The following is a 57,671-nucleotide window of genomic DNA, read 5'->3' as shown; positions in this document are numbered from 1 at the left end:
ACGGTATGACAGCGGCACACAAGAGCTTGCCATTACCGACCTATGTAGAGGTGACAAATCTGGATAATGGCAAAAAAATAGTCGTCAAAGTGAATGATCGCGGTCCGTTTGTTGATGACCGCTTGATTGACCTTTCGTATGTAGCTGCAGCTAAGCTGGATATTGCGCATCGAGGTACAGGGCGAGTCAAAGTTCGTGCGATTGATGTAAAGCAAGGTGCCCGTGCTGTGGCAAAAGAAGAGGCCGTTGCATCTCGAATCTATTTGCAGGTGGGTGCGTTTAGCCAGCATAATAATGCCGAAAAATTAAAAAAATCACTGATCAATAAGCACTTTTCAAATGTGCATATCCATAAAAACAACTCTCTCTACAGGGTGCGTATTGGTCCCGTTGATAATGATGAAATATTACTGAAACTTGCGGCACGCATTCGACCTCATATTAATCAGCAACCCCATGTGATTGTTGATTAATTACAATTTAAATTTATAGGCTGAAAAGTAAAAAATGAAACAAAAAATATCAATTATTTACGGCTGTACCTTAGTCGTTTTGCTGAGTATCGTCTGTAATAGTGCCTTTGCAATCCCTAAAATTATTCCAAAGCCTCCCAGTGTTGCCGCGCGCGGCTATATTGTTCAAGATTTTAATAGCGGTTATGTGATTGCAGAAAAAAATGCAGATGCACGACTGGAACCTGCAAGTCTGACCAAACTAATGACGGCAATGGTTGTTTTTGAAAAGTTACGTGAAGGTGAAATCACTTTAGATGAGTCAGTGACGATCAGTGAGAAAGCATGGCGTATGGAAGGTTCAAGAATGTTTGTTGAAGTCAACAAACAAATCGCTGTTGAAAAACTGCTTAAAGGTTTAATTATCCAATCAGGTAATGATGCTAGTGTGGCTTTGGCTGAGCATGTCGCCGGTAGCGAAGAGGGGTTCGTTGCGATGATGAATGGTTATTCCAGTGAATTTGGCATGGAAAATACCAACTTTATGAACAGCACGGGTCTGCCCGATGACGATCATTATACAACGGCTCGGGATATGGCCAAATTGACACAGCAGATTATTGAACGTTTTCCTGAATACTATTCATGGTACTCCATCAAGGAGTATAGCTATAATGGAATCAAACAATTCAATCGTAACAAACTGTTATGGCGTGATAAATCGGTGGATGGCCTGAAAACCGGCCATACAAAATCAGCAGGTTACTGCTTGATTACTTCAGCAAAACGTAATGACATGCGTTTGATTTCTGTGGTGATTGGCGCAAACAGTGAAGAGGGGCGTGCTCAGGAGAGTCAGCGCTTGTTAAATTATAGTTTTCGTTTTTATGAAACCCGTAAGCTTTATTCAGCGAATGAGGGTTTGACTAAAACTAAAGTCTGGAAAGGTGAAGTTGAAGAGGTGTCGCTGGGTGTTGAGAATGATTTTTATCTGACATTTCCGCGAGGTCAGTATAAAAAACTTGATGCTTCAATGAGTGTTAATAATCTTATTTATGCCCCTGTAAAACACGGTCAAAAACTGGGTTCAGTGAATATTCAAATGAATGGCCAGGAGCTAGGTTCACAGCCATTAATCGCACTCAATGGCGTTGAAGAGGGTGGTTTTTTTCAACGTATGATTGATGAAGTTTATTTAATGTTTGAATAAGAGAGCTTTTTGATGAGTTCAGGAATTGTCTATTTGAATGGTGAATTTTTACCCGTAGAGAAAGCGTCTGTCTCGGTATTGGATCGCGGCTTTATCTTTGGTGATGGTGTTTATGAAGTTATTCCAGCGTATGGCGGTTGCTTGTTTCGCCTGGATGAACATTTGAAGCGTTTAGCCGATAGTTTGAGTTCCGTTAAAATCAATAATCCATTATCAATTTCGCAGTGGCGAAAGGTAATCACAGAGTTGATTGTAAAAAATGGGGGAGGAGACCAGTCAGTCTATCTTCAGGTGACACGCGGTGTGGCGGTGAGGGATCATGCTTTTCCTGTTGATGTGCCAGCCACGCTATTTTTGATGTCAAATCCATTGAAAGCTGTTTCTGATGAAGTTTATAAAAGTGGTATTGCGGCAGTGACTGAGGAGGACATTCGCTGGAAATACTGTCATATCAAAAGTATCTCTTTGCTGGGTCATGTTATGTTGCGTCAGCAAGCGCTGGATCAAGGCGCGTCAGAAGCTATTTTGATTCGTGATGGTAAAGTCACGGAAGGCGCTGCAAGTAATGTCTTTATCGTAAAGAGTGGAGAGCTGATTACGCCGCCTAAAAGTGACTATTTACTCCCAGGAATTACTCGTGACCTCGTGTTAACACTGGCAGCAAACCATGGCATCTCGTTTAAAGAAGCTGACTTTACAGCGCAAGCATTGAGCGATGCAGATGAGATCTGGCTGACCAGTTCAACTAAAGAGATTTTACCCGTGACTGAGCTGGATGGTTCACCCGTTGGCCGTGGAAGTCCAGGTGTTTTATGGCAACAAATGATCGCGTTGTATCAGGAATATAAACAAAATATTCGAGACAATGCACTGCTCTGATTTATGGTGAGTAGAAGGCGAGGCATTACAGGTGAGCCCGAATGGTACAAGGTAGGCTCTGAATTACGACATAAAACGCCAGATAAATTTTGGCAATGGCTGGTTGATACGGGTTCTTTGACGGAGCGCTTGAGAAGCGCAGCGCAAGGCGCGTTTCAGGTGCGTGTGGTGCGGCTGTGTCGTGAACGTCCGATGTGGAGTGAACGTCAGGTATTGCAGTTGCCCGACCGGCAGCAGGCTTTGGTGCGGCATGTGTTGTTGTTGGGTCAAGGGAAACCATGGGTTTTTGCGAGAACAGTGATTCCAGTGACATCTTTGAGTGGGGCTTTGCGGCACTTGACATACTTGGGGGATAAACCTCTGGGAGTGGTTTTGTTTTCAGATAAAAGCCTGTTTCGAAGTGAAATCGAGATCACTGCGTGTGACTCGGCTTCTGCTTTTTTTAATGATATGACTGCATGTCTGGAGTGCGCCCCTGAAACTATTTGGGGACGGCGCTCTGTGTTTAAACTAAAGGGGCAGCCTTTGTTGGTAAGTGAGTTTTTTTTACCTGGTATACCCCATACTTAGTAACGTACACGAAATAATTATCCAGGTTATTTCGTGGCCGTTCCTTAGGAGCAAGCATGAAAATAAGTTTACCTCCTCAATATAAACGATGGGCGTATTGGGAAAAGCGCCTTTATCTTTATGCACGTCTGATGCGCCTGGATCGTCCTGTCGGAATCTACCTGTTAATGTGGCCAACATTGGGTGCTTTATGGATTGCAGCCAGCGGCGTACCTGACCCATTAGTTTTTGTTGTATTTACTCTGGGTGTGGTTCTAATGCGCTCTGCGGGTTGCGTGATCAATGATTATGCAGACCGAAAAGTCGATGGAAAAGTTGAACGTACTCGTGGCCGGGTTTTGGTTGCGGGTTACTTGCCCGAGAAAGAAGCTCTGGTGCTTTTTGTAATATTGTGTGTTGTGGCATTTTTACTCGTACTGTTGCTGAATCGTTTAACGATTATGCTCTCTTTTGTAGGTGTATTGCTTGCGGCAATTTATCCCTTTATGAAGCGTTGGACATATTTACCACAAGTTGTGCTTGGTATGGCATTTGCGTGGGCGATTCCAATGGCATTTGCAGCGCAAACAGGTGAGATACCGCAGATCGCATGGTTACTTTTCATTGCGACAGTATTATGGACAACGGCTTACGACACAATGTACGCGATGGTTGATCGAAAAGATGATCTGTTGATTGGTGTCAAATCTACAGCAATTTTGTTCGGCAGAGCTGACCGGTTGATGATCGGATTTTTACAGGTATTGACTTTGATTGTAATGCTTATTGTGGGTTATCAACTGAAATTAGGCCCCTTTTATTTTATTGGTCTATCTATTGCTGCTGTACTTGCTGTTCACCAGCAAACGTTAATTTATAAGCGTCATCCACGAAACTGTTTTAAGGCATTTCTTAATAATAATTGGTTTGGCGCTGCTATCTTTGGCGGCATTTTGTTACATTACGCCGCATCAAGTTATTGTACGTAGGAAAATTAAATTTATGCTGGCTTCATACATTGCGATTTCATTAGGTTTGATTGTCATGATCTGGGGAGCAGATCGTTGTGTGACGGGTGCTTCTGCGCTTGCACGTAATTTGGGGGTTTCACCGCTGGTCATTGGTTTGACCATTGTTGGTTTTGGAACCTCGGCCCCTGAATTTCTGGTTTCAGGTCTGGCGAGCTGGGAGGGCAATCCAGGCTTGGCAGTGGGTAATGCCATTGGTTCTAATATCGCGAATATTGCATTAGTCGTCGGGGTGACAGCATTGGTTTCACCTTTGATAGTGAGCTCCAAAACAGTGCGACGTGAATTTCCTATTTTACTCGCTGTCGTTCTGTTGGCATTTATTTTAATGGTGGATGGCCAATTATCACAAATTGACGGAATGGTATTAGTCGCTGGATTGGTTGCCATGGTTGTCTGGGTTGTTCATTTGGGGCTTCAAGGTCAAAAGGCTGGAGACGATCCTGTTGAACAGGAATACGATGATGAAATCCCTAAAGACATGCCGATGTCAAAAGCATTACTGTGGCTCTTTGTTGGTTTGGTTTTATTGTTAACGAGTTCCAAAGCACTGGTCTGGGGCGCTGTAAATGTTGCCGAATCATTTGGTGTGAGTGATTTAGTGATCGGTTTGACGATCATTGCGATAGGAACCAGTTTGCCTGAGCTGACTGCTTCTGTGATGAGTGTGCTCAAAAAAGAGGATGATCTTGCAATAGGTAATATCATCGGCTCGAATATGATTAATATTCTGGGTGTATTAGCGTTGCCCGGTTTAATTGCGGCACCGGCAATACTGGACGGCGAAGTAATGAGTCGGGATTTTCCTTTTATGGCCATACTGACAGTTGTTTTGTTGGCCATGGCTTTTGGCCGAAAAGGTGCGGGTAAAATTACACGACTGGAAGGGGCAATGCTGCTATCTGCTTTTATTGCCTATATGGTCTATCTATATTTGACAGCTGTTTCTTGATGAAACCCTTGATGGATGAAAAAAAGCTTTGTGCCTTAGGCAAGGCCGTGATTGAAGTTGAAGCGGCGGCTGTGGCTGCATTGGTAGCTCGTGTTGACGAATACTTTGCAAAGGCATGTGGCCATATGTTGGTCTGTGAAGGTCGCATTGTTGTTATTGGTATGGGGAAGTCAGGCCATATTGGCGGTAAAATTGCCGCAACATTAGCCAGCACAGGAACCCCTGCATTTTTTGTTCATCCAGGTGAAGCCAGTCATGGTGATTTGGGAATGATCACGAACAAAGATGTCGTGCTAGCCCTTTCTAACTCTGGCGAAACGGACGAAATTCTTACCATTGTACCTCTGATCAAACGCTTGGGAATCCCGCTTATTTCAATGACCGGGAATCCGCAATCAGCACTGGCAAAATCATCGACGGTGCATATTGATGTCAGTGTTGAAAAAGAAGCATGCCCATTAGGTTTAGCACCCACATCCAGTACCACCGCTGTTTTAGTCATGGGGGATGCGCTGGCTGTTTCACTATTGGAAACTCGGGGTTTTACGGCAGAAGATTTTGCATTTTCTCATCCAGGCGGCCGTTTAGGGCGACGCTTACTGCTGCATATTCAGGATATTATGCATACAGGTGATAGAATTCCTGTCGTTACAGAAAAAGCCTTGCTGGGTGATGCTCTGGTGGAAATGACCAAGAAAAGTTTGGGTATGACGGTAATTGTAGATAACAAAGGTCGAGTCAGCGGTGTTTTTACCGATGGTGACTTGCGGCGTGTGATCGATCATAAACTGGACGTTCATAACACACCGATTACCGAAGTCATGACACGGCAATGTAAAACGGTGGGTGCCGACCTGTTGGCCGTAGAAGCACTACAGTTGATGGAACAATCTGCAATCAGTGCGCTCCCTGTGGTGGATCGTGAAGGCCGATTGATTGGCGCATTTAACATGCATGACCTTTTAAAAGCAGGAGTCGTTTGATGGATGATATTTATCAACGTGCGGCAAAGATTCGATTGGTCATTTTTGATGTTGACGGTGTCTTGACGGACGGTCGGCTCTACTTTGGTAACGAAGGCGATGAGTACAAAACGTTTCACGTACGCGATGGACTCGGCATGAATATGTTGCAGTCAAGCGGAGTGTCCATTGGAATCATTACTGCACGGCGTTCAAAAGCAGTGGCTCTGCGCATGGAGGCACTGGGTGTTGAATATGTCTACCAAGGGCAGCAGAACAAAGTTCCTGCATTTGAAAATTTATTGGAAAAAGCACAGCTAGAGCCTACGCAGGTGGCTTATGTCGGTGATGATATTATTGATCTAGCAATTATGCGGCGTGTGGGGTTAGCCATTGCCGTTGCTGATGCGGAGGAGCATGTAAAACAATACAGCCATTGGCAAACAGTCCGTAATGGCGGGTGTGGTGCAGCACGGGATGCGTGTGAATTAATTATGAAAGCACAGGGCACACTAGATGCTCAACTTCAAAAATATATTAACGTTTAAAAACGTTGCGCTAAGCCGATGGCTGCTTGTGGTAGGTTTGTTGATTGCAGTGGTTTGGGGGTGGAAAAGCTTACAGCCGACCGTCTTGGACACTACGCCAAAAACCAATGAAACGCCTGACTCTTTTTTTTCAAAATTTAAATCCACTAAAATGGATGAAACTGGCCAAATTCACTATGAACTATCGGCTGCGATGTTGTATCACTACTCAGATAGCAATAGATCAACATTGGAGTTTCCGGTGATCAACTTGTTTGAAAGTGGCGAACAGGTTTGGCGGGTTAGCGCGAATTCTGGAACAGTGATTAATGATGGTGATCAATTTGAGTTGCGCGGTGATGTGAACCTATTTCGCGAGACGGATGGATTTTCTTTAAAAACTGAAACACTGACTGTTTGGCCGAACCAATCAAAAGCTGAAACAGATCAACCCGTCACATTGACAAACGAATTGGGTGAGATCAAAGCTGTTGGTATGCAAGCTGATCTTTTGAATGAACGATTGACATTTTTATCACAAGTCAGAGGTCGTTATGAATCGTTACATTAAATTAATTTTTATCGGGTGGTTGCTTTTTCCTGTCATGGCATTGGCGTTAGAGAGTGATCAACAGCAGCCTATCTATATTGAAGCGGATGAATTTATTGCTGATGTGAAAAAAAACATCAGCACATATCGTGGCAATGTCTCTTTAAAGCAAGGAAGTATGGAGCTGTTTGCGGATAGCATTGTTGTTACTGGCGGTCAGGATCTGGAAAAAATTATCGCTAAAGGTCAGCCAATACGTTTCAGTCAAACATTGAAAAAAGCATCATCAGGGGTGATGCAAAAAATCCGTGGCGAGGCTCAGACGCTTGAATATCTTGTGGAGACAGAGCAACTGATTTTTGAAGGTAAAGCTCACTTATGGCGTGATTTTGATGAATTTATGGGTGATTATATTGAGTATGATATGCGCCATAACAGAGTGAATGCCAAGCGAGTGGAAGGAAGTCAGGAGCGAGTAAAAGTTATTATTCAGCCACGAAAAAAAGATGTCGAGTCTAAATAATGAGTAGGCTTGAGGCGCAGCAGCTTGCTAAACATTACCGCTCCAGGAAAGCTGTGAGTGATGTGTCAGTTCGAATTGATGGAGGTGAGGTCGTTGGCTTGTTAGGGCCTAATGGCGCAGGGAAAACAACCTGCTTTTACATGATTGTTGGATTAGTCCCCTGTGATAGTGGAAAAATCACTCTGGGGGATGATGATATTACAAACTTGCCCATGCATATGCGTGCACGTAAAGGGGTTGGGTATCTGCCTCAGGAGGCATCGGTTTTTAGAAAACTGACTGTGGCCGATAATATTATGGCTATTTTGCAAACAATCCCTGGGCTATCCTCCGTCGATCAGAAGGTGCAACAGGAAGAGTTGCTGGAAGAGCTGCATATTACGCATATACGCGACCAATTAGGTATGAGTTTGTCGGGTGGTGAGCGTCGGCGAGTAGAAATTGCTCGCGCATTGGCGACACGCCCAAAATTTATTTTGTTAGATGAACCTTTTGCGGGGGTTGATCCTATTTCAGTGCTGGATATTCAGCGCATTATTGGTCACTTGAGAGATAAAGGTATCGGGGTACTGATTACCGATCACAATGTTAGAGAGACACTGGGCATCTGTGGCCGTGCCTATATCATGAATGAAGGAAGAGTGATTGCACAAGGAACACCTGAAGCTATTTTGGATGATGAACAGGTGCGACGTGTTTATTTAGGGGATAGCTTTCATCTATGAGTAGGTTACAATGGAGTTAACATGGGTATGAATAATTCAGCGGGATGAATTTATAACATTCAATGAAACCATCACTTCAACTTCGAATCGGCCAGCAACTGTCGATGACACCTCAGTTGCAGCAGGCAATACGCTTGTTGCAGCTATCCTCGTTAGAGTTACAGACTGAAATTCAAGAAGCGTTGGAATCTAACCCTTTGCTCGAAATGGAAGAAGAGCATCAGGAAAACAGGCCAGCTTCGGAAATAGGCAGTAAAACAACGGAGGCTGTTCAAGAAACAGAGCCACTTCTAAGTGCTTCTCAAGATGCAACCGTTGACTTGGAAACATCAAATGAAATCCCGGAAGAGCTCCCGATGGATAGTCATTGGGAAGATACCTTTGATGTTGACCGGACTTTTTCAGGGAGTAGCGCTCATACAGATGACTACCCACAAGACCATCGCTCTACAGTGACAGGGCAGACGTTAGCTGATCATCTTTTATGGCATGTTCAACTCACACCGTTTAGCGAAATAGACCAGACGATTGCAATCGCCATTATTGACTCGATTGATGAAGGTGGCTATTTACACACACCGCTGGAAGAAATTCAGCAGGGGCACGACCTGCAAGAGTATGAGGTTGAGCTGGATGAAGTTGAAGCGGTGCTGCATGCGATACAAGGTTACGGCCCACCAGGTGTGGCGGCGCGTGATTTAAAAGAGTGTTTGCAGCTACAATTAAAATCACTGGATCCACAGTCTCCTGGCTTATCGCAGGCGCAGCTGCTGGTGGAAACGTACATGAAGTTGTTGGCAAATCGTGATTTTAAACAGCTTATGAGGCGTATGCGGTTAACTCAGCATGAGCTACAGGAAATTGTTGCTTTGATTCAGTCTTTAAACCCTCGTCCGGGTTATCAAATTGCACAAAGCCAACCCGAGTATGTTATTCCTGATGTTTTTGTCAGAAAGCACAAAGGTGTCTGGCGCGTTGATTTGAATCAGGAAGGTTTGCCACGTTTGCGTGTGAATGCTCAGTATGCAGGCTTGGTTCGACGTGCGGATAACAGTACCGATAATACATACCTTAAAAATAACTTGCAGGAAGCGCGCTGGTTTATTAAGAGTATACAGAGCCGTAATGAAACGTTGTTAAAAGTGGCGACGAGTATTGTCGAACGTCAGCAGGAGTTTTTTGAACGAGGTGAGGAGGGTATGGTACCTTTAGTTCTGCATGATGTAGCTGAAATGGTAGAGATGCACGAATCAACAATATCAAGAGTGACCACCCAAAAATTTATGCATACCCCTAGAGGGATTTTTGAACTAAAATACTTCTTCTCAAGCCATGTGAGTACAGCGAACGGTGGCGCATGCTCGTCTACGGCAATACGTGCTTTAATTAAAAAACTCATCGCGAATGAAAATGGAAATAAGCCTCTAAGTGACAGTAAAATTGCAGGTTTAATCGAAAAAGAAGGAATTAATGTGGCACGTAGAACGGTCGCAAAATATCGTGAAGCGATGGCGGTACCTTCATTTAGAGAGCGAAAACAGTTCATTTAGGAATGACTTTATATTACCAACAGGAGATATAACTTAATGCAAATTAATATTAGTGGACACCATGTTGAAATTACAGAAGCACTGCGCAACCATATAGAAGAAAAATTTAGTCGTTTGAGTCGCCATATGAGTCGTGCAGGCAATGCGAAAGTGATTCTCAGTGTAGAAAAATCAATTCAAAAAGCGGAAGCAACAATACAAGTTAATGGCGGGACTGTTTTTGCTGATGCGGCAGGAGAAAATATGTATGTTTCTATTGATGCCTTAACGGGAAAGCTGGATAGGCAACTCATTAAACATAAAGAAAAGCAGTCGAGTCATCGTGGGCCACAGCCAGAAATTGATGAATTAGAATGATACCGCTGTCCGATTTTATGTCTGCCGACAATGTGGCTTGTGGCATTCGTGCTGCAAGTCGTAAGCGGGCATTGGAAGTGCTCGGAGATGTATTGGTCGAAAATAGTGAAGAAATTTCTGCCCCGGAAGTATTTAGTAGCTTGCATTCACGGGAGCGCTTGGGAAGTACTGGAATTGGTTATGGAATCGCGATTCCTCATGGCCGAATAAATGGCTTGAAAACAGTATTAGGGGCATTTGTTCAGCTAGAGTCAGGTATTGATTTTGACTCCCCAGATGGAGAGGGTGTGGATCTTTTATTCGCACTTTTAGTTCCTGAGGATTCGACTGAAATCCATCTGAAATTGCTTGCTCAGTTGTCACTGATGTTCAAAGATAAAGCTTTGTGTGATCAGTTACGCCTTGCAAAATCACGACAATCTCTGCATGACCTGCTGACCCAATGGCAACCACTGACTCATGATACCCCCACCTCTCAATAGCGACACACTTTTTAAACTATTACAAGGCAAACTGGATTGGGTCTGGAACGCTGGGCACGAAGGTGGAGAGCGTTTGGTTTGTCTGGATGATAAACCGAGCTCCGTATTAGTGGGGCATTTGAATTTAATTCATCCAAGTCGAATTCAAGTGTTGGGTCATACCGAGTTGCTTTATTTGAAGCGCTTAAAGAAAAACTCCTATCACGATACATTAGCTGCACTATTTGCTGGCCAGCCTGCCATGGTAATTTTTGCTGACAATGAAATGGTGAGTGAAGACTTCATGGAGTATGCTTCAAGAGAAAAAATTCCATTAATTTCATCAAAGGTTTCCAGTCACGTATTAATTGAGCGTATTCGCTACTCTCTTTTTAACTGGTTTGCAGCTAAAACAACGTTGCATGGTGTTTTTATGGAAGTGATCGGTATTGGCGTATTGCTTACCGGGGATAGTGGCATTGGTAAAAGCGAAGTGGCATTCGAACTATTAAATCGTGGGCATCGTTTAATCGCAGACGATGCACCTGAATTTTCACGCATTGCTTTGGATACTTTGAGTGGCGCGTGTCCTCCCGTGCTACAAGATTTTTTGGAAGTGCGAGGTTTGGGCGTTATCAATGTTCGTGAAATGTTTGGTGACAGTGCAATTAAGCAGAGCAAATATTTACGTTTGGTGATTCACTTTAAACAGATGACGGATGAAGATTTAAACCAGATTGATCGATTACACGGCAGTGGTCAACAGAGCTCTATATTAGATGTTGATATCCCTCAAATTACTTTGCCTGTCGCCCCTGGTCGTAGTCTGGCTGTTTTGGTAGAGGGGGCTGTACGTAATCATATTTTATCGTATCGTGGTTATAATGCAGCCCAGCATTTTATGGAGCGACAACGTGCCTGTATCGCTGAGGGACAATAGATGAAATTGACGATTATAAGTGGCCTGTCAGGGTCGGGGAAAAGTATCGTACTGCAGGCCATGGAAGATTTTGGCTATTACTGTATTGATAACTTACCGCTTGGTCTGCTCTCTGAATTTGCAATGCAGGCACGCATTATATTGCGTCAAGGGGGGGCTTCCTCTGAAGAGGTGAATAAAGCATTGAGCCATGTGGCGGTAGGTATTGATGCGCGTAATATTGTGGGTGGATTGCAACACTTTCCAGCAATTATTGCTGACTTGAAATCTGAAGGGGTTACTTGTGAGGTTGTTTTTCTGGATGCGGATGATACTGAATTACTAAAACGATTTAGTGAAACACGCCGTAAACACCCATTAACACGCTCTGATGTCTCACTGGCAGAAGCGCTTAAGATTGAGCGAGAGCTGTTAAAAGTAATTTCTGAGGGTGCTGATCTACATATTGATACAACACACACGAATCTCCATGAGCTGCGCAGTGTTGTTCAAGAACGCATTGTTGGAAAGCCAGATGAATCGACCATGTCGCTGCTGTTTTTATCATTTGGTTTTAAAAATGGTATTCCCGTTGATACTGATTTTATTTTTGATGTTCGTTGTTTGCCTAATCCTCATTGGGAAACTGCCTTAAGACCCATGACTGGACTTGAACAACCTGTTATAAATTTTTTGAAAAAACAGAAGTTAGTGGAGCAGATGTTTGGCCAAGTAAAAAACTTTGTTGAATATTGGGCACCTCATTTTGAAGCAGAAAATCGTAGTTATTTGAATGTAGCAATTGGTTGCACGGGAGGTCGACACCGCTCTGTTTATCTTGCACAACGAATAACAGACTGTTTTCAGGCGCAAAGAGATAATGTGCTGGTTCGGCACAGGGATTTATCATGAGTGTGGGGTTGTTGGTTATTGCACATAATCAGGTGGGAGAAGCTCTGCTTGAAGCTGCTTCGGATATCTTTAAATCATCTCCGTTGTCGGTAAAAGTTTTATCTGTATATCCACGCAGTAATTTTGAGGGTTTGGTGAAAAAATCGAGCCAATACTTGCAAGCACTGGATACAGGTCATGGTGTATTGGTGTTAACGGATCTGTTCGGCTCTACGCCAAGTAATATTGCTAACAAGTTAGTGTCGGAAACAGTCAATTCAGCTGTTATTGCTGGGGTTAATTTACCCATGTTAATTCGTATCTTTAATTACTCCCAGCTTGAATTGAAAGAACTTGCGGTGGCGGCTTATCAAGGTGGCCGTAATGGTATCGTCTCTTTTGATTCCAATGGCGTGGATTAATGCAACGAAAAAAAATCATCATTGTCAATAAACTGGGTCTGCATGCACGGGCAGCGGCGTGTTTTGTGAAGCTGGCAGCAGAATATCAAAGCCAAGTGGTATTGGAGCGAGAGCATCAAAAAGTCAATGGTAAAAGTATTATGGGCGTAATGATGCTTGCGGCAAGCCAAGGCACTGAGTTACTTTTGGTGACAGAGGGAGAGGATGAGGATGCTGCCATTGAGGCGCTGATCTTGCTGGTCTCAAATCGCTTTGGTGAAGAGGTATAACCCTAAAACCCTGTAAGTGCTCGTTCCTTAAAGTTGACTCACACCAGGTTCCGTAATACGATAATTATTTTTGTGCTACCACGGAGTTTTCAGTATGCGGATTTTTATGATTGTTAGCTTATTTTTATTATCAGCGATGCTTTCTTCGATGGTATATGCACATAAAGTTAATATGTTTGTTTATCAAGAGGCGGGTCAGGTTTTTGTTGAAGGTTATTTTGCTGATGGTAGAAAATCACAAAAAAGTGAGGTTGTTGTTTATGATGAGCAAGATAAATTATTATTGAGTGGCCAAACAGATGATAAGGGAGTGTTTGCTTTTATACCGACTCATAAGGGCGCGTTACGTATCACACTTGATGCGGGTTTAGGGCATAAAACGGAGTATGAATTAAAGGCTGATGAGTGGGAAGAGGTGAATAATTCTGTTCCAGCTATTTCAACTTCAGCCGCAAGTGAGCTGGTGCAAACGCAAGCGGTTACTTCTGAAAAATCTGAAGTGGTCACTCATTCAGCCGCAGTAGGGTTCGATGAAAAAGCTTTGCAGATCATGATCAATAAAGCGGTTCATGAAGCTAATACGCCTTTAATAAGAAGTCTTGAAGACGCGCAGAAAAAAGCATCAATGAGTGACATTATTGGAGGGATCGGTTTTATTTTTGGTATTCTCGGTGTCATACTCTATTTTCAGGCGCGTAAACAATAAGGAACGCGCACGTTCCTAAAGCCAGCAGTGGGTGGCTTGCTATTTGGTGATAATCAAGATCAGATAGCTTAGACTGAAAAGTGTCATAATGGCGATTCCTGACTGGCTCCATAGTGTCATCAATTTATTGGGGCGATCTTCCTTTTTGATTGTATCACCATGCATCACTTTATAGTTGATGTAGGCGATAACGGGCGCTGAAATAAAGGAGACAACGGTTGCGACGGTGACAATCAAACCCATCGCGCCGGATATGTTTTTGATGACTAGAAATATGGTGATTGTGCCTATAACGGCAACAGCCAGCAAAGTGCGGTAAACAGTTTTGGTAGCGCCGTGACGCGACTCATATTCCCCCTGTCCTTTCCATATGAAATAGCTCTCTTCCAATGTTCTGGGGTAGGCATCCAGGCACGTTAATGTTGTGCTGAACATGGTCGCTAACGCAGCTATACCAATGAGCGGATAGGCCCAGCTTCCCAGTGAGCTTGTGTACATATCAATGAGTTGACCTGCAAATACAGCGCCACTTTGTGAAGGTGGCTCACCACTGCCAAACATCACCATTGCACCGAGCGATAAAAAGGCCATTGCCAGAAGAGCCGTACCAAAAAACCCAACTCTAAAATCCAGCATCGCTTGGCGCATGGGCAAGCGACTTCCATTTTTACGGTTGCTCTCCTCAGACCAAACAGAATGCCAAACACTGACATCCATCGGTGCGGGCATCCAGCCAATGAAAGCCGCTAAAAAGATAAGGTCGGCGTGTTCATAAAGTTTGAAAAGTGGTGTCGCGCTGGGGTCAGTATCGCCTTGTGTGCTTAAAAGAACCATGCTTAATGCTGTGACGGTGGTCAGAGTTAAAATAATGATGATAGCTTTCATCATCTTGTCCAGCAGGCTGTATTGCCCAACATATAAAATGATGGCAGCGGCAATGAGCACCATAATGGCTGGAATGTGGGGCATATATTCAGCAGGTAAATTCAGGCCAAAAAAGTGAATGGCTATCGAGCTGGTGACGATGGTGACAGCGGCTTGAATCAGGCACATGGATAAAATAGTCATAATGACATAAATCGCCAATGCCCATTTTCCCAATGCGTGATAGCCATGCAATATGTTGCGCCCTGTCAGCGCAGTGTATTGAGGGCCAAATTTATAAAATGGATACTTGATCAAATGAATCAAAGGAATTAATAGCAGGAACAAAAATTCATAGCTTGCTCCAGCTTTGGTCGACATGACCAAATGCGATACACCGACCGCTGCGCCCGCGTAAAGAAGCCCCGGCCCTAAGCAGGACATTGTTTTTGAGAGTTTAGTGAACATGTTGATTCTCAGTTGTTGAATGTAAATGTTGAATATATCTAATCAAAAGAAGCATATCATGTGCTATTGGGCTAAGAGGGTCTATGACGAGGTAAGTGGTAATAAATGGCTGGTCAAGGTTTTTCATATCAAGTAAATAGGGCGAAAATTTTTCATCATGTGTGCCCACAGCCGGACAGAGAATACCCGAAATATATCTTTGATATTGATGAGTTTGAGTGGGGTTTAGCACCCCAAATAGTCAAGATAATTAATTTATAGTGTTATGTGGCTTGTTCGGTGCGTGCCTTGGCTGACATAAGTACTTGACGCAGCTCACCTTCCATTGATTCCAACTCTATGCTGGCTTTGGCGCGTGCGGCCTTGCCTTCTTCGGCAATTTGCAAACTGTCGTTGATTGTTCCAATCAATGCTTGATTCGCTTTTTTCACAGATTCGATATCAAATATACCACGTTCCATTTGTTTGCGTACTTCAATATTGGCGGTACGCAAGTTGTTGGCATTACTTTCAAGCAGTTCATTGGTCAGGTCGGTGGCACTTTTTACTGTTTTTGCGGCATCGCTCATACGAAAAATAGTGACGGCTTGTGCTAACTGATTTTTCCAAAGTGGAACGGTATTGGTCAGAGTTGAATTTATTTTGTTGATCAGCATTTTGTCGTTTTCTTGAACCATACGGATGCTGGGCAGGCTTTGCATTGCAACTTGGCGAGTCAGGCGCAGGTCGTGAATGCGGCGTTCCAGATCATCTCGGGCGCTGTGCAGGTCTCGCAAACTTTGTGCAGCGAGCAGGTTATCTTGATTGGCCTCGGCTTTTTGGGTCAGAGCGGGCACTTCTTCATCATTAATCAGGCGCAGCTTTTCATCACCTGCAGCAATGTAGAGTTCCAGATTGTGAAAATAATCGAGGTTAGCATCGTAAAGTTTATCTAATGAAATAATATCGGTGAGAATTTGGGTTTTGTGTTCTTCCAGTTGATCACTGATGCGATTGATCTGTTTCCCCACATCTTCATATTGATTTAGAAATTTTACAATGGGTTTTGCTTTGCCAAACAGTTTGGCAAAAAAACCTAGCTTCTTGTTTGGGTTGAGGTGATCAATATCAAAGCCTTTAATCGCAGTAATCATGTTGTTTAATGAATCACCGGCTTTTCCTAAGTCTTTATTACGTACACCTTCAAGCATATTTTCTGAAATGGTGCTCATCTCTTCTTGAGCTTTGCTGCCAAAAAACATAATGGTGGAGCGGTCACTGGTGTCGATTTCAGTCACTAAGGTTTGAAGCTTGGGTTGGTCTTCGGGGGTGGCTTGCTGATAAGTTGCAATTTCTTTGGGTGGCACTTTTGAAAGAACAGTTTCAGTGCCGGGGATCAGAGCAGGTTCCGCTATAGTCGTATTATTTTTTTGCATCATTTTTTCCTTGAACTGACAGATTTCAGGGGCAACCTGAGCAGTTACATTTGTTTTAGTTGGGTTTTTAATACTTCAATTTTGACATCAAGGTCAAACTGATCATTTTTTAATAGCTTGTTGTGTTGCTCATCAAAGGTTTTTTCAATGGACTCGAGAACATTGAAAAAATTTGTATCTAAAGCTTCGGTGGTGGCCTCTTTTTTGTGCGTTTTGGCATAACTTTCTGTGACTCGTTGCGTGCCATCCAGGTATACTTTTAAAAACTTTCGGGAACGAGAGAGGTCACCGGGATCATCAGCGATGATGGTGAGCACATTGCGAGCTTTGTTGATAATACGGTTTAGGCGTTGGTCGAATTCGATGTTGCCAATGCTTTTTTGTGCGGCTTCAATCGCACTGATTTTTATCTCTGCGGCTTCCAGTGCTTCAAAAAGTTCTGTTTGACTGCTTTCAAACCAGCGCTCACCGATTTTATTTCTGCGTGGGTCAAGTCCGTAATAAAAATAAAAGCCTAATAGTGTGGTGGAGCCCATCAGTATGCTGCTTAGCAGGCCATAATCAGCGAGCAAAAAAGCAGTCGCACCCGTAGTGATGGAAAGCAGTGATGCAGCCACTGTTTTAAAAGGTAAGCGAGGTGCGCGGGCGAGATGTTTCTGCTTGTATTGGTTTTCTTGTTTGAAACCACGTCGGGCAATAATTGCTGACAGCATAAAACCGCTGAATGAAGCTGCGGCCAGCAGTGTATTTAGAAAGTCCCCTTTGACCAGTGCAATGATGGCGGCAATAAAAATAGGTGTTGGCATGAGGTATAACCAAAGCCCTTTAAGACCCGCAGTGACTTTATTGGGATTTAATGTGTTTAGAATAGGGCGCATGGCTTTAAATATAAAAAGGAACTTGAATAGCAATCAGCCCGACAGTGGCTGATAATAAAATAAAACCAATAATTTTTTTTAATATGGGTGGCATAATTCAGCTTATGTCCTCAAAAAGAACTTATTGATTTCATATACTATACTCAACAACGCCCCTGCTCAATCGCATTGTTGGATATAAACATGGCTGAACCCTTTAAAAACTCATTTAATACAAAAATTATCAAAGGGATGGCTGAGCATTTTTTAAGTGCCTGGCCTGAGTTTGATCGTGTCGGCTTTGTTGAGACGGCAACACATCACCTAGACGCGTTGGAGCTTAAAGAGCGTTCCAACCAAATTGCTGAAGCGATGGCTCAATATTTGCCCTGTAATTTTGAAAAGTCAGGTGAAATCATTTTAGCCAGTCTCACGCCAGATGATGATGGGGATATATCAGGCATTACTGTTACCAGTGATGGTATTGCCGGTTGGGCGATTATGCCGATGACACATTATGTGGGCCTGCATGGGGCTGATAATCTTGAGCTTGCGATGAATTTACTTAAAGAGCTGACCAAACGTTTTACCTCCGAGTTTGGCATTCGTTTTTTATTGCAGGAAAAACAAGATGAAACTTTGGAAATACTGAACCAGTGGACAAATGATAAAAGCCGACATGTACGTCGTTTGGTCTCAGAAGGTACACGGCCACGACTGCCGTGGGCGATGCAGTTATCCGCTTTTGTCAAAGACCCAACGCCGCTGTTGCCACTGCTCGAAGCACTTAAAGATGACTCTGAAGAATATGTGCGCCGCTCTGTTGCGAATAGTCTCAATGATATTGCAAAAGATCATCCAGATTTAGTGGCTGAAATTGCAGAGGGTTGGTTGCTTGATGCGAATAAAGCTCGTGAAAAGCTTGTACGTCACGCTTGCCGTACTCTGATAAAACAAGGGCATAAAAAAGCCTTGAAAGCATTAGGTTATGGTCAGCCAAACGTAAAACTGAATCACTTAGTTGTTCTGACACCCACAGTTGATTTTGGTCAGAAGTTGATCTTTGAGTTATCACTGACATCCATGAGTCAAAATGCACAGCCATTGATTATTGACTACATTATTCACCATAAAAAAGCCAACGGAGAGATGACACCGAAGGTTTTTAAATGGAAAAACATTACACTTCATCCAGAAAAAACTATCACGGTACAAAAAAAACATGCGATTAAAAAAGTTACAACCCGCGTTTATTACCCTGGCGAGCATCGAATTGAAATTATGGTGAATGGCGTGAGTCAAGCTATCACTGATTTTGAACTACGTATAAAGCAGGACAGTTAATGGATAAAGAGAAATTCAGCTTGAGTGGTAAGCCTTTTATCGAGCTTTATAAATTGCTCAAAGTTTTGGGGTGGTGTAACAGTGGGGGTGAGGCAAAAACCCTGATTGTTAATGGTCAGGTTAAGGTCAATGGCGAGGTTGAGCTGCGCAAGCGTTGTAAGATAAAGCAAGATCAGATAGTTGAATTTGAAGGGAGTTTAGTGGAGGTTATGGACTGATTATTTTGATGGAAAATAGAGCTGAATACCCATTTCAGCCTCTATTTTTTATTAACTTCAAGTGTTTTTTACCGGTTTGTAAATTAGAGGACAATATTTCGCTCCATCTCAGTTTGGGCTACTCTATTGATTTGTAATAAAGTAAAGCGCCGATTGGTTAATTCTACTTTAACTTGACCGGGCAGGGATGAAATAATTTCATCCCTGTTTCCGTTAGCAACGGCGACAAAATATACTGATTCAGCCCCATTTTTTATCAATAATTTTACTTCGTCTAACTCCATTGTTTTAACACGTCCACCGGAATAAAACCGAGCAGAGAAGGGTGCTTTTTCAATATAGATAAGCGGCTGGGTGTCGTTAATTTTGTGTTCATTGTAATACGCTATCAGTGTTTTTTCCGTTTTAAGTTTATCAGGATAAAAATGTGCGTAGAAACCAATAAACATGACCACGAATGGTACAAATGCGACGGCAGTTATAAGGCCAGATTTAGCTGGCATAGTTGTCGTGTTTGATTTTGCCAGCAGCATTGCGATCAATATGGCAAGCGGTGCCAGTGCGGGCAGCTGATAAGTCCACAAAATATTGCCTGAAAAGGTAAAAAACAGACTGGGAAATAGTGCAAAAAGCAGGAGCAGGCGCTGTTCATCGCTTAACTTTTGTTTAATAAGTGGATTGCATTTTCTTGTGGCGATGCAACGCCAAATAAGCAAAATAATAGCGATCGGCCCCCAGGGAAGAGAGGCCCATATCCAATAGAGCCAAATCGTTCCAAAAGGCTGATCATGAGCACTGCCATAAAGATCACCGCTCCAGCCTGAATCGACAAAACGCAAAAAATGTTCGCCAACAATAAAGTAGTTGATAAAACCTGGGCTTTTCAGCTCCGCAGCAATATACCAGGGAAGAGAGAGCAGGGCGGTGAGAAGTATTCCGCGCACCCAGGGGATTTTACGTAGATCATGCCATTGCCATATTGCCCATAAAAAAATTGGGCCGCCGACCAATACAAGTGCCAGTGGTCCTTTTGCTAATAGACCAATAGAGAGGCCGACAAAAAACCACCAGCACCAAAGTGATTTGGGCTTCCTTAATGCAAGAATGATACTGACAAGAGAAAGAGTTGTGCCCAGTGCCAAAAAGGGGTCTGTTAACACGGCACCAGACATGACAAAGCTGAGCGCCATGGTAGAAAAAATTAGCGTACTGATCAGTGCTTGGCGATGTCCGGCGATATTGTATGTCAAGGTGTAGATCAGCCCCAGCATACCCAGATTTGCCAGCCATGATGGCAGACGTGCAGCGAATTCTGTCACGCCAAAGAGTTTAAATGAAAGCGCTTCTGTCCAAAATGACAACGGAGGTTTCCCCCAAAATGGCACGCCATAGTCGAACCACGGCGTAATCCAGTCGCCCGTTTCTGCCATGATGCGGGCAATTTCACCATATCTTGCTTCGGTGGTATCAATCATCGGCACCAAGATCATTGAAAACAGTCGGCTTAGAACGATGATTGCTAATAACCAGAATAGAAAATCAAGACGCTTGAGCATGAATCTCTTCCTCAGTGTGCTTAGTTTGGCTGTCTAATTTTATATTTTTGACTTCAGGAATATGTTCGATATCGCGGATTAGGTAGTTGGGTCGTTGTTTGCTTTCGATATAGGTTTTGCCGACATACTCACCCACAATTCCCAAAGCGATTAGCTGAATACCTCCCAAAAAAGTGATGATTGAGATCAGTGAGGGATAACCATGAACCGGATCACCCAGAATAAATGCTTTAAAGGCGATCCATAAACCAAAAATACCACCAACCAAAGCAGCAAGTATGCCCACACTCATTGACCAACGAAGCGGGCTAATTGAAAATGAAGTGATACCTTCGAGAGCCAGCCGTAGCAAGCCGAGATAATCCCATTTGCTTGCTCCTGCTGCGCGTGGGTCACGGTCATACTTTAATATTACGGTTGGCATACCAACCCAGGCAAATAGCCCCTTCATAAAACGATTTCTTTCTGGAAGTTGTTTTAAAGCATCAACCGCGCGGCGGCTCATCAGGCGAAAATCACCGGTATCGGTCGGTATTTGACAGTGACTCATACGCTGCAAAAGACGATAAAATAGATGTGCTGTAGTGCGTTTAAAGCAACTTTCTCCTGCTCGTGAACGTCGCTGCATCAGTACCACGTCGGCCCCTTTTCGCCATTGCGCGACCATTTCTGGAATCAGCTCTGGAGGGTCTTGCAAGTCCGCATCCAGAAAAACAACCGCCTCACCACGAGCATAATCGAGCCCTGCGGTGAGCGCAGCCTCTTTGCCAAAATTACGACTGAGCATGATAACGCGAATGGATGACTCCATGGTGGCTTGCATCGCCAGATACTCAGCACTTCCGTCTTGGCTACCGTCGTCGATAAATAGCAGCTCAGTGGCGATACCGAGTTGCTTTGTCACGGTATTCAGCCGCTGCAAACACAGTGGCAAAACTTCACGTTCATTAAAAACGGGAATAATGATGCTGAGTGTGGGCTGATGACGACTGTTCTCATTAAATAGACTGTGACTGATGCTCATTGAAGACAATCCTCTTGTATAAAAAATAGCTCATGAGTGCGATTGCTAAGGTCGTTATGCCCTGAGCAACAATGAGGGAGAGCTGGAAAACTTGGTAGAAAATGAGAAAAAAGGCGAGATTTAAAAACCATGTCAGCGTACAGATAGCGACATAGCGTAGAAGTGCAGAGCGATGCGCGACATTAGATTGAAAGGTCACATTGCGTTGCAGTATGTAATTGACAATTGCACCGATGAATGCACCGACAGCGGTTGCTATAGCAGGCAGAGTGCCCGAATTGACCATGAGAGCCATGACTAACCAATGGGAAGCCGTAGCCAAGCTACCCGATAGGGCAAATCGTATGGGCTGAATCAGTGAATTCCCTTTGGAAGTGTTGATGATTTGTTTACCTGCATTTATCATTTTAGCAGTGTAAACTTTTACTGTGTTGGAACTCATTACCATATGGAGAGGTGAACTTTTTCGCTCGCGTTGTGCAGTTATAGCAAACTCCAATTAAATGGGTTTTATCTAGATGTCACGTTACGAGAAAGCGTGAAATTTCAGCTGAATCAATTGAAATTTGAAAAAATTGTTGAGGTTTTTATGTGACGGGTAACTTGATAGTAAAACGGCTGCCTTTTTTTAAGCGACTGCTCAGACTTATATCGCCGCTGTGGGAGCGTGCAACCGCTCTGGAAAAACTCAATCCCAGACCACACCCATCATGAGTGCGGCTCTGATCACAGCGGAAAAAACGATCGAATACCCGCTCTTGATCGTCCTTTGGAATACCCATGCCTGTGTCCATTACCATAATTTCGATATTCTTCTTGGTACAGGTTAAAACGACATCCACCCTGCCATTAGCTGAAGTATATTTTATAGCGTTGTCCAAAAGATTGGCGAGCATACGTTGCAGATTTTGAATGTTACCGTAAACGTAGCAACTATTATCCAGACGACAAGCCAGCTTGATGCCCTTTTTCTCGGCCATCGTTTCAAAGAGTTCACAGGCATCTTGAACCAGATGTGAGATGTTCACTTTTTGTTTCAGTAATTGAATTGTGTCAGCTTCAGCCTCTGCAACATCAAGCGCTGAATTGATCATTTGCAATAATCGGTCACACTCTTCTATGGTATCTGATGCAGCAGACTTGAACTCCTTAGGGGTGTTTTCGTTTGACAGTGTCGTTTCTGAAATCACTCTGATACGTGCCAACGGACTGCGCAAATCGTGCGCAATATTATCGGTCATTTCTGTCATCTCGAATATCAAGACCCTTATCCTGTCGAGCATGGCATTAAATGTATTAACCAGTTGTGTAATTTCATCTCCTTGTGCAGAGACAGAAACACGTCGATCTAATTTTCCTTTTTCTATTTCCGAAGCAATACGGCTGACTTCTTTAATATCTTTGACGGCATGCCCTGCCATTAACCAACCTATTCCAAATGCAATTGGAATGACAATTAAAAACATGCTGATGAAGACATTGGACAAAAATGTCATTATATCCTGTATATCTTCCGTTGATTCACCGGTATACAGCAGAATATCAGGCGCAATTAAATCGTGAATGGTTTTAGCTTTATATTCTGTTTCTTGAATACTTATAGTTTGAAAGATAGGTTTGCTGGTGGAAAATACTTGTTTAATAATGTGCTGGTTTTCAGGTAAAAATTGCCAATGAGATAAATCAGAGCTATAAATCTGAATGCCTTCATTGTTAAATAGCTGGAAAAAAAAATCTTGCTCCTCTCCTAGACTTATTTCTCTCTCTATCTCCCTCTTAACTCCGTCCAGCCCTTCGTTTTGGTACAATATTTGAAATTCGACGGTACCCTCAAGAAGGTCATCCTCTATGTTTTGGTCTAATATTTTTTTGAGTGAAAAGTAGGAGGCATTAAAAATGATCGTTATTAAAATAATAACAACTAACGTGTACCAAAAGGTTAACCTGAATGCCAGAGTATTAGGGAAACGAATCATTTTTATTTTTTAAAGACGTAACCAAGACCACGTATTGTGTGGATTAAAGAGGTACCAAAATCCTTGTCTACCTTTTCTCTAAGTTTACTAATACGTGCTTCTACGACATTGGTTTGTGGATCAAAATTATAATTCCAGACACGTTCCATAATCATGGTTTTTGAGACAACGTTCCCAGCATTGCGCATAAGATATTCCAAAAGTGTAAACTCTTTAGGTTGCAGTTCTATTTTCTTTCCTTCGCGAATGACTGTTCTTGCCAATAAGTCGAGTGATAAGTCATGAGCAGTTAAACGGGTCGTTTCACTCACATTACTGGATCGTCGCAAATGTGCTTGTATGCGTGCTAATAATTCACTAAATGAAAACGGTTTAATGAGGTAGTCATCACTGCCACTTTGCAGCCCTTTTACACGATCATCAACAGATCGTTTAGCACTGACAATAATAACGGGTGTCTCGATGTTCTGTTTACGCATCCTTTCTATAATCGACAATCCATCCAGTTTAGGCAACATAATATCAATGATGTTGATATCGTAGCTATTATTGAGTGCGAGATCCAACCCTTCTAGTCCGTCGACAGCATGATCGACACAATAGCCTGCTTCTTTCAATCCCTTAACAATAAAGTTAGCAATGACCAGGTCGTCTTCGATAACTAAGATTCTCATTACAGTAATTTTTCCTACTTTAATGCAAAACCTGCATCATATTTTTTAAACATGATAGTTCTTTATACATTGTATTAAAAACCCTCAAGCTGATCCCAGACGAAAGGGTTGAGATTTGTCACGTTAAAATTACGGGTTAGAATGTGTGTGAATACATAATGGATATTTCGTTAGTATCACCAAATTTGTATATAGACTCCCCTTCTCCCCCTGCACTATCGGTAAAGCTTAATTGTCTTCCAGTATTTTTTTGAAGTGACAATGACAAATAACTATCAGGCACCAACTCATAATCAAGTTGAATGCCAAGGCTGTTATACTCGTCCTCTAAATAACCACCTTGCATGCCAGTCACTGGGCTGCTGTCAGAAAGCCTGATTGTGTTAGTTCCGCTTTCATTATAAAACATAGTCGTCGAAAACTCTTCAATGAAGTGATAAGTCAAACTTGTCTCTGGAAATTCACTGCTTATTTCAAACTCACCTGACCAGCCATCTTTGCTGTCATGATTCCACTCGATTTCAAGATCTACTCCAAGCTCTCCTCCCTCCGCATCTAAATATTCATAGTTTGTATTTAATGTAAAATGCCACTGTTTCGATGCTTCATAAGTAAAATCGACACCTACTTCATACTCATTTGATTGACTTCTCTCTTTTTCAAAGGAAGATTCAGCTTCAACATAATATTGAAGTTCCCATTGGTCGTTTACTTCTTGCTCATAAGCAGCACCAAATTGCAGCGTGTTGAAAGTACTCCAGGGAGTACTGGTTATACCGGAAACAAAAGGAAGGCTTTCCGAGTTTGACCAGTTATAATTCCACCTTTCGAAACCAAATGAAAAGCTTAAGTCATTTTTTTCGTACTCAGCCTCAATAAGCACACCAGAGGTGCCAACTTGTGCATTTCCTATATTCGACTTCGAATCACCTACACTAAAGAATTCAATTTCGATGTTGCTTTCAACACCGCTGTCAGAGTGGCCACCACTGGCAAAGGCGGCGGCTGGCAAACCAAAAACAAAAAAATAAGTGAGTAAAAAAAACCACTTTCTAAATATTTGATACTGCATACTATTTTTTTCCTTCTTTCTTTGTTTAAAGGTATATTTCACAACTTATATTTACTTTGAAATGCGATTTTATAAGATAGACATCACCTGAACATTACCAGTAAATTACCAAATGGTGATCTTGTCTTTACTTATCAAGGATGATTATGAAAAGAGCAAATATTGTATTGTATTTATCTGTTTTTGCTTGGAGCGGAGTTGTGGCTTCAGTGCCTGAAAGCGAAGTTTATTTTATCTTGGACGGTAAAGTGGTGAAGGTCGATGATAGTGATAGCTTAAGTCTGCGTGGGTGAGGAATCAGGCGAGTTATTCGGCTGCAAAAAGAACAAAAGAAGCCGGTTTAGGCGTTTGGCAGCAGGATGAGCCTGTTTATCCGAGTGATTGGCGGAAACGATGTTGGAAGCATAAGCAGTGTTAGATGAACGTTCATAAAATAATAAGGTCTCATTTCTTCATGATTTGATATAATGCGATCATTTATACCATTTGCTTTATACAACTCGGAGTCAGTTTTGATGCTTGGCTGTGAGTTCCCGCATGATATCTTTAAGAAATATTTGATAGCTATATTTTATTACCTAAGTTTTTTGAGTACCTAATTTTATGACATTTTCTTCCCTTGGTTTATCCGACTCTCTTTTGCGTGCCGTCAGTGAGCAGGGTTATGACACCCCTTCTCCCGTACAAAAAGAGGCGATTCCTGCAATACTTGCAGGGCGCGATGTGATGGCGGCTGCGCAGACCGGAACAGGTAAAACAGCAGGTTTTACTTTGCCGTTATTGCAACAGTTGTCAGGTGGCGAGAAAGCAAAACCCAATTGTGTGAGGGCGTTAGTATTAACCCCAACACGCGAATTGGCCGCACAGGTGGCTGCAAGTGTAGCGACCTATAGCAAGCACCTTTCACTGACTTCAACGGTGGTGTTTGGTGGTGTAAAGATTAATCCGCAGATGCAAAAGTTGCGTGGTGGAGTGGATGTGTTGGTGGCAACACCTGGGCGTTTACTGGATCTTTTTAATCAGAATGCGGTTAAATTTTCCCAAGTGGAAATATTGGTTCTGGATGAAGCAGACCGTATGCTGGATATGGGGTTCATCCGTGATATTCGCAAAATTCTTGCTGCGTTACCAAAATATCGCCAGAACTTACTCTTTTCAGCCACGTTTTCTAATGAAATACGCCGCTTGTCTGGTGGTATTTTGCATGACCCGATCCAGATCGAAGTGAGCCCACGCAATGCGGCTGCGAAGAGTGTTAAGCAAACTATTTTTGAAGTGGATAAGAGCAGTAAAACTGCTCTACTGAGCTTTCTAATCAGTGATAATAATTGGCAACAAGTATTGGTGTTTACCCGCACTAAACATGGTGCGAACCGTCTTACACAAAAGCTTGAGCGAGATGGCATCAAAGCGGCGGCGATACACGGCAATAAAAGCCAGGGCGCACGAACCAAAGCTTTGGCGCAGTTTAAGTCGGGAGCCGTTCGTGTATTAGTGGCAACTGATATTGCCGCGCGTGGTATTGATATTGAACAATTGCCCCATGTTGTCAATTTTGAATTGCCCAATGTTGCTGAAGATTATGTGCATCGTATCGGGCGTACCGGACGTGCAGGCTCTGAAGGTGAAGCGATATCTTTAGTGAGCGCCGATGAAGCGAAGTTGTTGCAAGGAATTGAAACCTTGATTCAACAACGTTTGCCACGTGAAACTGAAGTGGGTTTTGAACCTAAACATACGGTACCACTGACAGAACCTCGTAAAGGTGGCCCCAGAACCCCTAAAAAGCCAAAGAAGCCAAAAATTCGTCATGAAGGACACAGTGCTGATTCTAAGCATCGTGGGCATGGTGGTGGCCAAAATGAAAAATCAAGGTCAGGTTCAGGTCACTCAAGAACAAACCACTCGAGATCAACTCGGTAGTTATTCGTTAGTTTAGGAGCGATTATGGCGATTCAGTGGTATCCCGGCCATATGCACAAGGCTCGCAAGAAGATTGTTGAGGCGATGCCAAAGATTGATATTGTCATTGAGGTGATGGATGCGCGGCTGCCTTTTAGTAGTGAAAATCCACTGGTCACTGAACTTCGAGGCAATCGTCCCTGTATTAAAATTTTGAACAAAAGTGATTTGGCTGATCCTTTGGTCACGAAGGCGTGGCTGGATCACCTAGAGCAGGAGCGGGGTGTGAAGGCTTTAGCAATGACTTCAGAAAAGCCTGGACAGATTCGAAAAATATCGAGTATTTGCAGGCAGATGTTACCTAAAAAAGTCCAGAAAGAGCAGCGTATTCGTACCATGATTATGGGAATTCCCAATGTTGGTAAATCGACATTGATTAATATTCTCACCGGAAAAATTATTGCAAAAGTAGGTAATGAACCTGCTGTTACAAAATCTCAGCAAAAAATCTATTTAGATAATGGCATTGTTCTATCGGATACCCCAGGGATTCTCTGGCCCAAAATTGAAGATGAAAATAGCGGGTATCGTCTTGCCGTGACTGGAGCAATTAAAAATACAGCCATTGAGTATGAAGATATTGCACTTTATGCTGCTGGGTTTTTATTGGAAAGCTATCCACAGCGTGTAATGGATCGTTACAAATTGAAAAAAATACCTGAAAGCGATGAGCAGCTTCTGGATATTATCGGCAGAAAAAGAGGTGGTTTGCGACCGGGTGGAGTTGTTGATCTGCATAAAGCATCAGAAGTTTTGATTCATGATCTTAGGTCGGGTGCTTTGGGACGTGTGAGTTTAGAGCATCCGGTATAAGGCATTCAATTTCCATGACTGTCTCACTCAATGCGGCCAGCTCTTCGCCATAGGTGGTGGGCCGACACCTATGGAATCAATCTGGATTGCGCCAATAGATTTGCAGTTCCCAATAAAAAGAAAAAACATAAGAAAAGTGTTTTTTCTATAAAGTTTGATTTGAGATGTCGAGTAGACATTGATGCCCCTTTTATTCTCATTTTATGGATTTATTGTTGTAGTTATTTTTGTAGAGTCTGCATTTGAAGCGCGATCCTCGATATTTGCCGTAATATCCACTGTAAAATTACTGTCAATTGTATATGCGCTCAGGTCAGCATTGATGGTGATTGTATTGTCTGGCGAGTCGGCAAAAACAACCGTGTTGGTAATCGGGGTGTCGTCGTCAATTTTCATGACTGTCTCACTCAATGCGTCCAGCTTTTCGTCATAGGTAATGGTGACACCGATGGAATCAATCTGGATTGTGCCAAGAACGGCGGCCATACTTACCGTGACCGTCCGTACTATCTGGTCTGCTGCATTGCTGGCGGCATCGCTCACATTGTAGGTAACTGTATAGTCTCCTGCCTGATCTGTATTGACTGCACTGGCATCAACGACGATATTGGCGGTGATGTCACCGTCTAGATTGTCCGTAGCAGTTGCGCCCAGTTCGGTATAGGTATTTCCTACTATGATAGCCTGGGGGTTTGCTCCTGTTAGAGTGATGACGGGCTTGGTGGTATCCATGGGGTCAGGGTCGCCACCGCCATCACCGCCGCAAGCCGCAAGCCGCAAGTGTACTGCTAAGGACAAGAATTGCGAGTGTGTGTTTAATTTTAATCATAAGTTTCTCCAATGTTTCATGGGGTTATGGGTTGGTTATTGATGTGCTGAAGTCTGCGTCGATATTGACATCAATTGTTGATGTCTGGTTTTCAAGGGTTGCGGTTAGTGTCACCAGTGTTGTGCCGTCCGGCACTGTGACGGTGATGGTGAAATCACCATTGGCTTGAACAACACCCGTAGCCGAACCGGATGTCAGAGCCGTCGCATTGGGGATATTGCCAGTGATCGTGATGTCAAGATTTGTGACAGTTGGAGCGGTGATATCCTCAACTGGAGTAGTCGCTATTTCACTTACAAACGGTACTATCGCAAATTGAGGTGAGTCAGCATAATTGGGTTTAACCGAACGCCCCTCAAATACTTGCCAAGCTAAAGCAGCGTTTGGGTACGAAGTTTCTGTGGCTATTGCTAATGCAATCTGTAAATTTGCAGGGTAACCTACTGTACTACCTGCGTATCCATACATTTCCCCTAAAGACAACCCTAGGGCATCTGCCATAGATTGGCTACCACATTCCAAACCAGTAACTTCAGGATGTTTTACATTTACAGTTTCATTATAGACTTCGGCAAAAGTGGTGTATAACGGATAATCAGAACCATCTCTCACTATTAAGGAATAAGGAGACCCTAATATCCAACAATAATCTGCATTGGTCATGCGCTCTACGGCTGATGTTACTTTCCACTCTAATAACGGGCTTGCATCTTGAAAACCCAACGCTTTTAAGTAACCGATAGACCAAGTAAAAAAATCATCCATCCAAGATGGATTTCCTCTTTTTTCAGCGTGATTTATGGCATAGCTTTCAGTTACAAACCCTAAAGGATTGAAGGTGGTGGAATCCACTAAGTACCTATTATTATAGTATGCAAGATTGTTATTGATAACATCTATATAGTAACTTTTTAGTGGGTGACCATCTGGCGTAATATAAGCTGCTTGCCCTATAGTTCGTAACATCCACGCCTGACCTCTAACCTGATTAGCTTTTATTAGACCTTCTTCATGATTTCTATCAACAGGGTGATTCCAAAGTATATTGAAACTTGACCAAAACATAAGTTCTTCGAGGTAAAAATGATCACCAGTAATTAAATAAGGAGTGTAAGCAAATGAAGGTTGATGTGCTGTATCGTGTGAGTATGGAGAATTGCAGTCACCATCATCACAACGAGGAAAGGCTTCGTTCCGCCCTGTGTTCGGATTAGTTGTACTAAAGCCACCTGCAAGAACCGATGCATAAGGATAATCTAACACCGATATTGGAAGGTCTGTGTTTTGGTCGCGATAGTGAATAGACCAACTACCACCAGAAGTACCAATTTTCATCATTCCGTCTTTGGCTCTTTTATCCATACTCAACAGATAAAGAGAACTCCATTTGTGTAATGGCCCAATCTCTGGGCGACCACCACCGCCAAGCATATAAGGGTTAATAACTGAAACCCCCATTGGTTCAGTGTTTGAGGCGTTAATCTCACTTTCAACACTGCTTAAAGTTGTTTCAGGTATTTGTAACGATAGGTCATAATTTGGAAAAGCACGTGTTTGCATCAAATAGTTCTTGTCAAAAATCACATCTAAACCTGTGCCACCGTTATTCCAAAAGGTTTTTTTCCATCTAGCTTGGCTAAAATGCTCTAAACCTGCTTTGTTATAAACCGATTGACCTTCTACATTCACTGTAACGTTGTAAGTAAAATCTTTTGGACTGGCAACATACGACCAACTGTTTTCAACAATCACATCCAGTTTTGTTTTGGCAAATCCTGCATAGGTTCTGACGTTAAAACGAACAGTAAGATGTGGATGAACTACACCTTGAGCGTTCTTGACCGAAGCCCGAACCAGCCATTCAGCAGCCAGCGGACCTTCGAGCCAGTTTTGTACATTCCCTTCGGCGATACCGTCTGTCAGGCTTGCGGTATAATTTACGCCCTCCAACACGAAATCAACGGAAGAAGTAAACTCGGAAGACATCAAATCAGCGAGTTGCAGATTACTCCCCGGCAATGGTGATTGTCCAGCTTCCAGGTTGATATCTACCAGCTCATTAGCATTGATGTTATCCAGTTTTAAGGACAGGATAGCGTGTCGTAGCGAACCGTCCGCGTGCGTGCTTTTTTTATTCACCTGTAAAGGTAGTGTGCCGCCACCTGAGCTGGCAACAAGGCTGCTTGTAGTAGCTACATCACCTTGCTTGAATACATGACCAAAGGTGATGTGCTCATTTGTGTGACTATTGCCGGTTTGCTCCTGAATTTGAATGCTAACAACACTTTGCGCAAATACACTATTGCTACAAATGAGTATAAAAATGCAGACCTTTGCTAAAATAATTGCTTTGTTCATTATAAATTACTCCTGCGTATGAGCGGATTATTGGGTGGTTATTGATGTGCTGAAGTCTGCGTCGATATTGACATCAATTGTTGATGTCTGGTTTTCAAGGGTTGTGGTTAATGTCACCAGTGTTGCGTCGTCCGGCACTGTGACGGTGAAATCACCATTGGCTTGAACAACACCCGTAGCCAAAATTACTTGTCCACTACAATCAAACATTTAAACTGTGGGAAGACAGGGGGAAATTTTCCCAGTCCATGCCCTATAAACTATTCTCTAAATTAATTTTATTGAGCTCTCTTCATTAACAAATAAAACTTTCAAATTAATGAGTTGCTTTAAGTCTCGCATATGAAAAAATAATTTCATATGACGTTCATCACACTGCTTGCAACTACATATTGATGGGGTACAGCCTGCCCCGATTAATAGCGTCTGTGAGCTTCACCGCTTCCACTGAGGTTTGACGGACGGTTTTTGAGTCAGATTTAAGTATGTGAAGGGAGCTGTCTGGCATGGAAGCTACTTAAAATCTGTAGCTATTTGTATGATTTAGAAAAAAGCTTTAATCTATAAAACGCAGTTGTACTACAGAGGTTCAACTGCGTTTTATAGGTTTTAAAGATGGTCGTTTTAGAAGAGGAGTAACTCATGCCAGAATATCGTTCCAGAACCACTTTTCATGGCCGCAATATGGCCGGTGCTCGTGCTTTGTGGCGTGCCACAGGAGTGAAAGAAGGGGATTTTGATAAACCACTGATTGCGGTGGCGAACTCTTTTACACAGTTTGTTCCGGGTCACGTTCATCTGAAAGACATGGGTCAATTGGTTGCACGGGAGATTGAAAAAGCGGGCGGTATTGCTAAAGAGTTTAATACTATCGCGATTGATGATGGAATCGCCATGGGGCATGCTGGAATGCTCTACAGTTTACCCTCACGTGAAATCATTGCCGATTCTGTGGAGTATATGGTGAATGCACATTGTGCGGATGCGATTGTTTGTATTTCCAATTGCGACAAGATTACTCCGGGCATGATGAACGCTGCATTACGTTTGAATATTCCGGTGATTTTTGTTTCTGGTGGCCCCATGGAGGCAGGAAAAATTCAAAAAGGGGGGCAGGAAATTCACCTGGACTTGGTGGATGCGATGGTCGCTGGTGCAAGCCATGATGTGAGTGATGAAGATAGCTTGCAGATGGAACGCTCGGCTTGTCCAACCTGTGGCTCATGCTCTGGCATGTTTACCGCCAACTCGATGAACTGCTTAACAGAAGCGTTAGGGTTGTCTCTGCCAGGTAATGGTACTTTGGTGGCCACCCATGCTCGGCGCAAAGAGCTGTTTCTTGAAGCGGGTCGCAGCATTGTTGGCTTGGCTAAACGCTATTATGAGCAAGGCGATGACTCGGTGCTGCCTCGAAATATTGCTAATTTTAATGCGTTTGAAAATGCGATGAGCCTGGATATTTCGATGGGTGGTTCAACGAATACGATATTGCACCTGTTGGCCGCAGCACAAGAAGGTGAAATTGATTTTACGATGGATGATATTGATCGCCTGTCGCGTGTCGTGCCTAATTTGTGCAAAGTTGCACCCAGTACGCCTAAGTATCATGTTGAGGATGTTCACCGTGCAGGCGGCGTTATGAGTATTCTTGGCGAGCTGGATCGTGCCGGTTTGATTCATCGTGATGTTCCGACGGTTCATACTAAAACTTTGGGTGATGCGATTGATCAATGGGATGTTCAGCTGAATTCATCTCAAGATGTTGAAGTATTTTTCAAAGCTGCTCCAGGTGGAGTTCCAACAACTGAAGCATTCTCTCAAGACTCTTATTATCCTTCACTGGATCAGGATCGTAAAAATGGTTGTATCCGTGATAAAGAGCATGCTTACAGTCTGGATGGTGGTTTAGCTGTACTGTTTGGCAATATTGCGGAGGAGGGCTGTGTGGTAAAAACAGCCGGTGTTGATGATAGTATTTTGAAATTTTCAGGCAGAGCACGCGTGATGGAGAGCCAAGAAGCGGCTGTTGAAGCGATGTTGAATGACAGTATTCAAGCGGGTGACGTGGTTGTCGTGCGTTACGAAGGGCCACGCGGTGGCCCTGGAATGCAGGAAATGCTCTATCCGACAACCTACCTGAAATCTCAAGGTTTGGGTGCAGTTTGTGCGCTTCTGACCGATGGGCGTTTTTCGGGAGGCACATCGGGTTTGTCGATTGGTCATGTATCGCCTGAAGCGGCTGAAGGTGGAGCGATTGGTCTGGTTGAAGAGGGAGATACCATTAATATTGATATTCCAAACCGAACCATTCACCTGGATATCTCTGATGAGAAATTGGCAAAGCGCCGCTCAGTGATGGAGGCGAAAGGAAGTCTTGCATGGCAGCCGGAAAATCGTGAGCGTTATGTTTCGAAAGCATTGCGTGCTTATGCTTCGATGGCAACATCTGCTTCAAAAGGGGCGGTACGAAACATCTAGCTCTAATATCGCGTAACGCAATTAAAATACCCTTTCCTACTTTTAGGACGGGGTATTTTTTTGCCTGACAACATCTGTTTTTTGAAAGAAATGGGATGAATCTCTCATTCAGATATTTATAAAAGTCATCTGAATTGTCGATAGAGTAAGTCAGATATTACCTGTTTTCATTAGGAGGTTGTATGCGGCTTACTGCAAAGCATGTGCTGATTATTTTATTGCTGACATTATTTTATTCACATCCTGCTTTTTCGGATTTTCCCCGACCGTTAAATTTCCAGCCTGGCGGTAATACTGGAATGCCAGGAAATTGTGGTGTGGGAGGAGGTTTTGGTGATATGTGTGATTCGGGTGCGGCTGAACCGGATGACACACCATTTTTTCAAGATCTTGTAATGGTGGATGGTGTGCAGTATTGGCATCAGATTATTGGTGATCCTGCAACAGGTTTTGCTTATGAAATTTATGTTGAAAGTGCGGGAGGGAGCTACTCTAATAGCGGTGGAAAACCATCGGCTTATCGTTTGAGTAATTATGAGCAGCAAAGTGGAAACGGATTTGACCCGTTAGGACGCAATCCAGGCAATGGCGTTGAATTTACTGGAAATGGTACGGGTGATCCAACAAAAGTTGTGATGCGTCAGGTTATGGGTGGCGAGTGGGATGAAAAAAACCGTACCTGGAGTTGTGGTGGTGCTGCTTTTTGTTATGAATTTATTAAAGCTGACCTGAAATTAAAACCCAAAATTACTCAGCAAATTAATGATAGCGCTGAATATATGCAAAGTTTTTTTGAGTTGGATATGAGTAATAGCGCATATGATAATGATGCGCTTGCCGGTGAAATTATAAACATCATGAAAATTAGTGACCCTGATCTGCCTCTGGAGAGCCCTGGGTCTGGTTACTTCGATATGGCCATTGACAGCCAGGCGGGAGGTTCCAATGTGACTGGAGGTCGTTATACCTATACGCCAGGTGCGGGCTGGGTTGATCAAGGTGATGGGGGTATCGGTCAAGATTTTACCACTTGGAAATATGAAGCAGGAACATACCAGTATGTGGGAAGCGCAAAAAGTTTACTTAAAGAGGTGTGGGACGTTGTAGAAGGCCCTATTGAATAGTAAATTAATTCATTCTGAAAATATTGTAACTTTATGTGGTGTATTGCACGAGCTTTGCGGTAATTATTGTTAGACTGTCAAACACTAAGGGAACAACAAGATTCCCAGTAGAAACTAGAGGTTTTATGTCTGATAAATACGAATTTATTACAACAAAGTGGCAATATTTATTTAATGCTGTAATAAAAAATCTTGAAATGGCATTTCTGACTGTCGTTGGTGCAGTAGCTGCGAACGTAGCAATTGGCTTCTTTGATCAATCAACACCTATTAACGTTAATAAAATTGCACTTGGCGCTGTCTTTATGCTTGTAGTTATGCTGATATATTCGGTAGGTCACTACTGGGTCAATATAAAACTATTAAAATATGATTTACCCCTCTTGGTACTTGATGACAAAGGTATAACTTTTCAAGAGTTTGGTGGGGAAAAAAAGTATTCTTGGAGTGAAGTTACAAAAATAACTGTACGAGGTGCTTTTAGAAAAATAATAAAGTTGAATGAGCGTAGAGGGGCTATTGATGTTATAGACTATTATTTGTTTGAACCGAAGCAAAGATTGAAACTGTTAAAACTGTTGAATTCTAGAGTAGGTGAAAAATCATCCCACTCATAATGGTCGGTTGATGTGTGGTGTTATAGGTCAATAATTACAAAAAAGGTGAGAGTGATGGTGAACAAATTAACACTGAGTGTTGTTGTGGCGTTGATGACGGTGGCGGTCGTAGGTTGTGCGCAACAGGTGAAACAAGTGGGTATGACTTCGGCTAATAAACAAGTCGATGTTGAAAAATTGTTCATTGTAGATTGTTTGTTGCCGGGGCAAGTGCGTAAATTAGGTGGCCAAATGAGCTACCTGACACCGCGCCTTCCGATCAAAACATCTGCCATTGATTGTGAAATTCGGGGTGGGGAATATGTCGCTTATGATCGTTCTGATTATCGGACGGCATTAAAAGTTTGGCTTGATGGCGCTAAAGCGGGGGATCCAGAAGCGCAAACCAATGTCGGTGAAATTTATGAAAAGGGGCTGGGTACTCAGTCTGATTATCAATCTGCGTATGCCTGGTATAAAAAAGCAGCCGAACAAAATTACTCCAGCGCTCAAATTAATTTGGGTTATATGTATGAAAAAGGTCTGGGTATTGAGAAAGATGTTGCGAAAGCACTGAATTGGTATCGTAAAGCATCAGGTCTTACGGATGATGATCTGGAGTTTTCATCAACCATTGAAGTCACAGTGGCATCACAGGTGGAGCAAAAAACTCAAAAATTAAGAGAAGAGATTGAGCGCCGTAAACAAGAGGCACAATTACTTCGCCAGCAACTGGATAAAACCGAGAAAAAACTCAAATTACGTAAAACAGCCTTAAGCACAGCAGAAAACAGAGTTGTACGTTTAAATAAACAGTTAAAATCTCTAAATACAGAGGGCGCCAAGAGTAAGTTAAAAGCTGTAAAACAGGAGTTGGTACAGGAAGAAGCAAAAATTATAACTCAGCAGAAAGAGCTGGACTGGCTCCAGACAGAGCTTAAACAGCAAAAAACTGGACTTAAAAAAGAGCTGGAATCAGTTAAGGTTCAAGAGCATCAGCTAAGTGAAAATCAGGACTCTGAGTTGGCAGGGCCTGTTATAGAAATCATTGACCCGCCTGTTGTGGTGACTCGTGGAGTTCCCAGTGTGAAATTACGTACTTTCGTGAAAGAGCGTCTAATTGTGGGTAAAGTGACGGCACCGGCTGGAATTCTTGCGATTACAGTGAATGATCAACCTCAAAAACTGGCACATAATAATGTCTTCAAAGCCAATATTGAGATTGAAAAAACAGATACAGCAGTCTCAGTGGTTGCTGTCGATAAACAAGGCAGACGAGCCACTGTTGATTTCATGTTCATCCCTAAATTTCGTAATGCCCCTGCAACAGTTACAAAACCTCTGGATAAAGCGCAGTCACGGCGTGTGAGTTCAATTGATTTTGGCTCTTACTATGCTTTGATTATTGGTAATAACCGATATCCAAAAATGCCTGACTTGGCCACTGCTGTATCAGATGCTGAGCGCGCTGAAAAAGTATTACGAGATCAGTATGGGTTTAAAACAAGCCTGTTATTGAATGCAACGCGATATGATATTTTGTCTGAATTAAACAGGTTGCGTGAGCAGTTAACCGATCAGGATAACTTGCTGATCTATTACGCAGGCCATGGTGAGATTGATCGGATTAATATGCAGGGGTATTGGCTGCCTGTGGATGCAGAGCCGAATAGTACTGCAAACTGGATCTCCAATATCTCAATTACAGAGCAGTTAAATGCAATGAAAGCCAAGCATGTGCTGGTGGTTGCTGACTCTTGTTATTCGGGTTCATTAACACGCTCATCTCTTGCTAGACTCGATATTGATCTGACGGATGAAGTGCGTCAAAAATGGATGGGTGTCATGGCCAAAACACGTTCGAGAACAGTGTTAACATCAGGAGGAATAAAGCCCGTAATGGACAGCGGTGGTGGTAGCCACTCTATTTTCGCTCAAGCATTTTTTGATTCTCTGGAGTCTAATGAAAATATAATGGAAGGTTATAAAGTCTATCGTGATGTGGCTGATAAAGTGCATATAACAGCAGCAAAATTCAATATTGAACAAACGCCTCAATATGCCCCCATTCGTCACGGCGGGCATGAGTCGGGTGAATTTCTTTTTGTGCCTGTGAAGTAAGTTTGTAATTGTTCAAAGTGAAAAATGTGAGCGTAAATATGTAAACTGTTGGTTTTAACGTAGAAGTGCTGGACTTCAGAAAGAATCTGAGTCGTGGCTATAGTTTTAATTAGCTATGCCGATAATGAAGCCTTACTCCTTTTGGAGTGAGGTTTTTTTTGTCATATTACTTTCATAAAATAGTGTTGGAATAACCCGTTAAATAGATTGAAAAATAGATAATACAATTTATGTGATGATGCTCACGAACAGGTGATGAACTTTAATAATAAAGTGATCTCTTAATAATTTTAATGATATACGGAGAAAGAAACATGTTTGATACTGTGTTACGAGTGACCGACTCGGATGAATCGAATGAAACAGAGCAGCGCTCTCTGGATCAAGAACTTTTTAATGCGGTCAGAGATTCTTCTCTGAGCGAAGAGCTGGATGATGATGAATGCAGGAAACTGATTGGTATTGTCGAGCTTCACGTTTTAAAAGATAAAGCTTATCTGATTAAAGAGGGTTGCGATAGCCAATATTTGTATGGAGTTATGAGTGGAACGCTGGTCGTTGCAAAATCAGATGTTCAGGGCTGTGTGACGCTGGATACACGCAAAGCTGGAAGTATTGCAGGGGCTTTAAGTTTTGTGACTGGAAAGCCACATACTGCTTCAATAATTTCGAGAGGTGAATCGCGCGTATACAGCTTTGAACGAATGGATTTCGAAAGCTTGATGGATACGGAACCGCGCCTTGTTTATAAAGTGATGAAAGCCATTATGCGTGATATGCATGAAATAATTTTGCGAATGAATATTCAACATGTTGAATTGACGAACTATATTAGCAAGCAACATGGAAGGTATTGAACAGTGCTCCAAGTTGCTGCGTAAGTCAGCAATGAGGGAATAACAAAATCAGCCCCTTATGATTTTGTTATTCAGCAGGGTGGAGCTTAACCAAAGCGCCCCGTAATATAGTCTTCCGTTAGTTTGTGCTTGGGGTTAGTGAAAATCTGTTCGGTAGGGCCCACTTCAATTAATTTACCCAGGTGAAAGTAAGCTGTACGTTGTGATACACGAGCGGCTTGTTGCATTGAGTGAGTAACGATTACAATAGTATATTGCTCACGTAACTCATCCATGAGTTGCTCAATAATCGCTGTTGCTATCGGATCAAGTGCAGAGCAGGGCTCATCCATTAGAATGACTTCCGGATCGACTGCAATAGCTCGGGCGATACATAAACGTTGTTGCTGACCGCCAGAGAGCGCAGTGCCTGGCTGATCCAGTCGATCTTTAACTTCTTTTAACAACCCTGCTTTTTCCAGACTTGTATGGATAATTTCATCCAGCTCGGCTTTGTTGTTGGCTAAACCGTGAATGCGCGGGCCAAATGCAACATTTTCATAGATGGACTTAGGAAAAGGATTCGGTTTTTGAAACACCATGCCAACCCTTGCACGGAGCAAGACCACATCCATATTTTTGTCATAGATATTTTGGCCATCAATCAGAATTTCACCTGATACTTTGCAGGTGTCTATCGTATCATTCATGCGATTAAGGCAGCGTAAAAAAGTAGATTTACCACAGCCGGAAGGGCCAATCATTGCAATGACTTCATTGGTGCCAATGTCTATAGTGATATCGTGTATGGCCTGTTTTTCACCATAATAAACATTGACGTTATGACAATTGATTCTTGGGTTGTCAACAGTAATCTGGCCGACTGTTTTGTATGACTGATCGCCAGCTTCATTGTTGTTATGTTCGGTTATGTTGGAGTTTCCCATGAATATTTAAACCTTTAAGTAGTAAACAAAAGGGTAATTCCCTTTAGTATTTTTGGTTGTTGCGTATCTGTCACCAGCGTTTCTCAAAACGTTTTCTAAGAAAAATGGCAAGTGAGTTCATCGTGATTAAAAAGGCAAGTAACACCATAATTGCCGCAGATGTTTTTTCAACAAATGCACGTTCGGGGCTATCAGCCCAGAGAAAAATTTGTACAGGCAGTACCGTTGCTGGATCTGTGACACCCGCTGGAATATCGACAATAAATGCAACCATACCGATCATTAACAGTGGTGCTGTTTCTCCTAGTGCTTGAGCCATGCCAATTATTGTACCCGTGAGCATGCCAGGCATGGCGAGTGGCAGCACATGGTACATAATCGTTTGCATTTTCGATGCTCCAATTGCAAGTGAAGCCTGGCGGATACTGGGCGGTACTGATTTGAGCGCTGTGCGGCTGGCAATAATGATTGTCGGTAAAGTCATTAATGCCAATACCAGTCCGCCGAGAATAGGAGCTGAGCGTGGCAGGTGAAAAACATTGATAAAAATAGCCAGGCCAAGCAGTCCAAAAATAATCGACGGAACAGCCGCGAGATTATTGATGTTAACTTCAATCAGGTCTGTCCATCGGTTTTGTGGTGCGAACTCTTCTAGGTAGACGGCAGTCGCAACACCTAATGGAAAGCAGATGATTAGAGTAATAAACAGTGTTAATAGTGATCCAACGAGTGCGCCCCATATGCCGGCCAACTCGGGTTCACGGGAGTCACCCGCAGTAAAAAATGTGATATTAAAACTTTTTTTGACTTGGTCATTTTCAATTAAGTGGTCAAACCAGGCCACCTCTTGATCTTTCAAACGTCGCTCATCTTCTGGAAGTGTACGATCAATATGCCCCTTCATGAGCATGTCATAATCATCATCCGCAGGAACCCACATGCGTGTTGTCGTACCAATCAGTGTGGGGTCGTTCATAACCATGTCACGAAGCTGAAACGTTGCACCAGAGCTAATCAGTTTGTAGAGTTTCTTTTTATCTTTACGTTTTTTTACATCAGGGAATAGCGAACGCAGGCTACTTTTAACCAGTCCACCATAGTTTGCAGAAGAGAGTGTATTGCTGTCACGGGAGCCTTCTGGGTCAATACTGTTTTCATCAAGGTAAACTTCTATCTGAATAAAGGTTTGCTGAAAAGCGGTATAACCTTTGCTGCTGATATTAATAAATAAAAATGAGAGAAACAATAAGCTGAGTGTGATTGCAAGCACACCATAAAAACGAAATCGTCGCTCTTTTGCGTAACGCTTCTTTAAACCCGCTTGAACGCGAGTAGCCGTGCTATTGCCGAGCATGTTGGGGTTTTTTTTACTCATAGCTTATTGTTTTTTCTTAATATTGAGAATCGCAAATAAATTAATCATATTGCTCTCGGTATTTACGGACGATATACAGCGCAATGAAATTAAGAGTCAGTGTAATAATAAATAAAACCAGCCCCAATGCGAATGCAGCCATTGTTTTAGGGCTATCGAACTCTTGATCACCGACAAGTAACGTCACAATCTGTACCGTGACCGTAGTGACTGTTTCCAGTGGGTTTGCGGTGAGATTAGCAGCGAGTCCGGCTGCCATGACTACAATCATCGTTTCACCAATGGCGCGAGATACCGCTAACAATACTCCCCCGACAATGCCGGGCAGTGCTGCTGGAATAATGACTTTTCGAATGGTTTCAGATTTGGTTGCGCCCATCCCATAAGCACCATCACGCAAGGATTGAGGGACAGCATTAATGACATCATCAGAAAGTGAGGAGACGAAGGGAATAATCATGATGCCCATGACAATGCCCGCAGCCAGAGCGCTCTCAGATGAGACATCCAATCCTAAAAAAGCACCGTAATCACGAATCATTGGAGCCACCGTCAGTGCAGCAAAAAAGCCGTAAACAACTGTGGGTACACCTGCAAGTATTTCTAATAAAGGTTTGGCGACCGTGCGAAATTTCGGTGTTGCATATTCTGTGAGGTAGAGCGCAGACATCAAACCGATCGGTACGGCGATACACATCGCGATGACGGTGATAAGCAAGGTGCCGGTAAACAGAGGAATCGAGCCAAATGCTCCAGATGAGCCTACTTGGTCTTCTCGAATGGCCATTTGAGGGCTCCACTCTGCGGAGAATAGAAACTCAGTAATGGGTACCACTCTAAAAAAGCGAATGGCCTCAAACAGCACAGATAAAACAATACCTAGTGTGGTAAAAATTGCGATAGTGGAGCAGATGATTAGAAAAACTTTAATCGCAAATTCAACTTCATTGCGTGCTCGCTTTTCTTTGCTGATACTCTTGGCTGTAAAAGCGGCGCAGGCGATAGCAATGCCCAAGACAAAGACAGTTAGAGCCGCATTGCTGATATACCGTAGATTATTATAGTGCTCAGCAGCGGCCGTAGTAACGGCATCCACTTCACCCGAAATAATGCCGCCATTTGCCAGGTTTTTTATGTCATTAATAAACAGGCTTAAACGGTTGCTTGAGAGGTTTTGTAGTGTTTCGGGTAAATGAGATACTACTAAGTGAGTAATAATTGTTGATTCAAATGCACTCCAGAGTCCAAAAATAATCAGTGCGGGGATGCCGCACCAAATTGCTGTTAGATAGCCATAGTAGCTGGGTAAAGAGTGCAGTTCTTTGACCTTTCCACTGACAATAACAAGAGAGCGTCGCTTGCCAAATTGGTAAGCAATGACACTGAAAGCCAGCAGTAACAAAATTAGAGTTGTGGTTTGCATTGATTGTTTACTGAGATAATATAAAAACAAACGGTAGCTGAAAAAATCCAGCCACCGAGAATGGTGCTTATAATGCCAGCCTTTTATTCAAAAGAGAATTTTTTAAGGTGTTTAACATCGGATGCAAATTTTGCTCTCTCTTCTTCAGGCATTGGAATCATTCCCTTGTCAATCAGGTAGCCTTCTTCTCCCCATGCTTTATCACTGGTAAATTCTGAGAGAAATTCTTTAAAGCCCGGTATCTTGCCAACATGTGCTTTTTTAAGGTAGAAATAAAGTGGTCGTGAGATCATGTAGTTACCATCAGCGATCTCTTCAAACTCAGGCAAAACACCATCAATTCTAGCCCCCTGGACTTTGTCAGAGTTTTGATCAAGAAAGCTAAAGCCAAATATACCTAGGGCGTTGGGGTTGGCGACCAGTTTCTGCACGATCAGGTTGTCGTTTTCTCCCACTTCAATATAATTTCCATCTTCACGAACTGTGTGGCAAATCGATTTATATCTGTTTTTATCCTGTTTTTTGATGGCTTTAATCCATGCAATTTCTTTGCAGCCACCTTCCATTGCCAGTTCAACAAAAGCATCGCGTGTGCCGGAGGTGGGTGGTGGGCCTAATACTTCAATGTTAGTGTCGGGTAGATCTTTATTAATATCTTTCCACTTATTGTAAGGGTTAGGTACTAATGTTTCACTGCCTTTAGGGTCTGGAACCTCTTTTGCGAGCGCTAGAAATATCTCTTTGCGGGTCAGGCTGTATGGATTGGATTTTTTAGAGTTGGCGATTACGATGCCATCGTAGCCAACTTTGACTTCAACTATTTCTTTAACACCATTTTTGGCGCACATATCAACTTCAGTCTGTTTGATGCGGCGTGATGCATTGGTAATATCAGGTGTATTGATGCCTACACCCGAACAAAATAGCTTCAGACCACCACCAGAGCCTGTGGCTTCTACTTTGGGTGTTTTGAATTTACTGGTTTTTCCAAACTGTTCAGCAACAACAGTTGAGAATGGGTAAACAGTTGAAGAGCCCACAATTGTTACATAGTCACGGGCAGCAAATGCTTGGGATGTGCTTAGTAAAGCAATTGAAGTCAGTGCAGTTAAGGCAGTTTTTTTTAACATACTTAAAATCCTCTATCTGAGATTTTATCTAGAATCAGTCTTGGTTGTGAACAGCTAGAATAACGACTGAATATTACAAAAATATGTCAGCTTTTCAGTTTGTTTGCCATCTCATCAGGGTGGGTGTGGCGTACATCCTTGCCCTTAACGAGATATATAATATATTCACAGATATTTTTGGAATGATCACCAATACGCTCTAATGCGCGTGCGGCCCATATCACATCAAGCACTCGCCGAATAGAGCGGGGGTCTTCCATCATATGTGTAATGAGCTGCCTTAGTACGGCTTCATATTCACGGTCGACCTTGACATCTTTCTGTGCAATTTCAAGAGCCGCTTCAGCATCAGTGCGAGCAAAAGCATTTAGAGTGTCACGAACCATCTGTTGGACTTTTTGACCTAAATGCTCAATTTCAGCATAGTTGTTTTTGGGGCGCTCTTGGTCGGCTAGCTGGACGGCCATGCGAGCAATTTTTGCAGCTTCGTCACCAATGCGCTCCATATCAGTGGTTGTTTTGATCACGGAAACAATAAAACGTAAGTCGCTTGCGGCGGGCTGCCTTAATGCTAAAATTTGCGCACACTCCTCATCAATGGCTACATCCATTGCGTTGACCTTGTAATCATTGTTGTTGACAGCATCACCACGTACACGGTCACCATCCGTTAGTGCGACCAATGCATCGGTTAATTGCTGCTCTACGAGCCCACCCATTGCAAGAACCTGATTGTGAAGGTCTTTAAGTTCAGCATTGAATTGTTTGTGTGTGTGTTGGCTGATGTTGAGGTTGCTCATTGTTTTCTCTTCGTTTTTGTTTGGCGAATAACAGAATTTTTTTATTCTAACAAATAAATATGACAGCTTCATGTATGCTTTTTTTGATTTTTCTAGGATTATTCAATATGTGCTATGATTTGTACGTTTTTTATCCATGAATAAAAGTGTGTTTGGGTCATATTTTAAGGGGTACACATGAGTTACGAAAAAGTCGTCATTCCAAAGTCCGGTGAAAAAATTACTGTAAATAAGAGTCTTGGTCTGAATGTTCCACATCAAGTAGTGATTCCTTTTATTGAAGGTGATGGAGTGGGGGCTGATATCACACCTGTGATGCGTAAAGTTGTCGATGCGGCGATTAAAAAATCTTATGGTAGCGAGCGCCGCATTTCATGGATGGAGATCTATGCGGGCGAAAAAGCAAACTCACTTTATGGGGGGGATATCTGGTTGCCAGACGAAACACTCAAAGTGATTCGTGAATATGGAATTGCAATTAAAGGACCCTTAACAACACCTGTGGGTGGAGGTATGCGCTCCCTGAATGTGGCATTACGCCAAGCGCTGGATCTTTACCTCTGTTTGCGCCCCATTCGTTATTTCCCCGGAACGCCGAGTCCATTGAAAGCACCCGAAAAAACTGAAATGGTTATTTTTCGTGAAAACTCTGAAGATATCTATGCGGGTATTGAATGGCAAGCGGGTACGCCTGAAGTCAAGAAGGTGATTGACTTCCTGCAAAATGAAATGGGCGTTAGCAAAATTCGCTTTCCTGAAACGTCTGGAATCGGCATTAAGCCTGTATCCCGCGAAGGTACGGAACGTTTGGTGCGTAAAGCTATTCAGTATGCTATTGATCATGATCAGGATTCGGTGACCCTTGTTCATAAAGGGAATATTATGAAATTCACCGAGGGCGGTTTTAAGGAATGGGGTTATCATCTTGCTAAAGAAGAGTTTGCCGCTCAAGAGATAGATGAGGGACCCTGGTGTCAGATAAAAAATCCGAATACGGGTCGTCAAATTGTTATTAAGGATGTTATTGCGGATGCTTTTCTTCAGGAAATTTTGCTGCGGCCTGAAAAATTTAGTGTGATCGCAACGTTGAATTTAAATGGGGATTATATTTCAGATGCATTGGCAGCGCAGGTCGGTGGAATTGGTATTGCACCTGGAGCCAATCTTTCCGATACCGTTGGTGTGTTTGAAGCAACACATGGTACAGCCCCTGATTTAGTTGGAAAAAATAGTGTAAACCCAAGCTCGTTGATTCTTTCGGCGGAAATGATGGTTCGTTATTTAGGGTGGGTTGATGCGGCTGATTTGATTATGAACGGTGTTACTGGTGCAATCTCTGCGGGTACGGTGACTCAGGATTTATCGTCATTGATGGCTGAGGGCGTATGCTTGAGTTGTACTGACTTTGGTGACGCAATAATTTCCCATATGTAACAAAAAAGGGGCGATTACCTTCGCCCCTTTTTTGATTTGGAAGCGGACTACGATGCGAGTCGTATCTCACTTGCCAAGAGGCCTTTAGGGCCTGTTTCTATTTCATACTCTACTTTTTGTCCTTTTTTTAGAGTTTTGTAGCCTTCCATAGTGACGGCTGAAAAATGTGCAAACACCTCCTCATCCCCGCCTCCTTCTTCCTGCTCAATAAAGCCGTAACCTTTGGCGTTGCTGAACCACTTCACCACTCCCTTTGCCATAGTCATTTACCTCTTTTGTTAGTTACTTACCTGTAATTAAAATAGAATAGCTTAATAACACCATTCAAACTTGTTTTCGGCTCGAAAATCAGATAGTTGAATATTTTTATTAAAATTATGGTGCTGCACACCCAAAAATATTCAAAAGTAATATTAAAGCGAATATATTGGATTGTCCATGCTAATGATACAACTACTAGGTTATGATGTGTCAAGTTTTTTTACATGTTTTTTTGTCATATGTAATTATTTTACAAAACATGAAGATAGGTCAGTGCACTTTCATGATCTTTTATCTTCCGTGGTTTTATGAAAAAATATTCGATTATTTCTATTAGGTTTTGGTTATACTGGTTAAGTATTATGGAAAATGAAACGGATCATTTTAGTGATGATTTGGCGGTATCTGAATTACAGCCAAAGTTAAAGCAGCCCTCTATGTATCGGGTGTTGTTGCTGAACGATGATTACACACCAATGGACTTTGTAGTGCATGTGCTTGAGAGTTTTTTCTTTATGGAGATGGAGCAGGCGACAGCAGTTATGTTGCAGGTGCACACTAAAGGTGTTGGGATTTGCGGTACGTTTTCGTACGAGGTTGCGGAAACAAAAGTATCATTAGTCAATGGGTTTGCGAGGGAAAATGAGCATCCACTACAATGCGCTATGGAAAAAAGTTAATGTTTGAATGATTATTTAAGAGGTTTTTATGTTAAGCAAAGAACTCGAATTTACGCTTAATCTGGCTTTCCATGAAGCACGAGAGCAACGCTATGAATTTATGACAGTAGAGCAGCTTCTATTTGCCTTGCTTGATAACCCTAAAGTTGCAACCATGCTTAGAGCATGCCGTGTTGATATCGATAAACTAAAAAAGAATATTCAAGCCTATATTAAAGAAAATACCCCCGTTCTTCCTGAAAAAGAGGAAAAAGAAACCCAACCTACACTAGGTTTTCAGCGTGTTTTGCAGCGTTCAGTTTTTCATGTTCAATCAGCAGGAAAGAAAGAGGTCGAAAGCACTAATGTACTGATTGCAATTTTTGGTGAGAAGGAGTCACAGGCGGTTTACCTGCTTAATGAACAAGGTGTGACTCGACTGGATGTTGTGAACTATGTTTCTCACGGTATTACAAAAGCTGAAGCGGATGGCCAAGAGCGCTCAAACCCTATAAAAGACACGCTCGGTAATACTTCTTCTGATAAAGAAGAAAAAGGTGCGGTGACAGCTAAAAAACCACTTGAGGCTTATGCAGTTAATCTGAATCAATTAGCAAAGCTGGGTAAAATTGATCCGCTTATTGGTCGTGAGCATGAGGTGCAGCGCACGATTCAAATTCTCTGTCGTCGTCGAAAGAATAATCCATTGCTTGTGGGTGAAGCCGGTGTGGGTAAAACAGCCATTGCCGAAGGTTTGGCCAAAATGATTGTTGATGGTGAAGTTCCTGACGTGATCGCGAAAAGTACCATTTATTCGCTGGATTTAGGGGCTTTGTTGGCAGGCACCAAATATCGTGGGGATTTCGAAAAGCGCTTGAAAGCTGTTTTAGGTCAACTTAAGAAAGAGCAAGGATCAATACTGTTTATTGATGAAATTCACACTATTATTGGCGCAGGTTCTGCGTCTGGTGGTGTGATGGATGCGTCAAATTTAATCAAGCCCGTTTTGGCAAATGGGGATCTACGATGCATGGGGTCTACAACGTTTCAGGAGTATCGAGGTGTTTTTGAAAAAGATCATGCGCTGGTGCGTCGCTTTCAAAAAATTGATGTGAATGAGCCTTCAGTTCAAGAGACGATTCAGATTTTGACAGGGCTGAAGTCACGGTTTGAAGAGCACCATAATGTCAAATATACCCAGGCTGCTTTAGAGTCTGCGGCTGAATTATCGGAACGATATATTACAGATCGTCACCTGCCTGACAAGGCGATTGATGTTATTGATGAGGCGGGTGCAAATCAACGTTTGTTATCGCCTGCGCAACGAAAAACAACCATGGGTGTGAAGGAGATTGAAGAGATCGTCGCCAAAATAGCTAGGGTGCCGACGGAAAGTGTCTCTAATTCAGATCGAGATAAGCTACGTAATCTGGATCGTGATTTAAAAATGGTCGTTTATGGGCAGGATGAAGCGATTGGCACACTCGTCTCTGCGATTCGTATGTCACGTTCAGGGCTAGGGAATGCAAAAAAACCGATCGCATCATTTTTGTTTGCAGGTCCAACGGGTGTGGGTAAAACCGAGGTGACACGTCAACTCGCGCACTTTATGGGTGTTGAGCTGGTGCGCTTTGATATGTCTGAATATATGGAGCGGCACTCAGTTTCTCGATTGATCGGAGCTCCTCCAGGTTATGTGGGTTACGATGAAGGTGGGTTGTTGACTGAAGCGATTAACAAAACACCTCATGCGGTACTGTTGCTGGATGAGATTGAAAAAGCGCACCCAGACTTATTTAATTTATTACTGCAAGTCATGGATCATGGCACATTGACGGACAATAATGGCCGTAAAACAGATTTTCGTAATGTGATCATCGTTATGACGAGTAATGCGGGCGCAGAGCTGATGTCACGCTCCTCTATGGGCTTTTCCAAGCAAAACCATATAACAGATGGTATGGAGGCTATTAAGCGAGCATTCACTCCTGAGTTTCGAAATCGTCTGGATGCTATTGTGCAGTTCAAATCACTTGAAAAACGCACCACACTTAATGTGGTTGATAAATTTCTTCTTGAACTGGAGGTGCTACTGGAGAAAAATGGTGTCACTCTGGATGTGGATGATATGGCACGGAGCTGGTTGGCAAGTGAAGGTTATGATCCTTTGATGGGGGCTCGCCCGATGGAGCGTTTGATTCAGGATCGTATTAAAAAGCCTTTGGCTGAAGAGTTGCTATTTGGTCGCCTTGCTTCAGGAGGGCACTTGAGTATTAGTCTGGAAGGTGATGAATTATCATTTGAGATTAATGAGGCTGAAGAGCCCGTAGAAAGTTAGCCGAATCGTATAGAGATAGAGGAAGCCCGTGGTATTTTCAGGGTCGGGCTTCTGGCGATCTTTTAGCGGCCTCGGTAAGTAATGCGGCCTTTTGATAAATCGTAAGGAGTTAATTGAACAGTGACTTTGTCACCTGTCAGAATGCGAATATAATGTTTTCGCATTTTTCCTGAAATATGTGCTGTTACGACGTGGCCATTTTCCAGTTCTACACGAAACATCGCGTTCGGAAGGGTGTCAATCACAGTGCCTTCCATTTCGATATGTTCTTCTTTCGCCATTGATTACCTGCTTAGGTCTCTTACCAGTTTATAAAAGAGGCGTATAGTGCCTGAAAGTGCCGTTTTTATCAAAATATTTCATTTATTAATGTCACGATGTTTAAAATTTCCTGTAATTACAGTGAAGGTCTAAGCGTTTTATAAATTCTGAACGTGGTATTTCAGTCGCACCTAAACTTTGTAAATGATCAGAGCGTATTTGACAGTCAATTAATTTAAAATCTTGTTGCTGAAGCCGTTCAATTAGCTTTACAAAAGCAACTTTTGAGGCATCACGCGTGCGGTGAAACATGGATTCACCGAAAAATACCTGACCTAATGCTATACCATAGATACCTCCAACCAGCTCATCATTTTGCCAGGCCTCAACAGAGTGAGCGATTCCTGATTGGTGAAGCTCGTTATAAGCATGAATCATTTCTGGCGTAATCCATGTGCCGGATGTATTTTTTCTGGGCTCAGCACAAGCTTTCATAACTTGCGTGAAGGCTTTATTAAAAGTGATTTTAAAGTGTTTCTGGTTGAGTGTTTTATGTAAACTGCGAGAAACTTTCAAGTCATCAGGAAGTAGAACAGCACGAGGGTCAGGTGACCACCATAAAATGGGCTCACCCTTATTGAACCAGGGGAAAATGCCATGGCGGTAGGCTTGAATAAGCCAGCCAGGTGTTAATTGGCCTCCTGCCGCAAGAAGTCCATTGGGCTCTTTAAATGCATGCTCAACAGGTGGAAATGGGTTGTCGATGATCGTATTGGGTTCAAGCCAGTAAAGTTTTTGATTATTCACATGAAAAATATAAAGAGTTGACTGTTATGTGGAATTGTTTTTTATTTTCTTGATTTCTGCTGCAATTTTATACTGATTGTTCTCTGGAGTAACGCGTTTGACTTCAATGATAGCATTGAGGGCAGGCGTTATTTTTGTTTCTGGAATCACTGAAATATCCAGTGTAGTACCAATAGAGAGAGGTTGCTTTGCCTGAAATGATAGCCCACTGGCACTTAACTCAATGACATCTCCTTTTAAAGTTTCTGATTCATTGTTTTTTTTATAAGTGATGTCACACTTGGCGGACATTCTGGGGAAATTTCTTCGCTCATTATTGTTTAACATAGTGCATCCTTTCAATATGTTACTGATATTTTTTACACTTTTAGTTTGAGACTCACTGCAAAAAAATTATTTGTAGTGAGGGTATCGGTCATTTATTGGTTTGTATCAAGGTTGTCGAGGTAGCGTTCTGAGTCCAGTGCGGCCATACAACCTGAGCCTGCTGACGTAATGGCTTGTCTGTAAGTAAAGTCAGCGACATCACCTGCCGCAAAAACTCCGGGGATACTTGTTGCTGTTGCATTTCCAGCATAGCTTCCTGTAACTTTCAAATAGCCACTATTCATATCCAGCTGTCCTTTAAACAGGTCGGTATTCGGTGAGTGCCCAATGGCAATGAATACACCTTTGAGGTCGATCTCTTTTTTAGTGTCTTGTTTATTGACGATACGTATGCCCGTTACGCCCATGTTATCACCCAGCACCTCTTCAAGGGTGCTGTTCCACTCAATACTAATATTGCCATTTTTGGCTTTTTCCAAAAGTTTAGCAGAAAGAATTTTTTCAGAGCTGAAGCGGTCACGACGATGGACGATGGTCACATGTTTGGCAATATTGGAGAGATAGAGTGCTTCTTCAACGGCGGTATTACCCCCTCCAATGACAGCAATATCTTGATTTTTGTAGAAAAAACCATCGCAAGTTGCACAAGCAGATACACCACGCCCTTGAAATGCCTCTTCAGATGGAAGCCCCAGATATTTGGCTGACGCACCCGTTGCAATAATCAAGGCATCACAGGTATAAGTGCCGCTGTCTCCTGTCAAGGTGAAAGGACGTTTTCTTAAACCAGCGGTATGAATATGATCAAAAATAATTTCGGTATTAAAACGTTCTGCATGTTTTTGCATTCGTGCCATTAATTCAGGGCCTTCTACGCCGTCAGCATCACCCGGCCAGTTATCAACATCAGTGGTCGTGGTCAGTTGGCCACCTTGCTGTATGCCCGTAATGATGACAGGGTTCAAGTTGGCGCGTGCGGCATAAATAGCTGCGGTATACCCTGCAGGGCCAGAACCTAAAATGAGTAAACGTTGGTGCTTTTCAGTGCTCATATTTTACATACCTGTATATTTTCTGTGGCGATTGGCATTTGTTGCTTAATTCTAGCGCATGACAAGAAAAAATGTACCTGAAAAATACTCGCTTAACTTTCACTGGGTGTGTGTTTGGCCACCGCGTCTTTAACCATATTCTTTAATTCACCACGTTGATAAAGTTCCATGGTGATATCACAGCCACCAATGAGTTCGCCATCAATATAGATTTGAGGGAATGTGGGCCAGTCAGAAAATTGTGGCAGATTTTTGTAAATTTCTGGCTCTTCGAAAATATTAATGTATGCAAACTTTTCCTCACATGCTTTGAGAGCTTCAGAAGAGCGGCTGGAGAAACCGCATTGAGGAAATTGTGGCGTACCTTTCATGAAGATAATAACCGCATTGCTTTCGACTAGTTGTTTTATTTGACTCATGGTATCCATAAATAACCTCTTGATATTTTTAAGCTGATGATTAAAGTTGTATTGGAGTATACCTGCTTATTAATGGATTAAAAACGGAGTAAGTGTAGGTGTTATTGAGTCTTGTTCAGGTGTTATCTTGTTCGCGCGCAAATCCAGATGTCAACACGTTTCACCCCATTTTTTATAAGCTCCTCTGCCAATAGCCCAACGGTTGTGCCTGTTGTCATTACGTCATCAAATAGTACGACATGAGGCACTTTGATTTTTTTTCGGATGTGAAATGAATTTTTTAGATTCTCATGGCGTTGACTGGCGGTCAGATTGGCCTGCTTTGGAGTATGCCGGATGCGGTGTAATGAATGATAGTCAATAGGGATTTCAAGTGACTTGGCAACAGGCCGAGCCAGTTCAAGTGCTTGATTAAAGCCGCGTTCACGAGTTCGCTTTGGGTGCAGGGGGACGGGGATGATGAGGTCGGGCTTGGTGATTTCAGTTTGTTTGAGATGTTGAGCCATGAGCTCTCCGAGTAAACGTGCGTAAGTGAGCTTCTTTGAGTATTTCAGTTGCTGAATCATGTAGTCCAACGGAGGCTCATAATTGAATAGGGCGGTGCATTGGGTGTAAGGAGGCGTTTGTAGTTGACACTTTCCGCAAAGGCTGCTTGTTTGTAATGGCAGCGCGCAGCGTGGGCAAGCGTAATGTTGAAAAGGAAGGTCGTCATAGCAACCACCGCAGAGATCAAGCCCCGTTTCTGAGTCAGCATGGCAGAGCAGGCAGCGGGGTGGTAAAACATTGTTTTGTAGTTTTTTTAGCCAGTTGTAAACTATAGCCCTTCTCCTTGGTTGACAGCGTTTTGCATTCCTTGCATAGTTGGCTGCTTTACAATACCAGAAATTCAAGTCGGAGCGCAGCATGGCAGACCAAACTTATCAACGCATTAACGACCTGACAGAGCGTTTATTGGGCGGTGGACAGATGTCGGCTGAAGAGGGGCGTTGGATGATTCGCCTGGATGAAAAGTATCTGTCATCACTGATGGCGGGGGCGGATCGTTTGCGTCGTACATTTCGCGGTCATGATATTGAAGCTTGTGCAATTTCAAATATTCGCTCTGGAAATTGTTCTGAAGATTGTACTTTCTGCTCTCAAAGCGCCCACCATGATGGACAAGCCCCTACTTATAACTATATTCCTGTTGAAGATGTGGCCGCTCAAGCTAAGAAAGCACGCAGCTGGGGAACAACGGATTTAGGTATTGTTTCCAAGGGATGGGGCGTTCGCTCTGATAAAGAGCGTGAGCAGATGCATGAATATCTAACCACCCTTAAAGGCAGCTCAGATATTGGCCGTTGTGCGAGTGTAGGTGTGCTGGATAAAGAGACTGCCACGGACCTTAAAAATATGGGGTTGGAAAATTACCACCATAATTTAGAAACGGCTGAAAGCTTTTTCTCCAATATATGCACCACACATACTTTTCAGGAAAATGTTGATACGCTCAAACATGCCCGCGATGCAGGTCTGAAAGTTTGTTCAGGGGGTATTTTGGGTATGGGTGAAAGTCTCGATCAACGTGTTGAACTGGCTGAGACACTGCGTGATTTAGGTATTGATTCCGTGCCTCTGAACTTTCTCGTTCCACAAGAGGGTACACCACTGGAAAATATCACGCCGATGGCTCCAATGGAGATTTTGAAAACGATCTCTGTATACCGCTTTATGTTGCCCCAAGCAGAAATTCGCATTGCCGGTGGCCGTCCTTTCCTGCGTGATTTGCAGTCGATGGTCTTCATGGCAGGGGCTTCTGCGGTGATGATTGGTGACTATCTGACCACGAATGGACGACAGGTCGAAGATGACTTGCAAATGCTGAAGGATCTTGGTGTAGTCGTTCGCGGGGATACGCAAAAGCGTCGTGAATCTGCTTGTTCGGATGCCGCTTGAGCAGGTTTTATCATGTCACTCATTGATTCGTTATCCGAATCACTTGAGCAAAAAAAATCACAAGGTCTTTATCGCCATCGACGCATTGTCTCTTCACCTCAAGGCGCTGAAATAGTTGTTGATGGTCAGTTTGTACTATCATTTTGCAGTAATGACTATTTAGGATTGGCTAATCACCCCGACGTTATTACAGCATTGCAAGAGGGGGCGACGACTTATGGTGTGGGAAGTGGTGCATCACATTTGGTTACAGGGCACAGCAGTGCTCATCACGAACTGGAAAATGCATTGGCAAAATGGACGGGGCGTGAGCGAGTTTTGCTATTTTCATCAGGCTATATGGCGAACATTGGCGTGATTTCAGCGCTCTGTCAACGCAATGACTTAGTGCTACAGGATCGCCTCAATCATGCATCATTGCTTGATGGTGCTCGGTTGTCTGGAGCGCAGTTAAAACGTTATGCTCATAACGACAGTGATGCACTTGCACGGCGTTTGGTTAAATATCATGGGTCAGCACTCGTAGTGAGTGATGGTGTGTTCAGTATGGATGGTGATGTGGCTCCTTTGCCTAAAATAGCTGCACTTGTCAAAATGCATGATGCCGTTTTAATGGTGGATGATGCACATGGTTTTGGGGTGCTTGGCCAGCAAGGGCGTGGGGTGGTGGATCATTCTAAGCTGAATAATAATGATGTTCCAATTTTAGTCGGAACCTTGGGCAAATCATTCGGCACTTTTGGTGCTTTTGTCGCAGGCAGTGAACTGCTCATCGAAACACTCATTCAACAGGCTCGAAGCTATATTTATACAACAGCGATACCACCTGCGGTCGCATATGCGACGCTGACCAGTTTAGAATTATTGAAACGTGATGATTGGCGGCGTGACCACCTGCAAATGCTGATTGCCCATTTTCGTCAAAGAGCCGCAGAAGCGGGGTTGCCGTTATCAAATTCCAAAACAGCGATACAACCGTTGATTGTGGGCGATTCCAAACGAGCTATTGCGTTGAGTGAAGCACTATTAAAGCGAGGTATTTTAGTCAGTGCAATTCGCCCGCCGACCGTGCCAAAGGGAACGGCTCGTTTGCGTGTAACACTATGTGCAACGCATACTAAAGATCATGTGGGTCGTCTATTAGATATGTTGCTTGAGTTGTGGAAGTCGTAACTATACTCAACAGCTATTCGCGGACATACCATTTAAACATTTGCTTTCATTGCCAGCGATACCTCCATTTTGTGATGGATCCCAGTACACATCCCATTCATAATTCATCACATCGGCTTCACCACCATTTACATAGCTGTATGAGCCTTCTTCATAATCCCAGTTGTTGATATCATTATCTTGCCAGCAATGGTCTACACCATTGTAGTTCGTTGGGTTGGTGCACTCTGTATAGGTGTATCGTCCACCCGTGACGTTAGGATTGAAAGTGGATGAACCAGAGGCTGGGTTGCTGATTGTAATGGTGCCGTTAATCATCTGAAAGTTACCCGCTGCAGGGTTAAAATCAGGCATTTCAGGGTCAGTTATCGTAAGTGTATTTATAATATTACCTGCGGTTGTATCATCACTGTAAGTGATTGAACTCATGTCCAGAACAAAGTTCTGTGTCATATCGGCTTCATTAATTTTCTGAGTAATTTTTGGCTTGAATAGAAACTGATCTTTTATAAATTCTGAGCAATACTCATCTGAAGTTTCACAAGTCCAGTTGCCTGTAACTGAATTCCAGGAGCCTCCCATCACTTGGCGTACGATGACTTTCGTGGGATCAGCAGTGCCGTTGCCAGTGTAATCAAAATTCCTGGAAGGGTTTATGCCAAGCGGATCCCAGCCATTACCACTGTACTCTTCTAGTGTTCTATTCCATCCCATGATTGCAGAGGGCTTGCCGCCACTGGTAGATTCAAAGCTATTGACTTTAGGGATGTAACTCTCCATGGCGAATCCAGTGCTTGGGTCGCCGACAATTGTGTGCCAGTATGCTACGGATGTATCTGGGTCAGTGTAAGTACCATGGAAAAAACGTGTATTATCAGGATCTGCGGTCGTCATCATATTTCCGATGCTACACAAACTAGAGTCGATGGCGCTGGATGGTGCATTGCTCATATCGCATGCCCCAGGAGCAAAGCTATTGTTATGTGGTCCAACATTAAAGTTTAGAGTCATTCCTGTGGATGCGTGTACTGATCCAAACAGAAAGAGCAATGGCAGGGTTTTTAATAACTGAGTGGCAGCACTCCTTGTTCTACTCAAGGCAGGTATAAAATGCAATCCCTTGCTTTGAATAGAAAGTTTCATGAAACTTTCTGCCTGAACAATGATATTTAAGGGCATACTTCTCCCCCAGCGATGGTTATGTTGAGCTCGCTTGATACATTGTTTATCGGCTACTTGATTAAAATCTAAAAAATCAGCAACTGCCCGCCAAGCTGTTCGCACATTTACTTTCATTGCCGGCAAGCCCGGCATTTTGTGAAGGATCCCAGTACATGTCCCATTCATAATTGAGGACATCAGCATTACCCTCAACATAACTGTATGTTCCTTCTTGATAATCCCAATTATTAATATCATTGTCTTGCCAGCAACTCTCGATACCCTTTGAGAGTTGTGGATCGTCACATTGATTGTAAGTATATCGTCCCCCCGTAATTTCTGGATTTATCGTCGATATTTGTGGGTCAGGTATGCTGATTTCAATATTATTGTTGTTCATTTTAAAATCCCCTGCTTTGATATCAAAGTCGGGCATGTCTGGATCAGTAATGATGATTGTATTGGTCAGTTCTCCTGCCGTTGAGTCGTCGTCATAATCAATTGCACTCATATCCAAAGCAAATTTGTGAACAAAGTCGGTTTCATTGATTTGTTGAGTAATTACGGGTTTGAAAAGAAATTTATTTTTCAAAAATTCTGAACAATATTCATCTGTATCCTCACAGCTCCAGGTATTAGTGGCAGCATCCCAGGAGCCCCCCATGACTTGTCGCATGATTGTTTTGGACGGATCACCCGTAGCATTGCCGGTGTAATCAAAATCTCTGGAAGGATTCAACCCGAGTGGATCCCAGCCATTGCCACTGCGGGTTTCTAATGACTCTGCTCCTCGCTGGAATATTTTGGAGGGTTTGCCGCCGCTTGTTGATTCGTAACTGTTAATGACAGGAGTATAACTCTCCATGGCAAACCCCGAAGCCGGATCACCAACGATCATATGCCAATAACTTATTTGCGTATCTGGGTCAGTGTAGGTGCCTTGAAAAAAAGGAGTGGTGTCAGGGTCGGCTTCAGTCTGGTTTTCGATGGGAGAGATACCGCAGGCATTATCAGCTACAGGGCCGCTCATATTGCATGCGCCAGGGTAAAAACTGTTATTGCCTGAGCCCGCATTGAAATTTAAAGTCATGTTGGTCTCTGACCAAGCATTTCCTGACAAAAGCAGGAGTGGTAAAATTTTGAGTGCTTGAGTGATAAGTTCCGTTTTTTCACTCATAGCAAGTGCACGCAAAAGCGCTTTGCTTCGAGTCGAAAATTTCATGAGAAAAACCTAGCTGTATATTATTGTTTTTATTTTAAATTGTTATTATTATTTTAAAGCTTATTTTGTTCTGTGATGGTGTCGACTGTAGGAGTAAACAATATCTTTCGGCAAGAATAGATATCGGTTATTAAATAATAATCTTTAATATTCAAGCATCATCCGATTAAAGAAAAATTCAAAATAGTCGATACCCCCTATATTTTCATTGACCATAATAGCACATGAAAGTTCGTTAAAAATTGTGTGTTTAGGTTAAGGGTTAAAGTAAAGTATAAGTGTATAATTTATTTTTTTAAGGACTAATTTTTTGACAAGGTTGTCTCTCATGTTGTTACAAGAGGGGACTCACACTATGAGATCACGCAAGAACTTCTACCGAACACACTTGTTATCAAGTCTGTTTATTCTTTCGTCAGGAGCCGCCATA

General features: G+C 42.8%; 60 protein-coding genes (1 of these 60 running past the window's edge). 34 read left to right on the top strand and 26 right to left on the bottom strand.

Features of this window, described 5'->3' with window-relative positions; translation table 11 throughout:
* The 19 genes from L3J70_04445 to L3J70_04355 form a co-directional block, all read left to right on the top strand.
* A protein-coding gene (locus tag L3J70_04445; GenBank protein MCF6235612.1) for a septal ring lytic transglycosylase RlpA family protein crosses the window boundary here: on the top strand, nt 1–473 show its 3' portion. The gene continues 337 nt to the left of window position 1, outside the view; only the last 473 of its 810 coding nucleotides appear in the window; its start codon lies beyond the left edge, outside the window; its stop codon occupies nt 471–473.
* 34 nt (nt 474–507) lie between these two features.
* Nucleotides 508–1,662 (top strand): D-alanyl-D-alanine carboxypeptidase, encoded by a 1,155-nt coding sequence (locus tag L3J70_04440; protein ID MCF6235611.1) that lies wholly within the window; start codon nt 508–510, stop codon nt 1,660–1,662.
* 12 nt (nt 1,663–1,674) lie between these two features.
* Complete coding sequence (locus L3J70_04435; GenBank protein ID MCF6235610.1) at nt 1,675–2,541, top strand: D-amino acid aminotransferase; 867 nt, start codon at nt 1,675–1,677, stop codon at nt 2,539–2,541.
* A gap of 3 nt (nt 2,542–2,544) precedes the next feature.
* Nucleotides 2,545–3,111: a chorismate lyase gene (locus tag L3J70_04430; GenBank protein ID MCF6235609.1), complete on the top strand. Its 567-nt coding sequence runs from the start codon at nt 2,545–2,547 to the stop codon at nt 3,109–3,111.
* 56 nt (nt 3,112–3,167) lie between these two features.
* Nucleotides 3,168–4,079 carry a 4-hydroxybenzoate octaprenyltransferase gene (gene ubiA / locus L3J70_04425; protein MCF6235608.1) on the top strand — a complete coding sequence of 304 codons (912 nt, stop codon included), beginning with the start codon at nt 3,168–3,170 and terminating at the stop codon, nt 4,077–4,079.
* A 13-nt stretch (nt 4,080–4,092) separates the two neighbouring features.
* Entirely contained in the window at nt 4,093–5,070 is a 978-nt protein-coding gene (locus L3J70_04420) for a calcium/sodium antiporter (protein MCF6235607.1), read from the top strand.
* A gap of 11 nt (nt 5,071–5,081) precedes the next feature.
* Entirely contained in the window at nt 5,082–6,053 is a 972-nt protein-coding gene (locus L3J70_04415) for a KpsF/GutQ family sugar-phosphate isomerase (GenBank protein ID MCF6235606.1), read from the top strand.
* On the top strand, nt 6,053–6,580 hold the full coding sequence (gene kdsC / locus L3J70_04410; protein ID MCF6235605.1) for a 3-deoxy-manno-octulosonate-8-phosphatase KdsC: 528 nt from the start codon (nt 6,053–6,055) through the stop codon (nt 6,578–6,580). Before L3J70_04415 ends, kdsC begins: the two co-directional genes overlap by 1 nt.
* Nucleotides 6,549–7,130, top strand: a complete 582-nt coding sequence (lptC, locus tag L3J70_04405) for an LPS export ABC transporter periplasmic protein LptC (GenBank protein MCF6235604.1) — start codon at nt 6,549–6,551, stop codon at nt 7,128–7,130. Before kdsC ends, lptC begins: the two co-directional genes overlap by 32 nt.
* Complete coding sequence (gene lptA, locus L3J70_04400) at nt 7,114–7,632, top strand: lipopolysaccharide transport periplasmic protein LptA (protein ID MCF6235603.1); 519 nt, start codon at nt 7,114–7,116, stop codon at nt 7,630–7,632. Before lptC ends, lptA begins: the two co-directional genes overlap by 17 nt.
* Nucleotides 7,632–8,357: an LPS export ABC transporter ATP-binding protein gene (gene lptB / locus L3J70_04395; protein MCF6235602.1), complete on the top strand. Its 726-nt coding sequence runs from the start codon at nt 7,632–7,634 to the stop codon at nt 8,355–8,357. Before lptA ends, lptB begins: the two co-directional genes overlap by 1 nt.
* Nucleotides 8,358–8,419: 62 nt before the next feature.
* A complete protein-coding gene (locus L3J70_04390) occupies nt 8,420–9,907 on the top strand; it encodes an RNA polymerase factor sigma-54 (GenBank protein MCF6235601.1) in 1,488 nt (495 codons plus the stop codon).
* 36 nt (nt 9,908–9,943) lie between these two features.
* Nucleotides 9,944–10,264 (top strand): ribosome-associated translation inhibitor RaiA, encoded by a 321-nt coding sequence (raiA, locus tag L3J70_04385; protein MCF6235600.1) that lies wholly within the window; start codon nt 9,944–9,946, stop codon nt 10,262–10,264.
* Nucleotides 10,265–10,281: 17 nt separating this feature from the next.
* Nucleotides 10,282–10,746 carry a PTS sugar transporter subunit IIA gene (locus L3J70_04380; protein MCF6235599.1) on the top strand — a complete coding sequence of 155 codons (465 nt, stop codon included), beginning with the start codon at nt 10,282–10,284 and terminating at the stop codon, nt 10,744–10,746.
* A complete protein-coding gene (gene hprK, locus L3J70_04375; GenBank protein MCF6235598.1) occupies nt 10,724–11,665 on the top strand; it encodes an HPr(Ser) kinase/phosphatase in 942 nt (313 codons plus the stop codon). Before L3J70_04380 ends, hprK begins: the two co-directional genes overlap by 23 nt.
* Nucleotides 11,666–12,556, top strand: a complete 891-nt coding sequence (gene rapZ / locus L3J70_04370; protein ID MCF6235597.1) for an RNase adapter RapZ — start codon at nt 11,666–11,668, stop codon at nt 12,554–12,556.
* The gene (locus L3J70_04365; GenBank protein ID MCF6235596.1) at nt 12,553–12,957 is read left to right on the top strand and encodes a PTS fructose transporter subunit IIA; all 405 of its coding nucleotides are present in this window, start codon (nt 12,553–12,555) and stop codon (nt 12,955–12,957) included. Before rapZ ends, L3J70_04365 begins: the two co-directional genes overlap by 4 nt.
* A complete protein-coding gene (locus L3J70_04360) occupies nt 12,957–13,226 on the top strand; it encodes an HPr family phosphocarrier protein (GenBank protein ID MCF6235595.1) in 270 nt (89 codons plus the stop codon). Before L3J70_04365 ends, L3J70_04360 begins: the two co-directional genes overlap by 1 nt.
* A 94-nt stretch (nt 13,227–13,320) precedes the next feature.
* Entirely contained in the window at nt 13,321–13,932 is a 612-nt protein-coding gene (locus L3J70_04355; protein ID MCF6235594.1) for a hypothetical protein, read from the top strand.
* A 39-nt stretch (nt 13,933–13,971) separates the two neighbouring features.
* Here the strand turns inward: L3J70_04355 and L3J70_04350 are convergent, their stop codons facing one another.
* From L3J70_04350 to L3J70_04340, 3 genes are all read right to left on the bottom strand, one after another.
* Complete coding sequence (locus L3J70_04350) at nt 13,972–15,264, bottom strand: divalent metal cation transporter (protein MCF6235593.1); 1,293 nt, start codon at nt 15,262–15,264, stop codon at nt 13,972–13,974.
* A gap of 263 nt (nt 15,265–15,527) precedes the next feature.
* Nucleotides 15,528–16,682 (bottom strand): toxic anion resistance protein, encoded by a 1,155-nt coding sequence (locus L3J70_04345; protein ID MCF6235592.1) that lies wholly within the window; start codon nt 16,680–16,682, stop codon nt 15,528–15,530.
* Between the two features lie 41 nt (nt 16,683–16,723).
* Nucleotides 16,724–17,485, bottom strand: coding sequence for a 5-bromo-4-chloroindolyl phosphate hydrolysis family protein (locus L3J70_04340; protein ID MCF6235591.1), 762 nt, complete (start codon nt 17,483–17,485; stop codon nt 16,724–16,726).
* Nucleotides 17,486–17,740: 255 nt separating this feature from the next.
* Between L3J70_04340 and L3J70_04335 the strand changes: the two genes are divergently transcribed.
* Both L3J70_04335 and L3J70_04330 read left to right on the top strand, forming a co-directional pair.
* Nucleotides 17,741–18,880 (top strand): DNA alkylation repair protein, encoded by a 1,140-nt coding sequence (locus L3J70_04335; protein ID MCF6235590.1) that lies wholly within the window; start codon nt 17,741–17,743, stop codon nt 18,878–18,880.
* A complete protein-coding gene (locus L3J70_04330) occupies nt 18,880–19,098 on the top strand; it encodes an RNA-binding S4 domain-containing protein (GenBank protein MCF6235589.1) in 219 nt (72 codons plus the stop codon). Before L3J70_04335 ends, L3J70_04330 begins: the two co-directional genes overlap by 1 nt.
* A gap of 83 nt (nt 19,099–19,181) precedes the next feature.
* Here L3J70_04330 and L3J70_04325 read toward each other — a convergent pair whose 3' ends face one another.
* From L3J70_04325 to L3J70_04300, 6 genes are all read right to left on the bottom strand, one after another.
* On the bottom strand, nt 19,182–20,654 hold the full coding sequence (locus L3J70_04325) for a glycosyltransferase family 39 protein (GenBank protein ID MCF6235588.1): 1,473 nt from the start codon (nt 20,652–20,654) through the stop codon (nt 19,182–19,184).
* Complete coding sequence (locus L3J70_04320) at nt 20,638–21,678, bottom strand: glycosyltransferase family 2 protein (GenBank protein ID MCF6235587.1); 1,041 nt, start codon at nt 21,676–21,678, stop codon at nt 20,638–20,640. The genes L3J70_04325 and L3J70_04320 overlap by 17 nt, the downstream gene beginning before the upstream one ends.
* Entirely contained in the window at nt 21,653–22,120 is a 468-nt protein-coding gene (locus L3J70_04315) for a GtrA family protein (GenBank protein ID MCF6235586.1), read from the bottom strand. Before L3J70_04315 ends, L3J70_04320 begins: the two co-directional genes overlap by 26 nt.
* Before the next feature lie 145 nt (nt 22,121–22,265).
* Nucleotides 22,266–23,654 carry a HAMP domain-containing histidine kinase gene (locus L3J70_04310; protein MCF6235585.1) on the bottom strand — a complete coding sequence of 463 codons (1,389 nt, stop codon included), beginning with the start codon at nt 23,652–23,654 and terminating at the stop codon, nt 22,266–22,268.
* A gap of 2 nt (nt 23,655–23,656) precedes the next feature.
* Nucleotides 23,657–24,328, bottom strand: coding sequence for a response regulator transcription factor (locus L3J70_04305; GenBank protein ID MCF6235584.1), 672 nt, complete (start codon nt 24,326–24,328; stop codon nt 23,657–23,659).
* 136 nt (nt 24,329–24,464) lie between these two features.
* Nucleotides 24,465–25,442, bottom strand: coding sequence for a hypothetical protein (locus L3J70_04300; GenBank protein MCF6235583.1), 978 nt, complete (start codon nt 25,440–25,442; stop codon nt 24,465–24,467).
* 104 nt (nt 25,443–25,546) lie between these two features.
* Between L3J70_04300 and L3J70_04295 the strand changes: the two genes are divergently transcribed.
* The 3 genes from L3J70_04295 (at nt 25,547) to ylqF (ending at nt 28,175) form a co-directional block, all read left to right on the top strand.
* Nucleotides 25,547–25,693: a hypothetical protein gene (locus tag L3J70_04295; protein MCF6235582.1), complete on the top strand. Its 147-nt coding sequence runs from the start codon at nt 25,547–25,549 to the stop codon at nt 25,691–25,693.
* A gap of 310 nt (nt 25,694–26,003) precedes the next feature.
* Nucleotides 26,004–27,323 (top strand): DEAD/DEAH box helicase, encoded by a 1,320-nt coding sequence (locus L3J70_04290; protein ID MCF6235581.1) that lies wholly within the window; start codon nt 26,004–26,006, stop codon nt 27,321–27,323.
* A 24-nt stretch (nt 27,324–27,347) separates the two neighbouring features.
* The gene (gene ylqF, locus L3J70_04285) at nt 27,348–28,175 is read left to right on the top strand and encodes a ribosome biogenesis GTPase YlqF (protein ID MCF6235580.1); all 828 of its coding nucleotides are present in this window, start codon (nt 27,348–27,350) and stop codon (nt 28,173–28,175) included.
* A gap of 201 nt (nt 28,176–28,376) precedes the next feature.
* On the opposite strand, the gene L3J70_04280 is transcribed toward ylqF, so the two are convergent.
* The 3 genes from L3J70_04280 to L3J70_04270 form a co-directional block, all read right to left on the bottom strand.
* The gene (locus L3J70_04280) at nt 28,377–28,955 is read right to left on the bottom strand and encodes a DUF5011 domain-containing protein (protein MCF6235579.1); all 579 of its coding nucleotides are present in this window, start codon (nt 28,953–28,955) and stop codon (nt 28,377–28,379) included.
* A 73-nt stretch (nt 28,956–29,028) separates the two neighbouring features.
* The gene (locus L3J70_04275; GenBank protein MCF6235578.1) at nt 29,029–31,362 is read right to left on the bottom strand and encodes a hypothetical protein; all 2,334 of its coding nucleotides are present in this window, start codon (nt 31,360–31,362) and stop codon (nt 29,029–29,031) included.
* A gap of 27 nt (nt 31,363–31,389) precedes the next feature.
* Nucleotides 31,390–31,572, bottom strand: a complete 183-nt coding sequence (locus L3J70_04270) for a hypothetical protein (GenBank protein ID MCF6235577.1) — start codon at nt 31,570–31,572, stop codon at nt 31,390–31,392.
* 432 nt (nt 31,573–32,004) lie between these two features.
* Between L3J70_04270 and ilvD the strand changes: the two genes are divergently transcribed.
* The 5 genes from ilvD (at nt 32,005) to L3J70_04245 (ending at nt 38,538) form a co-directional block, all read left to right on the top strand.
* Nucleotides 32,005–33,840 carry a dihydroxy-acid dehydratase gene (gene ilvD / locus L3J70_04265; protein ID MCF6235576.1) on the top strand — a complete coding sequence of 612 codons (1,836 nt, stop codon included), beginning with the start codon at nt 32,005–32,007 and terminating at the stop codon, nt 33,838–33,840.
* Between the two features lie 182 nt (nt 33,841–34,022).
* Nucleotides 34,023–34,964, top strand: coding sequence for a hypothetical protein (locus L3J70_04260; GenBank protein ID MCF6235575.1), 942 nt, complete (start codon nt 34,023–34,025; stop codon nt 34,962–34,964).
* 125 nt (nt 34,965–35,089) lie between these two features.
* Complete coding sequence (locus L3J70_04255) at nt 35,090–35,581, top strand: hypothetical protein (protein MCF6235574.1); 492 nt, start codon at nt 35,090–35,092, stop codon at nt 35,579–35,581.
* A 54-nt stretch (nt 35,582–35,635) separates the two neighbouring features.
* Nucleotides 35,636–37,681 (top strand): caspase family protein, encoded by a 2,046-nt coding sequence (locus tag L3J70_04250; GenBank protein MCF6235573.1) that lies wholly within the window; start codon nt 35,636–35,638, stop codon nt 37,679–37,681.
* A gap of 314 nt (nt 37,682–37,995) precedes the next feature.
* Nucleotides 37,996–38,538, top strand: coding sequence for a cyclic nucleotide-binding domain-containing protein (locus L3J70_04245; protein ID MCF6235572.1), 543 nt, complete (start codon nt 37,996–37,998; stop codon nt 38,536–38,538).
* 86 nt (nt 38,539–38,624) lie between these two features.
* On the opposite strand, the gene pstB is transcribed toward L3J70_04245, so the two are convergent.
* From pstB to phoU, 5 genes are all read right to left on the bottom strand, one after another.
* Nucleotides 38,625–39,464 (bottom strand): phosphate ABC transporter ATP-binding protein PstB, encoded by an 840-nt coding sequence (gene pstB / locus L3J70_04240; protein MCF6235571.1) that lies wholly within the window; start codon nt 39,462–39,464, stop codon nt 38,625–38,627.
* Nucleotides 39,465–39,534: 70 nt separating this feature from the next.
* Complete coding sequence (pstA, locus tag L3J70_04235) at nt 39,535–40,839, bottom strand: phosphate ABC transporter permease PstA (GenBank protein ID MCF6235570.1); 1,305 nt, start codon at nt 40,837–40,839, stop codon at nt 39,535–39,537.
* A gap of 40 nt (nt 40,840–40,879) precedes the next feature.
* On the bottom strand, nt 40,880–42,262 hold the full coding sequence (gene pstC / locus L3J70_04230; GenBank protein ID MCF6235569.1) for a phosphate ABC transporter permease subunit PstC: 1,383 nt from the start codon (nt 42,260–42,262) through the stop codon (nt 40,880–40,882).
* An 83-nt stretch (nt 42,263–42,345) separates the two neighbouring features.
* Nucleotides 42,346–43,392, bottom strand: coding sequence for a PstS family phosphate ABC transporter substrate-binding protein (locus tag L3J70_04225; GenBank protein MCF6235568.1), 1,047 nt, complete (start codon nt 43,390–43,392; stop codon nt 42,346–42,348).
* An 86-nt stretch (nt 43,393–43,478) separates the two neighbouring features.
* Nucleotides 43,479–44,192, bottom strand: coding sequence for a phosphate signaling complex protein PhoU (gene phoU, locus L3J70_04220; GenBank protein ID MCF6235567.1), 714 nt, complete (start codon nt 44,190–44,192; stop codon nt 43,479–43,481).
* A gap of 177 nt (nt 44,193–44,369) precedes the next feature.
* Here phoU and icd point away from each other — a divergent pair, with 177 nt between their 5' ends.
* Entirely contained in the window at nt 44,370–45,626 is a 1,257-nt protein-coding gene (icd, locus tag L3J70_04215) for an NADP-dependent isocitrate dehydrogenase (GenBank protein MCF6235566.1), read from the top strand.
* Between the two features lie 47 nt (nt 45,627–45,673).
* Here icd and L3J70_04210 read toward each other — a convergent pair whose 3' ends face one another.
* Complete coding sequence (locus L3J70_04210) at nt 45,674–45,886, bottom strand: cold-shock protein (protein MCF6235565.1); 213 nt, start codon at nt 45,884–45,886, stop codon at nt 45,674–45,676.
* A 363-nt stretch (nt 45,887–46,249) separates the two neighbouring features.
* On the opposite strand from L3J70_04210, the gene clpS reads away from it, so the two are divergent.
* Together clpS and clpA are read left to right on the top strand one after the other, a co-directional pair.
* Complete coding sequence (gene clpS, locus L3J70_04205) at nt 46,250–46,567, top strand: ATP-dependent Clp protease adapter ClpS (protein ID MCF6235564.1); 318 nt, start codon at nt 46,250–46,252, stop codon at nt 46,565–46,567.
* 28 nt (nt 46,568–46,595) lie between these two features.
* Complete coding sequence (gene clpA, locus L3J70_04200; GenBank protein ID MCF6235563.1) at nt 46,596–48,884, top strand: ATP-dependent Clp protease ATP-binding subunit ClpA; 2,289 nt, start codon at nt 46,596–46,598, stop codon at nt 48,882–48,884.
* Between the two features lie 62 nt (nt 48,885–48,946).
* Here clpA and infA read toward each other — a convergent pair whose 3' ends face one another.
* The 6 genes from infA to L3J70_04170 form a co-directional block, all read right to left on the bottom strand.
* Nucleotides 48,947–49,165, bottom strand: a complete 219-nt coding sequence (gene infA / locus L3J70_04195; protein MCF6235562.1) for a translation initiation factor IF-1 — start codon at nt 49,163–49,165, stop codon at nt 48,947–48,949.
* Nucleotides 49,166–49,265: 100 nt separating this feature from the next.
* Entirely contained in the window at nt 49,266–49,952 is a 687-nt protein-coding gene (aat, locus tag L3J70_04190; protein ID MCF6235561.1) for a leucyl/phenylalanyl-tRNA--protein transferase, read from the bottom strand.
* A 24-nt stretch (nt 49,953–49,976) separates the two neighbouring features.
* Nucleotides 49,977–50,279: a PilZ domain-containing protein gene (locus L3J70_04185; protein MCF6235560.1), complete on the bottom strand. Its 303-nt coding sequence runs from the start codon at nt 50,277–50,279 to the stop codon at nt 49,977–49,979.
* 92 nt (nt 50,280–50,371) lie between these two features.
* Nucleotides 50,372–51,331, bottom strand: coding sequence for a thioredoxin-disulfide reductase (trxB, locus tag L3J70_04180; GenBank protein ID MCF6235559.1), 960 nt, complete (start codon nt 51,329–51,331; stop codon nt 50,372–50,374).
* 92 nt (nt 51,332–51,423) lie between these two features.
* A complete protein-coding gene (grxD, locus tag L3J70_04175; GenBank protein ID MCF6235558.1) occupies nt 51,424–51,759 on the bottom strand; it encodes a Grx4 family monothiol glutaredoxin in 336 nt (111 codons plus the stop codon).
* Nucleotides 51,760–51,872: 113 nt separating this feature from the next.
* Nucleotides 51,873–52,655 carry a ComF family protein gene (locus L3J70_04170; GenBank protein ID MCF6235557.1) on the bottom strand — a complete coding sequence of 261 codons (783 nt, stop codon included), beginning with the start codon at nt 52,653–52,655 and terminating at the stop codon, nt 51,873–51,875.
* Here L3J70_04170 and bioB point away from each other — a divergent pair.
* Together bioB and bioF are read left to right on the top strand one after the other, a co-directional pair.
* A complete protein-coding gene (bioB, locus tag L3J70_04165) occupies nt 52,654–53,685 on the top strand; it encodes a biotin synthase BioB (GenBank protein MCF6235556.1) in 1,032 nt (343 codons plus the stop codon). The two genes, L3J70_04170 and bioB, sit on opposite strands and share 2 nt — an antisense overlap.
* Before the next feature lie 12 nt (nt 53,686–53,697).
* A complete protein-coding gene (bioF, locus tag L3J70_04160) occupies nt 53,698–54,858 on the top strand; it encodes an 8-amino-7-oxononanoate synthase (GenBank protein MCF6235555.1) in 1,161 nt (386 codons plus the stop codon).
* A gap of 6 nt (nt 54,859–54,864) precedes the next feature.
* Here the strand turns inward: bioF and L3J70_04155 are convergent, their stop codons facing one another.
* Nucleotides 54,865–56,037 carry a hypothetical protein gene (locus tag L3J70_04155; GenBank protein MCF6235554.1) on the bottom strand — a complete coding sequence of 391 codons (1,173 nt, stop codon included), beginning with the start codon at nt 56,035–56,037 and terminating at the stop codon, nt 54,865–54,867.
* A gap of 76 nt (nt 56,038–56,113) precedes the next feature.
* Nucleotides 56,114–57,241 carry a hypothetical protein gene (locus L3J70_04150; GenBank protein ID MCF6235553.1) on the bottom strand — a complete coding sequence of 376 codons (1,128 nt, stop codon included), beginning with the start codon at nt 57,239–57,241 and terminating at the stop codon, nt 56,114–56,116.
* Nucleotides 57,242–57,671 lie beyond the last annotated feature (430 nt).

This window comes from Gammaproteobacteria bacterium (assembly GCA_021648145.1).
In the GTDB taxonomy this organism is placed as follows: Bacteria; Pseudomonadota; Gammaproteobacteria; order JAADGQ01; family JAADGQ01; genus S141-38.
Note: the sequence above shows the minus strand (reverse complement) of the source record. Positions and strands in the feature narration are given on the sequence as shown.

Coding starts and splice junctions, on each gene's coding strand:
- L3J70_04440 (MCF6235611.1), top strand. CDS start 508: ATGAAACAAAAAATATCAATTATTTACGGCTGTACCTTAGTCGTTTTG.
- L3J70_04435 (MCF6235610.1), top strand. CDS start 1,675: ATGAGTTCAGGAATTGTCTATTTGAATGGTGAATTTTTACCCGTAGAG.
- L3J70_04430 (MCF6235609.1), top strand. CDS start 2,545: ATGGTGAGTAGAAGGCGAGGCATTACAGGTGAGCCCGAATGGTACAAG.
- ubiA (MCF6235608.1), top strand. CDS start 3,168: ATGAAAATAAGTTTACCTCCTCAATATAAACGATGGGCGTATTGGGAA.
- L3J70_04420 (MCF6235607.1), top strand. CDS start 4,093: ATGCTGGCTTCATACATTGCGATTTCATTAGGTTTGATTGTCATGATC.
- L3J70_04415 (MCF6235606.1), top strand. CDS start 5,082: ATGGATGAAAAAAAGCTTTGTGCCTTAGGCAAGGCCGTGATTGAAGTT.
- kdsC (MCF6235605.1), top strand. CDS start 6,053: ATGGATGATATTTATCAACGTGCGGCAAAGATTCGATTGGTCATTTTT.
- lptC (MCF6235604.1), top strand. CDS start 6,549: ATGCTCAACTTCAAAAATATATTAACGTTTAAAAACGTTGCGCTAAGC.
- lptA (MCF6235603.1), top strand. CDS start 7,114: ATGAATCGTTACATTAAATTAATTTTTATCGGGTGGTTGCTTTTTCCT.
- lptB (MCF6235602.1), top strand. CDS start 7,632: ATGAGTAGGCTTGAGGCGCAGCAGCTTGCTAAACATTACCGCTCCAGG.
- L3J70_04390 (MCF6235601.1), top strand. CDS start 8,420: ATGAAACCATCACTTCAACTTCGAATCGGCCAGCAACTGTCGATGACA.
- raiA (MCF6235600.1), top strand. CDS start 9,944: ATGCAAATTAATATTAGTGGACACCATGTTGAAATTACAGAAGCACTG.
- L3J70_04380 (MCF6235599.1), top strand. CDS start 10,282: ATGTCTGCCGACAATGTGGCTTGTGGCATTCGTGCTGCAAGTCGTAAG.
- hprK (MCF6235598.1), top strand. CDS start 10,724: ATGATACCCCCACCTCTCAATAGCGACACACTTTTTAAACTATTACAA.
- rapZ (MCF6235597.1), top strand. CDS start 11,666: ATGAAATTGACGATTATAAGTGGCCTGTCAGGGTCGGGGAAAAGTATC.
- L3J70_04365 (MCF6235596.1), top strand. CDS start 12,553: ATGAGTGTGGGGTTGTTGGTTATTGCACATAATCAGGTGGGAGAAGCT.
- L3J70_04360 (MCF6235595.1), top strand. CDS start 12,957: ATGCAACGAAAAAAAATCATCATTGTCAATAAACTGGGTCTGCATGCA.
- L3J70_04355 (MCF6235594.1), top strand. CDS start 13,321: ATGCGGATTTTTATGATTGTTAGCTTATTTTTATTATCAGCGATGCTT.
- L3J70_04350 (MCF6235593.1), bottom strand. CDS start 15,264: ATGTTCACTAAACTCTCAAAAACAATGTCCTGCTTAGGGCCGGGGCTT.
- L3J70_04345 (MCF6235592.1), bottom strand. CDS start 16,682: ATGATGCAAAAAAATAATACGACTATAGCGGAACCTGCTCTGATCCCC.
- L3J70_04340 (MCF6235591.1), bottom strand. CDS start 17,485: ATGCCAACACCTATTTTTATTGCCGCCATCATTGCACTGGTCAAAGGG.
- L3J70_04335 (MCF6235590.1), top strand. CDS start 17,741: ATGGCTGAACCCTTTAAAAACTCATTTAATACAAAAATTATCAAAGGG.
- L3J70_04330 (MCF6235589.1), top strand. CDS start 18,880: ATGGATAAAGAGAAATTCAGCTTGAGTGGTAAGCCTTTTATCGAGCTT.
- L3J70_04325 (MCF6235588.1), bottom strand. CDS start 20,654: ATGCTCAAGCGTCTTGATTTTCTATTCTGGTTATTAGCAATCATCGTT.
- L3J70_04320 (MCF6235587.1), bottom strand. CDS start 21,678: ATGAGCATCAGTCACAGTCTATTTAATGAGAACAGTCGTCATCAGCCC.
- L3J70_04315 (MCF6235586.1), bottom strand. CDS start 22,120: ATGAGTTCCAACACAGTAAAAGTTTACACTGCTAAAATGATAAATGCA.
- L3J70_04310 (MCF6235585.1), bottom strand. CDS start 23,654: ATGATTCGTTTCCCTAATACTCTGGCATTCAGGTTAACCTTTTGGTAC.
- L3J70_04305 (MCF6235584.1), bottom strand. CDS start 24,328: ATGAGAATCTTAGTTATCGAAGACGACCTGGTCATTGCTAACTTTATT.
- L3J70_04295 (MCF6235582.1), top strand. CDS start 25,547: ATGAAAAGAGCAAATATTGTATTGTATTTATCTGTTTTTGCTTGGAGC.
- L3J70_04290 (MCF6235581.1), top strand. CDS start 26,004: ATGACATTTTCTTCCCTTGGTTTATCCGACTCTCTTTTGCGTGCCGTC.
- ylqF (MCF6235580.1), top strand. CDS start 27,348: ATGGCGATTCAGTGGTATCCCGGCCATATGCACAAGGCTCGCAAGAAG.
- L3J70_04275 (MCF6235578.1), bottom strand. CDS start 31,362: ATGAACAAAGCAATTATTTTAGCAAAGGTCTGCATTTTTATACTCATT.
- L3J70_04270 (MCF6235577.1), bottom strand. CDS start 31,572: ATGTTTGATTGTAGTGGACAAGTAATTTTGGCTACGGGTGTTGTTCAA.
- ilvD (MCF6235576.1), top strand. CDS start 32,005: ATGCCAGAATATCGTTCCAGAACCACTTTTCATGGCCGCAATATGGCC.
- L3J70_04260 (MCF6235575.1), top strand. CDS start 34,023: ATGCGGCTTACTGCAAAGCATGTGCTGATTATTTTATTGCTGACATTA.
- L3J70_04255 (MCF6235574.1), top strand. CDS start 35,090: ATGTCTGATAAATACGAATTTATTACAACAAAGTGGCAATATTTATTT.
- L3J70_04250 (MCF6235573.1), top strand. CDS start 35,636: ATGGTGAACAAATTAACACTGAGTGTTGTTGTGGCGTTGATGACGGTG.
- L3J70_04245 (MCF6235572.1), top strand. CDS start 37,996: ATGTTTGATACTGTGTTACGAGTGACCGACTCGGATGAATCGAATGAA.
- pstB (MCF6235571.1), bottom strand. CDS start 39,464: ATGGGAAACTCCAACATAACCGAACATAACAACAATGAAGCTGGCGAT.
- pstA (MCF6235570.1), bottom strand. CDS start 40,839: ATGAGTAAAAAAAACCCCAACATGCTCGGCAATAGCACGGCTACTCGC.
- pstC (MCF6235569.1), bottom strand. CDS start 42,262: ATGCAAACCACAACTCTAATTTTGTTACTGCTGGCTTTCAGTGTCATT.
- L3J70_04225 (MCF6235568.1), bottom strand. CDS start 43,392: ATGTTAAAAAAAACTGCCTTAACTGCACTGACTTCAATTGCTTTACTA.
- phoU (MCF6235567.1), bottom strand. CDS start 44,192: ATGAGCAACCTCAACATCAGCCAACACACACACAAACAATTCAATGCT.
- icd (MCF6235566.1), top strand. CDS start 44,370: ATGAGTTACGAAAAAGTCGTCATTCCAAAGTCCGGTGAAAAAATTACT.
- L3J70_04210 (MCF6235565.1), bottom strand. CDS start 45,886: ATGGCAAAGGGAGTGGTGAAGTGGTTCAGCAACGCCAAAGGTTACGGC.
- clpS (MCF6235564.1), top strand. CDS start 46,250: ATGGAAAATGAAACGGATCATTTTAGTGATGATTTGGCGGTATCTGAA.
- clpA (MCF6235563.1), top strand. CDS start 46,596: ATGTTAAGCAAAGAACTCGAATTTACGCTTAATCTGGCTTTCCATGAA.
- infA (MCF6235562.1), bottom strand. CDS start 49,165: ATGGCGAAAGAAGAACATATCGAAATGGAAGGCACTGTGATTGACACC.
- L3J70_04185 (MCF6235560.1), bottom strand. CDS start 50,279: ATGTTAAACAATAATGAGCGAAGAAATTTCCCCAGAATGTCCGCCAAG.
- trxB (MCF6235559.1), bottom strand. CDS start 51,331: ATGAGCACTGAAAAGCACCAACGTTTACTCATTTTAGGTTCTGGCCCT.
- grxD (MCF6235558.1), bottom strand. CDS start 51,759: ATGGATACCATGAGTCAAATAAAACAACTAGTCGAAAGCAATGCGGTT.
- bioB (MCF6235556.1), top strand. CDS start 52,654: ATGGCAGACCAAACTTATCAACGCATTAACGACCTGACAGAGCGTTTA.
- L3J70_04170 (MCF6235557.1), bottom strand. CDS start 52,655: ATGCTGCGCTCCGACTTGAATTTCTGGTATTGTAAAGCAGCCAACTAT.
- bioF (MCF6235555.1), top strand. CDS start 53,698: ATGTCACTCATTGATTCGTTATCCGAATCACTTGAGCAAAAAAAATCA.
- L3J70_04155 (MCF6235554.1), bottom strand. CDS start 56,037: ATGCCCTTAAATATCATTGTTCAGGCAGAAAGTTTCATGAAACTTTCT.
- L3J70_04150 (MCF6235553.1), bottom strand. CDS start 57,241: ATGAAATTTTCGACTCGAAGCAAAGCGCTTTTGCGTGCACTTGCTATG.